General features: G+C 62.6%; 53 protein-coding genes and 2 tRNA genes (1 of these 55 only partly in view). 29 read left to right on the forward strand and 26 right to left on the reverse strand.

The genetic code is table 11. The features are described from left to right. The coding region (locus FEV53_RS21860) for a phage integrase N-terminal SAM-like domain-containing protein (protein ID WP_185962135.1) at window positions 1-164 on the reverse strand (164 nt) is incomplete at its 3' end. 375 nt (window positions 165-539) lie between these two features. Between FEV53_RS21860 and mfd the strand changes: the two genes are divergently transcribed. Beyond that, a complete protein-coding gene (gene mfd / locus FEV53_RS06985; RefSeq protein WP_142834095.1) occupies window positions 540-4031 on the forward strand; it encodes a transcription-repair coupling factor in 3492 nt (1163 codons plus the stop codon). Here mfd and FEV53_RS06990 read toward each other — a convergent pair. From FEV53_RS06990 to FEV53_RS07005, 5 genes are all read right to left on the reverse strand, one after another. Continuing rightward, on the reverse strand, window positions 4004-4543 hold the full coding sequence (locus FEV53_RS06990) for a methyltransferase family protein (RefSeq protein ID WP_142834096.1): 540 nt from the start codon (window positions 4541-4543) through the stop codon (window positions 4004-4006). The genes mfd and FEV53_RS06990 overlap by 28 nt on opposite strands. 79 nt (window positions 4544-4622) lie before the next feature. Beyond that, window positions 4623-5261, reverse strand: a complete 639-nt coding sequence (locus FEV53_RS06995; protein WP_142834097.1) for a DsbA family oxidoreductase — start codon at window positions 5259-5261, stop codon at window positions 4623-4625. Further along, window positions 5261-6742, reverse strand: coding sequence for a class I adenylate-forming enzyme family protein (locus tag FEV53_RS07000; RefSeq protein WP_142834098.1), 1482 nt, complete (start codon window positions 6740-6742; stop codon window positions 5261-5263). The genes FEV53_RS06995 and FEV53_RS07000 overlap by 1 nt, the downstream gene beginning before the upstream one ends. After that, a complete protein-coding gene (locus FEV53_RS20825; RefSeq protein ID WP_185962136.1) occupies window positions 6739-6882 on the reverse strand; it encodes a hypothetical protein in 144 nt (47 codons plus the stop codon). Before FEV53_RS20825 ends, FEV53_RS07000 begins: the two co-directional genes overlap by 4 nt. 164 nt (window positions 6883-7046) lie before the next feature. Beyond that, window positions 7047-8876: an extracellular solute-binding protein gene (locus FEV53_RS07005; protein WP_142834099.1), complete on the reverse strand. Its 1830-nt coding sequence runs from the start codon at window positions 8874-8876 to the stop codon at window positions 7047-7049. A gap of 311 nt (window positions 8877-9187) precedes the next feature. Between FEV53_RS07005 and FEV53_RS07010 the strand changes: the two genes are divergently transcribed. Further along, the gene (locus FEV53_RS07010) at window positions 9188-9961 is read left to right on the forward strand and encodes a 3-hydroxybutyrate dehydrogenase (RefSeq protein ID WP_142834100.1); all 774 of its coding nucleotides are present in this window, start codon (window positions 9188-9190) and stop codon (window positions 9959-9961) included. A 7-nt stretch (window positions 9962-9968) separates the two neighbouring features. Here FEV53_RS07010 and FEV53_RS07015 read toward each other — a convergent pair whose 3' ends face one another. Next, window positions 9969-10742, reverse strand: a complete 774-nt coding sequence (locus FEV53_RS07015; RefSeq protein ID WP_142834101.1) for a DUF2189 domain-containing protein — start codon at window positions 10740-10742, stop codon at window positions 9969-9971. A gap of 114 nt (window positions 10743-10856) precedes the next feature. Between FEV53_RS07015 and FEV53_RS07020 the strand changes: the two genes are divergently transcribed. Beyond that, a complete protein-coding gene (locus FEV53_RS07020) occupies window positions 10857-11879 on the forward strand; it encodes a patatin-like phospholipase family protein (RefSeq protein WP_142834102.1) in 1023 nt (340 codons plus the stop codon). Between the two features lie 3 nt (window positions 11880-11882). On the opposite strand, the gene FEV53_RS07025 is transcribed toward FEV53_RS07020, so the two are convergent. From FEV53_RS07025 to FEV53_RS07035, 3 genes are all read right to left on the reverse strand, one after another. Continuing rightward, on the reverse strand, window positions 11883-12596 hold the full coding sequence (locus tag FEV53_RS07025) for a DUF502 domain-containing protein (RefSeq protein ID WP_142834103.1): 714 nt from the start codon (window positions 12594-12596) through the stop codon (window positions 11883-11885). 80 nt (window positions 12597-12676) lie between these two features. Next, entirely contained in the window at window positions 12677-13591 is a 915-nt protein-coding gene (locus FEV53_RS07030; RefSeq protein ID WP_142834104.1) for a pseudouridine-5'-phosphate glycosidase, read from the reverse strand. Beyond that, on the reverse strand, window positions 13591-14475 hold the full coding sequence (locus FEV53_RS07035; RefSeq protein ID WP_142834105.1) for a PfkB family carbohydrate kinase: 885 nt from the start codon (window positions 14473-14475) through the stop codon (window positions 13591-13593). Before FEV53_RS07035 ends, FEV53_RS07030 begins: the two co-directional genes overlap by 1 nt. Before the next feature lie 262 nt (window positions 14476-14737). Here FEV53_RS07035 and rpsB point away from each other — a divergent pair, with 262 nt between their 5' ends. Both rpsB and tsf read left to right on the forward strand, forming a co-directional pair. Continuing rightward, on the forward strand, window positions 14738-15625 hold the full coding sequence (gene rpsB, locus FEV53_RS07040) for a 30S ribosomal protein S2 (RefSeq protein WP_142834106.1): 888 nt from the start codon (window positions 14738-14740) through the stop codon (window positions 15623-15625). 105 nt (window positions 15626-15730) lie between these two features. Further along, window positions 15731-16606, forward strand: coding sequence for a translation elongation factor Ts (gene tsf / locus FEV53_RS07045; protein WP_142834107.1), 876 nt, complete (start codon window positions 15731-15733; stop codon window positions 16604-16606). A 68-nt stretch (window positions 16607-16674) separates the two neighbouring features. On the opposite strand, the gene aroQ is transcribed toward tsf, so the two are convergent. Further along, the gene (gene aroQ / locus FEV53_RS07050) at window positions 16675-17118 is read right to left on the reverse strand and encodes a type II 3-dehydroquinate dehydratase (RefSeq protein WP_142834108.1); all 444 of its coding nucleotides are present in this window, start codon (window positions 17116-17118) and stop codon (window positions 16675-16677) included. 184 nt (window positions 17119-17302) lie between these two features. Here aroQ and FEV53_RS07055 point away from each other — a divergent pair. Both FEV53_RS07055 and FEV53_RS07060 read left to right on the forward strand, forming a co-directional pair. Then, window positions 17303-17387, forward strand: a tRNA-Leu gene (locus FEV53_RS07055). Window positions 17388-17482: 95 nt separating this feature from the next. Continuing rightward, on the forward strand, window positions 17483-17905 hold the full coding sequence (locus FEV53_RS07060; RefSeq protein WP_142834109.1) for a hypothetical protein: 423 nt from the start codon (window positions 17483-17485) through the stop codon (window positions 17903-17905). Here the strand turns inward: FEV53_RS07060 and FEV53_RS07065 are convergent. The 8 genes from FEV53_RS07065 to FEV53_RS07100 all read right to left on the reverse strand — a co-directional run bounded on the left by FEV53_RS07065 (window position 17843) and on the right by FEV53_RS07100 (window position 25209). Beyond that, window positions 17843-18487 carry a nucleotidyltransferase family protein gene (locus tag FEV53_RS07065; RefSeq protein ID WP_281283460.1) on the reverse strand — a complete coding sequence of 215 codons (645 nt, stop codon included), beginning with the start codon at window positions 18485-18487 and terminating at the stop codon, window positions 17843-17845. The genes FEV53_RS07060 and FEV53_RS07065 overlap by 63 nt on opposite strands. Continuing rightward, window positions 18477-19769 carry a branched-chain amino acid ABC transporter permease gene (locus FEV53_RS07070; protein ID WP_142834111.1) on the reverse strand — a complete coding sequence of 431 codons (1293 nt, stop codon included), beginning with the start codon at window positions 19767-19769 and terminating at the stop codon, window positions 18477-18479. Before FEV53_RS07070 ends, FEV53_RS07065 begins: the two co-directional genes overlap by 11 nt. Continuing rightward, complete coding sequence (locus tag FEV53_RS07075; protein ID WP_142834112.1) at window positions 19766-20776, reverse strand: branched-chain amino acid ABC transporter permease; 1011 nt, start codon at window positions 20774-20776, stop codon at window positions 19766-19768. Before FEV53_RS07075 ends, FEV53_RS07070 begins: the two co-directional genes overlap by 4 nt. Window position 20777: 1 nt before the next feature. Next, the gene (locus FEV53_RS07080) at window positions 20778-21158 is read right to left on the reverse strand and encodes a hypothetical protein (RefSeq protein WP_142834113.1); all 381 of its coding nucleotides are present in this window, start codon (window positions 21156-21158) and stop codon (window positions 20778-20780) included. Between the two features lie 28 nt (window positions 21159-21186). After that, window positions 21187-22014, reverse strand: a complete 828-nt coding sequence (locus FEV53_RS07085) for an ABC transporter ATP-binding protein (RefSeq protein ID WP_142834114.1) — start codon at window positions 22012-22014, stop codon at window positions 21187-21189. Continuing rightward, entirely contained in the window at window positions 22011-22787 is a 777-nt protein-coding gene (locus FEV53_RS07090; RefSeq protein ID WP_142834115.1) for an ABC transporter ATP-binding protein, read from the reverse strand. The genes FEV53_RS07085 and FEV53_RS07090 overlap by 4 nt, the downstream gene beginning before the upstream one ends. Window positions 22788-22901: 114 nt before the next feature. Continuing rightward, the gene (locus FEV53_RS07095; RefSeq protein ID WP_142834116.1) at window positions 22902-24083 is read right to left on the reverse strand and encodes an ABC transporter substrate-binding protein; all 1182 of its coding nucleotides are present in this window, start codon (window positions 24081-24083) and stop codon (window positions 22902-22904) included. Window positions 24084-24216: 133 nt separating this feature from the next. Further along, window positions 24217-25209: a GlxA family transcriptional regulator gene (locus FEV53_RS07100; RefSeq protein WP_142834117.1), complete on the reverse strand. Its 993-nt coding sequence runs from the start codon at window positions 25207-25209 to the stop codon at window positions 24217-24219. 132 nt (window positions 25210-25341) lie between these two features. Here FEV53_RS07100 and FEV53_RS07105 point away from each other — a divergent pair, with 132 nt between their 5' ends. From FEV53_RS07105 to phoB, 12 genes are all read left to right on the forward strand, one after another. Beyond that, complete coding sequence (locus FEV53_RS07105) at window positions 25342-26718, forward strand: class II 3-deoxy-7-phosphoheptulonate synthase (protein ID WP_142834118.1); 1377 nt, start codon at window positions 25342-25344, stop codon at window positions 26716-26718. 12 nt (window positions 26719-26730) lie between these two features. Continuing rightward, window positions 26731-27600 (forward strand): YicC/YloC family endoribonuclease, encoded by an 870-nt coding sequence (locus FEV53_RS07110; protein WP_142834119.1) that lies wholly within the window; start codon window positions 26731-26733, stop codon window positions 27598-27600. Between the two features lie 7 nt (window positions 27601-27607). Beyond that, window positions 27608-28255 (forward strand): guanylate kinase, encoded by a 648-nt coding sequence (gmk, locus tag FEV53_RS07115; RefSeq protein WP_142834120.1) that lies wholly within the window; start codon window positions 27608-27610, stop codon window positions 28253-28255. Continuing rightward, window positions 28252-28770 (forward strand): gamma carbonic anhydrase family protein, encoded by a 519-nt coding sequence (locus tag FEV53_RS07120; RefSeq protein ID WP_142834121.1) that lies wholly within the window; start codon window positions 28252-28254, stop codon window positions 28768-28770. Before gmk ends, FEV53_RS07120 begins: the two co-directional genes overlap by 4 nt. Further along, window positions 28770-29951 (forward strand): trans-sulfuration enzyme family protein, encoded by a 1182-nt coding sequence (locus FEV53_RS07125; protein ID WP_142834122.1) that lies wholly within the window; start codon window positions 28770-28772, stop codon window positions 29949-29951. Before FEV53_RS07120 ends, FEV53_RS07125 begins: the two co-directional genes overlap by 1 nt. Then, window positions 29948-30973, forward strand: a complete 1026-nt coding sequence (locus tag FEV53_RS07130; protein ID WP_142834123.1) for a sensor histidine kinase — start codon at window positions 29948-29950, stop codon at window positions 30971-30973. The genes FEV53_RS07125 and FEV53_RS07130 overlap by 4 nt, the downstream gene beginning before the upstream one ends. A gap of 129 nt (window positions 30974-31102) precedes the next feature. Next, window positions 31103-32137, forward strand: a complete 1035-nt coding sequence (locus FEV53_RS07135; RefSeq protein WP_142834124.1) for a substrate-binding domain-containing protein — start codon at window positions 31103-31105, stop codon at window positions 32135-32137. A gap of 53 nt (window positions 32138-32190) precedes the next feature. Then, window positions 32191-33648 (forward strand): phosphate ABC transporter permease subunit PstC, encoded by a 1458-nt coding sequence (gene pstC, locus FEV53_RS07140; protein WP_142834125.1) that lies wholly within the window; start codon window positions 32191-32193, stop codon window positions 33646-33648. Next, window positions 33645-34952 carry a phosphate ABC transporter permease PstA gene (gene pstA / locus FEV53_RS07145; protein WP_142834126.1) on the forward strand — a complete coding sequence of 436 codons (1308 nt, stop codon included), beginning with the start codon at window positions 33645-33647 and terminating at the stop codon, window positions 34950-34952. The genes pstC and pstA overlap by 4 nt, the downstream gene beginning before the upstream one ends. A gap of 11 nt (window positions 34953-34963) precedes the next feature. After that, window positions 34964-35761 carry a phosphate ABC transporter ATP-binding protein PstB gene (pstB, locus tag FEV53_RS07150; protein ID WP_142834127.1) on the forward strand — a complete coding sequence of 266 codons (798 nt, stop codon included), beginning with the start codon at window positions 34964-34966 and terminating at the stop codon, window positions 35759-35761. 14 nt (window positions 35762-35775) lie between these two features. Continuing rightward, the gene (phoU, locus tag FEV53_RS07155; protein ID WP_142834128.1) at window positions 35776-36489 is read left to right on the forward strand and encodes a phosphate signaling complex protein PhoU; all 714 of its coding nucleotides are present in this window, start codon (window positions 35776-35778) and stop codon (window positions 36487-36489) included. A gap of 4 nt (window positions 36490-36493) precedes the next feature. After that, window positions 36494-37177 carry a phosphate regulon transcriptional regulator PhoB gene (phoB, locus tag FEV53_RS07160; protein WP_142834129.1) on the forward strand — a complete coding sequence of 228 codons (684 nt, stop codon included), beginning with the start codon at window positions 36494-36496 and terminating at the stop codon, window positions 37175-37177. Here phoB and FEV53_RS07165 read toward each other — a convergent pair whose 3' ends face one another. Then, on the reverse strand, window positions 37178-37816 hold the full coding sequence (locus FEV53_RS07165; RefSeq protein ID WP_142834130.1) for an NAD(P)H-dependent oxidoreductase: 639 nt from the start codon (window positions 37814-37816) through the stop codon (window positions 37178-37180). It lies immediately after the preceding gene. Between the two features lie 573 nt (window positions 37817-38389). Beyond that, window positions 38390-38473 (reverse strand) — tRNA-Leu (locus FEV53_RS07170). Between the two features lie 77 nt (window positions 38474-38550). On the opposite strand from FEV53_RS07170, the gene FEV53_RS07175 reads away from it, so the two are divergent. Further along, window positions 38551-38946, forward strand: a complete 396-nt coding sequence (locus tag FEV53_RS07175) for an NUDIX hydrolase (protein ID WP_142834131.1) — start codon at window positions 38551-38553, stop codon at window positions 38944-38946. Here FEV53_RS07175 and FEV53_RS07180 read toward each other — a convergent pair. Next, entirely contained in the window at window positions 38934-39446 is a 513-nt protein-coding gene (locus tag FEV53_RS07180) for a component of SufBCD complex (protein WP_142834132.1), read from the reverse strand. The two genes, FEV53_RS07175 and FEV53_RS07180, sit on opposite strands and share 13 nt — an antisense overlap. A gap of 128 nt (window positions 39447-39574) precedes the next feature. Between FEV53_RS07180 and hemB the strand changes: the two genes are divergently transcribed. From hemB to gluQRS, 8 genes are all read left to right on the forward strand, one after another. After that, complete coding sequence (gene hemB / locus FEV53_RS07185) at window positions 39575-40573, forward strand: porphobilinogen synthase (RefSeq protein WP_142834133.1); 999 nt, start codon at window positions 39575-39577, stop codon at window positions 40571-40573. A 111-nt stretch (window positions 40574-40684) separates the two neighbouring features. Next, a complete protein-coding gene (locus FEV53_RS07190) occupies window positions 40685-41248 on the forward strand; it encodes a lipid-binding SYLF domain-containing protein (RefSeq protein ID WP_142834134.1) in 564 nt (187 codons plus the stop codon). Between the two features lie 77 nt (window positions 41249-41325). Then, window positions 41326-43185, forward strand: coding sequence for a peptidylprolyl isomerase (locus tag FEV53_RS07195; protein ID WP_142834135.1), 1860 nt, complete (start codon window positions 41326-41328; stop codon window positions 43183-43185). Continuing rightward, entirely contained in the window at window positions 43185-44696 is a 1512-nt protein-coding gene (trpE, locus tag FEV53_RS07200; protein WP_142834136.1) for an anthranilate synthase component I, read from the forward strand. The genes FEV53_RS07195 and trpE overlap by 1 nt, the downstream gene beginning before the upstream one ends. A gap of 111 nt (window positions 44697-44807) precedes the next feature. Next, entirely contained in the window at window positions 44808-45575 is a 768-nt protein-coding gene (locus FEV53_RS07205; protein ID WP_142834137.1) for an SDR family NAD(P)-dependent oxidoreductase, read from the forward strand. A 192-nt stretch (window positions 45576-45767) separates the two neighbouring features. Further along, window positions 45768-48524 (forward strand): DNA gyrase subunit A, encoded by a 2757-nt coding sequence (gene gyrA, locus FEV53_RS07210; protein WP_142834138.1) that lies wholly within the window; start codon window positions 45768-45770, stop codon window positions 48522-48524. A gap of 125 nt (window positions 48525-48649) precedes the next feature. Continuing rightward, window positions 48650-50002 (forward strand): methylenetetrahydrofolate--tRNA-(uracil(54)-C(5))-methyltransferase (FADH(2)-oxidizing) TrmFO, encoded by a 1353-nt coding sequence (gene trmFO, locus FEV53_RS07215; RefSeq protein WP_142834139.1) that lies wholly within the window; start codon window positions 48650-48652, stop codon window positions 50000-50002. Window positions 50003-50020: 18 nt separating this feature from the next. Next, window positions 50021-50866, forward strand: coding sequence for a tRNA glutamyl-Q(34) synthetase GluQRS (gluQRS, locus tag FEV53_RS07220; RefSeq protein WP_142834140.1), 846 nt, complete (start codon window positions 50021-50023; stop codon window positions 50864-50866). On the opposite strand, the gene hisI is transcribed toward gluQRS, so the two are convergent. Continuing rightward, the gene (hisI, locus tag FEV53_RS07225) at window positions 50850-51206 is read right to left on the reverse strand and encodes a phosphoribosyl-AMP cyclohydrolase (protein WP_142834141.1); all 357 of its coding nucleotides are present in this window, start codon (window positions 51204-51206) and stop codon (window positions 50850-50852) included. The two genes, gluQRS and hisI, sit on opposite strands and share 17 nt — an antisense overlap. Window positions 51207-51272: 66 nt before the next feature. On the opposite strand from hisI, the gene FEV53_RS07230 reads away from it, so the two are divergent. Beyond that, window positions 51273-51722: an iron-sulfur cluster assembly scaffold protein gene (locus FEV53_RS07230; protein WP_142834142.1), complete on the forward strand. Its 450-nt coding sequence runs from the start codon at window positions 51273-51275 to the stop codon at window positions 51720-51722. A gap of 384 nt (window positions 51723-52106) precedes the next feature. On the opposite strand, the gene recG is transcribed toward FEV53_RS07230, so the two are convergent. The 3 genes from recG to ctrA form a co-directional block, all read right to left on the reverse strand. Continuing rightward, window positions 52107-54191 carry an ATP-dependent DNA helicase RecG gene (gene recG / locus FEV53_RS07235; RefSeq protein ID WP_142834235.1) on the reverse strand — a complete coding sequence of 695 codons (2085 nt, stop codon included), beginning with the start codon at window positions 54189-54191 and terminating at the stop codon, window positions 52107-52109. Beyond that, on the reverse strand, window positions 54188-56443 hold the full coding sequence (gene ligA / locus FEV53_RS07240; protein WP_142834143.1) for an NAD-dependent DNA ligase LigA: 2256 nt from the start codon (window positions 56441-56443) through the stop codon (window positions 54188-54190). The genes recG and ligA overlap by 4 nt, the downstream gene beginning before the upstream one ends. Window positions 56444-56540: 97 nt before the next feature. Further along, window positions 56541-56925 carry the 3' portion of a response regulator transcription factor CtrA gene (gene ctrA, locus FEV53_RS07245; protein WP_142834144.1) on the reverse strand. Its footprint extends 332 nt past the window's final position, so the window shows 385 of its 717 coding nt (coding positions 333-717); its start codon lies beyond the right edge, outside the window; its stop codon occupies window positions 56541-56543.

The following is a 56925-nucleotide window of genomic DNA, read 5'->3' on the forward strand; positions in this document are numbered from 1 at the left end:
GCCCGAAGCTCCTCCGGTGTCGCGCTATCCGGTGAATGGCCCAGATACCGCGTGAACTCCCGCATCGCTCGCAGATACATCGTCTGCGTCTTCGGTTGCAGCCCTTTGATCTGCATGTCTTCGAGAAAGCGCTGGCGTAGTTTGGGAACATAATGATCTGACATCGAAACCTCCTGTCGTCAGATTGAGAAGGTCCCAATCGTCAGACAGGTGCGTCAGTTCGCAAAATCTACGTTGCTCACATCAGCGCACAACACCCGCCACAAGCGCCCATACCGCGCGAGCGGTTTCGTCCTCGTCCCGCTCAGCCGATTTTCGAAGCACAGAGAGTGCTGCGCTGCTCAACAGACGGCAAGTGGGATTGACGTCGGGCACCGCCGTTAGAGAAATTTGCCAATACCACCGGACCGGAGACCTCCGATTTCCGGAGGTCTCCGGTCCGGTCAGGCTCATAGCGTCATCCCAGACGTTGCAATTCAAGACAGATGCACTGCCTGTCGCGGTTGACAAGCTCCCCGGGACCGTTACCTCACGCCTCCATGACCACAGCCTCAAAAACACAGTCCGGACGTATGACCTATGGCGGTGCGCCAGAAGGGTTTGACGCCACATTGGTGATCCGCGAGGCGGAGAAATCCGGTCGCGTCCTCCACGTGGCCCGTGATGACAAACGTCTCGCGGCCATGCAGGCGGCACTGGCGTTCTTCGATCCGGGGCTGCCGGTTTTTACCTTCCCGGCCTGGGATTGCCTGCCCTATGACCGGGTCAGCCCCAACGCCGAGATTTCCGCCCGGCGCATGGCGACGCTGGCCGCGCTGACCCATGCGATGCCCAGCCGTTTTGTCCTGCTGACCACCATGACCGGTGCCACGCAAAAGATCCCGCCCCGCGAGGTCCTACGCGAGGCGGCCTTTACCGCACGGGTGGGTGATCGCATTGACGAGGAGGGCCTGCGCCGCTTCCTCGTCCGCATGGGCTTTGTCCAGACCCCCACGGTGATGGAGCCCGGCGATTACGCGGTGCGCGGTGGCATCATCGACGTCTGGCCCCCGGGGCACGAGGGCCCCGTCCGGCTCGATCTCTTTGGTGACGTGCTGGACGGCGCGCGGCGGTTTGATCCGGTCTCCCAGCGCACGGTGGAGAAACTGACCGAGATCGAGCTTGCCCCGGTCTCCGAAGTCATCCTCGACGAGGCCGCCATCACCCGGTTCCGCCAGAACTACCGCATCGAGTTCGGTGCGGCCGGCAGCGATGATCCCCTCTATGAGGCCGTCAGCGCAGGCAAAAAGCACGCCGGGGCGGAGCATTGGCTGGGCTTTTTCCACGACCAGCTGGAAACGCTTTTCGATTACCTGCGCGGCGCCACGGTAACGCTCGACGACCAGGTGGATGCCGCGCGCCTCTCGCGCTGGGAGACCATCGCGGATCAGTATGACAACCGCCGCGAGGCCATGCTGAAGAAGGGCCGCGTCGATTCGGTCTACAAACCCGCCCCGCCCGAGACGCTCTATCTTGATGATGCCGCCTGGGCGCAGGCCGTCTCCGCGCACCGCCTCGTGCAGTTCCACCCGCTGCCCCAAGCCACGGGTCCCGGCGTCGCCGATGCGGGTGCCCGGATCGGCCGCAATTTCGCGCCGGAGCGCCAGTCCGAGAGCGCATCCCTGTTTGGCGCGTTGGCGGAGCACATCACCGGCAAACGTTGCAGCGGTCAGGCGATCATCGCCTCTTATTCCGACGGCGCCCGCGAACGGCTTGGCGGTCTGCTGGAGGACGAGGAGATCGTCGGCGCCACCGAGATCAATACTTGGCGCGACGTCCCGGAGGGGCAGGGCGGCCTTTTCCTGACCGTCTGGTCCCTCGATCAGGGGTTCGAGGCGCCGGGGCTGACGGTGATTTCCGAACAGGACGTCCTCGGCGACCGGTTGGTACGCAAGGGGCCGAAAAAGCGCCGCGCCGAGAACTTCCTGACCGAGACCCAATCCCTGTCACCCGGCGATCTGGTGGTCCATGTGGATCACGGGATCGGCCGGTTTCAGGGGCTTGAGGTCGTGCAGGCGCTGGGTGCGGCCCATGAATGCGTGCTCCTGGAATATGCGGGCGGCGACCGGCTCTACCTGCCGGTTGAGAATATCGAACTGCTGTCCCGCTACGGCCATGAAGAGGGTCTCCTCGACAAGCTCGGCGGGGGCGCGTGGCAGGCCAAGAAGGCCCGCCTGAAGCAACGCATCCGCGAGATCGCAGACCGCCTGATCCGCATCGCTGCCGAACGTCTGCTGCGCAAAGGTCCGGTGCTGATCCCGCCCGATCACGCGTGGGAGGAGTTCTCCGCCCGCTTTCCCTATGAAGAAACCGAGGACCAGCTTCGCGCCATCGAGGAGGTGCTGGCCGACCTCGAATCCGGCACGCCCATGGACCGGCTCGTCGTCGGCGATGTGGGCTTCGGCAAGACCGAGGTCGCAATGCGTGCGGCTTTCGTCGCGGCGATGTGCGGCGTTCAGGTCGCCGTCATCGCCCCCACCACGCTGCTCGCGCGGCAGCATTACAATTCCTTTGCCGAACGCTTCCGGGGCTTTCCCATCGAGGTGCGGCCCCTGTCGCGATTTGTCTCCGACAAAGAGGCAAAGATCACCCGCCAGAAGATCGCCGACGGCACCTGCGACATCGTCATCGGCACCCATGCGGTGCTGGCAAAGTCCATCAAGTTCAAGCAGCTGGGCCTCCTCGTCATCGACGAAGAACAGCATTTCGGCGTGAACCATAAGGAACGGCTGAAGCAGCTCCGCACCGATGTCCACGTCCTCACCCTGACCGCCACCCCGATCCCACGCACCTTGCAATTGTCGCTCACCGGCGTGCGGGATCTGTCGATCATCGGCACGCCCCCGGTCGACCGTCTGGCGATCCGCACTTACGTCTCAGAATTCGACACGGTCACAATCCGCGAAGCGCTCCTGCGCGAGCATTACCGGGGCGGGCAGAGCTTTATCGTCGTGCCGCGCATCTCCGACCTGCCGCAGCTTGAAGAGTTCCTGCGCGACGAGGTCCCCGAAGTGACCTACATCACCGCGACTGGGCAGATGGCCGCGGGTGAGCTCGATGACCGGATGAATGCTTTCTACGATGGCAAGTATGACGTGCTGCTGGCCACAACCATCGTCGAATCCGGCCTCGATATCCCTACCGCCAACACGATGGTTGTCTGGCGCGCGGACATGTTCGGTCTCGCACAGCTCTACCAGATCCGGGGGCGGGTGGGCCGCGCGAAAACCCGCGCCTATGCTTACCTGACCACCAAACCCCGCACCCCCCTCACGCCCACCGCCGAGAAACGGCTGCGTGTACTGGGCTCGCTCGACAGCCTCGGCGCGGGCTTTAACCTCGCGTCTCAGGACCTCGATATCCGGGGCGCGGGCAACCTCGTGGGCGAGGAGCAATCGGGGCAGATCAAAGAGGTGGGCTACGAACTCTACCAGTCGATGCTCGAAGAGACGATCGCCAAGCTCAAGGCGGGCGAGCTTGAAGGCATCGACGGCCTTATGGATGATGGCGAATGGTCGCCGCAGATCAATCTGGGCGTGCCGGTGCTGATCCCCGAGGATTACGTGCCCGATCTCGATGTGCGGCTCGGCCTCTACCGCCGGCTGTCGAACCTTTCGACAAAGGTCGAGCTGGAGGGCTTCGCCGCCGAGCTCATCGACCGGTTCGGCAAGCTGCCCCGCGAGGTGAACACGCTGCTGCTCGTCGTTCGAATCAAGGCCGAATGCAAAAAGGCAGGTATCGCCAGGCTCGACGCGGGCCCCAAAGGCGTGACGATCCAGTTCCACAACGACAAATTCGCGTCACCCGCGGGGCTGGTCCAGTTCATCGAGGCGCAGAACGGCCTTGCCAAAGTGCGGGACAACAAGATCGTCATCCGCCGCGACTGGAAAAAAGACAGCGATAAGATCAAGGGCAGCTTTGCCATCGCCCAGGATCTGGCCCGCTTCGCCCGGGAGGCGCAGGCTCAGAAGAAAGGCATCGCGGCCCGATAATCGGCGTGGCGGTCGCCGAACCGCCGCGCCAGCGCCCGGTCCTCGACCACGCTCGCATAGACCAGCGCCGCCGCGCCGCATAAGGCCGCGACCAGTCCTGGCGGGGTCCCAAACAGGATCCCGAGTCCTACCAGCGACAGAATCTGCCCCGCATATTGGGGATGCCGTCGCCTTGCGTAGGCGCCTTTGGTCACCAGCCCCACATCCCAGCCGCTGGTGCCCTTCAGTCCCAAATCGGTGATGCCGCGCCCCTGCACCCAGAGCGAGGCCAGCGTCAGCGCTGCGCCCCCGACCCCCCAGCGCAGCCAGCCGGGCCAGTCGAGGCTGTTCCAGCTCTCGCCCGCACCGTTGATCAGTCCCACATAGATTGCCGTCGTTAATGCCCACGCCCAGATCGCCGTCAGCCAGTTGCCCCGCTCCGGTGGCCAGACCTGCCAGCCCCCGCGATCCGAGACCGAAAGCACGATGCCCCAGACCGCCGACGCCCCTACTGACAAAGCGATCCAGATCATCGCACTCCCACTCCGTCCTCTTTGTGTCTGAAAATACCCCGGGGGAGCCGCGCGTCAGCGCGGTGGGGGCGGCGCCCCCTCAGCCCTCGCGCGCCTGCGCCTCCAGATCGTCCAGCACCCGCCGCCACAACTCCACCGGCTGCGCGCCGACCACTGCATGATGGTTTCCGACAATAAAGGTTGGCACGCCTGTTACGCCCCGCTGCCGCGCATGGGCGTCGCGTTCTGTGATCAACTCCAGATCCTGATCCCCGGCCAGCAAGCGCGCGACGACCTCCTGATCCATCCCCGCCCTGTTTGCGACCTCCGCCAGAACGTCCGCCCGGCCGATATCCTCGCCGCGATGGAAATACGCGTCGAACATCGCCACAACAGCCGCGTCCTGCACGCCTTCGAGCCCGGCCCAGTGGATCATCCGGTGAGCATCAAGCGTGTTCGGCGTGCGGGTGATCTTGTCCCAGGCGATCTCCAGTCCTGCGGCCTCTGCGGCCTCGAAGACCGGCGTGTAGGCCTTCACCACGCCATCGCGCCCGCCAAATTTCGCTTCGAGATATTGCTGCCGGTCGATCCCCTCACGCGGCATGTCGTAATTCAGCTGAAACGGGTGCCATTCGATGTCGAAGGGATTACCGTCCCGCTCTGCCAGCGCCCGGTCGAGATGGGTCTTGCCGATATAGCACCAAGGGCAGATCGGGTCGGACAGGATATCGAGCTTCATCACATCTCCTTACGCAGGGCAGCACGGCGGATCTTTCCATTGGCATTGACAGGCAAGTCAGCGTGCCAGTCGATCTGCCGGGGGCACTTATACCCCGCCAGGCGCAGCTGGCACAGATCCCCGATAGCGGCTTCCAGCCCCGGCTGACCCGCATAGGCCAGCGCCACCACGGTCACGCCGGGCCGCACCTCGCGGCCATAGGCGGCGGCGGCTTCGACACCCTCAATGCCGAGTGCCACAGCTTCGATCTCCAGCGGTGACAAGCGGTAGCCTCCGGCGGTGATCACGTCGTCGCTGCGCCCGTGATAGGTGACCCAGCCGTCGTCATCCATGGCGCCCGTATCTCCGGTCAGCCGCCAATTTCCGCGGATCATGTCGTCCTCCCGGCAGAGATAGCGCAACATCAGCCCCGGATCATTACGGTGCACGGCGATAGCCCCATGGGTGCCGGGCGGCACGGGAGCCCCGTCCGGTCCAAGTATCGCCACACGCCGCCCGGTCTGCGGGCGCCCGAGACACCCCTCTGGAGCGGAATGTCCGGGCCCTGACGACAGAAACGTGGAACATTCACTCTGCCCATAGGCCTCGAAGATCTCCGTCCCTGTTCGTGCGCGCCACTCCTCCCGGATCGCCTCGGGTAGCTTTTCCCCGGCGGAGAGCGCGTGCCGCAGATGCGGCAGCGGCGGAAGGTCGCCCTTCAACATCCGTCGGAACACGCCGGGAACGGCCGCGAAGATGGTCACCTCGTGGTGAGCCAGCAGGTCTGGCAGGGCGTCGGGGCTGGTGCCGGGGGGCGGGACGATGGCGGTGGCGCCGAGACTCCAAGGATCGCAGAGGCCGACGCCGAAGGTATAGGTCCAGTTCATCGCACCCGCGTGCAGCACCCGATCGGCAGGTGTGAGCCCGATCCAGTCGCGGATCCCCATCCCCCGCGCCCAGACGGCGCGGTGGGCGTGAAGGACGGCGCGCGGCAGGGCTTCGCTGCCGGAGGTGAACACCACATAGCCCGGACGGTTTGGGTCTCCCATGTGCCAGCCCGCAGTCGGCAGGTCGCGCCATTCCCTGAGGGTCTCGACCGGAATGACCGGCAGTTCAGTCAGATCCGGAGCGGCGATCTCCGGGTCCTGTACCACAAAGCGTGGCGTGACCAGCCCGGCCATGGGCGTGATCTCAGATCTCGTGAGGGCGGCCGAGGTGGCGACTGGCACGAGACCGGCGGCCTGCGCCCCCAGAAAGGCCAGCGGAAAGTCCACCGAATTGCCAAGCCGCAGAAGCACCCGGTCTCCCGGAACTGCGCCTGCGTTCAGAAAGCCGCGCGCAACCCCCAATGCCGCTCGGGTCAGGTCGTGACGGCGCCAGACTTCCCCGCCGGACACCAGCGCAACAGCGCCGCTGTCAGCGCCGTCCGGCGCCAGAACGTGGCGGGCCATGTTGAACGGGGAAGGAGCATCGGGCCAAAGCGCAGGCGCCGGATCCGTCATGGTGCTGTCGAACTCCTCCCGGGGCGGTTGAGACCGATCAGCCAGTCGTCGAGCGCCTCTTCGGCCTCGCATTGGGACAAATGATGGCTCTCGGCGAGATAGGAGGCCACTTGACCGCGATCACCACCTGTAGCGATCATGCGGCTCTTTTCTGCATGTGGGAACGCTCTCAGGAGAGACGCCGATAATGTCGGCCAGCTGGAGCTCACGTCGTTCCACTTCATCGATACCTCCGGTTTTTTCTTTTCACCGTAGAGGATTGGCGCGCAATTGCCAGAAGCTTTGCGCACCATTTTGGATAAGTTTATTCTTCGTACCACCAAACGTCAGGCTGGAAGCCATTCCAGTCGCCATACGCGGGCAGGGTCTCCGGATAATGGAGGTTTTTGCTGTAGGCGAGGTAGGAGACCGGGTTGTACCAGATCGGCACCACATAGCGCCCGGCGGTCAGGACACGGTCCAGCGCCTTCACGGTCGAGACGAAATCTTCGCTGCTTGTGGAGTCGACCAAGGCGGTCGTCAGCGCATCGATGGCTTCGGATTTCACGCCCATCCAGTTGCGCGAGCCTTCCTGATCAGCGGCCAGTGATCCCCAGTAGAGCTTTTGCTCATTGCCCGGAGACAGTGACACCGTGCGCCAGTACCACGTCACGTCGAAGTCGAACACATTGGTCCGCTCGGTGAACTGAGCCGAATCGATCTGAGTGACCCTCGCCTCGACTCCCAGACGCTCCAGCGCAGCCACATAGAGATCCGTGACCTGCTGGGTCTCAGCAGCCCCCGGGGCGCTGTTGCTGAGGAGGATCTCGAACACAAACGGTTCGCCCGCCTCGTTCTTCAGCTTGCCGTCATCGGCAACCGTCCAGCCGGCCTGTTCCAAAAGGTCCAGCGCGGCAGCGGTGCCTTTGCGGTTGCGCTCCGAGCCGTCGCTGACGGGCAGGGAATAGCCCTCAATGGTGCCGGGCAGGAGCGAGTCGCGATAGGGCTCCAGCAGTTCGGCCACGCGACCCTCAGCGGGGCCGTGCTCCATTCCGAGCACAGAATTTGAGAAATAGGAGGTGATCCGTGGCTGGCCACTGGCGTTCAGGAGCTGGTTGATGAATTCGAAATTGAACGCCTGGATCATCGCCTCGCGTACGCGCCAGTCGTCGAACGGCTCTCTGCGGGTGTTCATGACAAAGCCCTGAATCCCGGAGGGCCGCTCATGGGGGATTTCCGCCTTGACCACATCGCCGGACTGAACCGCCGGGAAATCGTACTGGGACTGCCACTTCTCGGCATTAAACTCGCGCGCGGTGGTCAGCTCTCCGGCCTTGAAGGCTTCGAACATCACGTTCGAGTCGCCGTAGAACTCCATGCGGATCTCGTCGAGATTGGCCTGTCCCTTCATGAAAGGAACGACGTCGTAGCCCCAGTAATCCGGATTGCGCTTCAGCGAGACGTAGCGGCCTGGCTGGTAATCCGCGACCACGTATGGGGCGCTGGAAATCGGGAGTTCCTCCAACGAACTGTCGGCGAAATCCTTGCCTTCCCACTGGGCTTTTTTCAGAATCGGCCGCATCCCCATGATCAGCGCCATCTCGCGGTCATCGGTGTTGAACGTGATCCGTACGGTGCGCTCGCCCACGGCTTCGATCTTTTCGACCTTTGACCAGCTGCCGCGATAGCGCGGGTGGCCGACGGTGCCGAGGGTCTCATAAGACCAGATGACATCCTCGACGGTGACGGGCGTGCCGTCCGAGAACTTCGCTGCGGGATGGAGCGTGTATTCAACCCAGGACCGGTCCTCGGCGGTTTCCACGCTTTCGGCCAGCCGGCCATAGAGCGTGAAAGGCTCGTCCAATGACCGCCCCATGAGCGATTCGTAGGCCACGAATCGCAGCATCCACGGCGCGTTGCCTTTCAGGATATGCGGGTTCAGCGAATCGAAGCTTCCGACCTCGCCCTGAACGATTCGCCCTCCCTTGGGCGCATCCGGGTTGGCGTAGGGAACATGGGTGAAATCGGCAGGCAGTGCGGGCTCGCCGAACATGGCGATCCCGTGTTGCGGTTCTGCCATGGCGGTCAACGCCGTGACGCTGGTCGCCAGAATGGCTAACGCTGCCCCACGAAAGCGTCTGCGAGAAAAGGTCATATTGCACTGCTCCTGCCGTTTTTGTTTGCCCCAGCCTAGGAGGGGTTTTGCGTGATTTCAAACTTTTACGTTTGCTTCTTCGCGTATCGAGTCTATATATGAAGCACTGCTCGATAGGTTTCTTGCCTGTATGAAACCTGCCTCAATGACTTAACGCCCGCCTTGCGCGGGCGTTTTTTTATGGCGCATCAGAGCTTTGGCTGACGTGTGGCCTTCTTTTCGAGGGCCTGCACCCGCCCAGATACGGTTCTCTTTGCATGTGCAGAAACCTCACGCCATGGTGCAGCAAGGCGTAACGAAGGAGATGTGCCATGGATCTGAAGGGCAAAACCGCTGTCGTGACCGGCTCGAATTCGGGAATCGGTTTGGGAGTTGTGCGGGAACTGGCGAAGGCAGGGGCCAATGTGGTTCTCAATTCCTTTACCGACCGGGACGAAGATCACCAGCTGGCCGACGGGATCGCATCCGAGTTCGGTGTGACCGCGCGATATATCAAAGCCGACCTGTCCAAGGGCGACGAAGCCCGCGCGCTGATCGAGAAGGCGGGGCGCTGCGACATTCTGATGAACAATGCGGGCATCCAGCACGTCTCGGCGATCGAGGATTTTCCGACCGAGAAATGGGACGCGATTCTGGCGATCATGCTGACCTCTGCCTTTCATACCGCCGCGGTTGCGGTGCCGATGATGCGTGAAAATGGCTGGGGCCGGATCATCAATCTTGCCTCGGCCCATGGTCTGCGTGCCTCACCCTACAAATCTGCTTACGTGGCCGCCAAGCACGGGGTGGTGGGCCTGACCAAAGTCATCGCGCTGGAGACCGCCGAGGATCCGATTACCGCCAATGCCATCTGCCCCGGCTACGTGATGACGCCGCTTGTCGAGAACCAGATCCCGGACACTATGGAGAAATACGGCATGGACCGGGAGACGGCGATCAAGCAGGTGATTCTCGAACGGCAGCCTTCTAAGGATTTTGCCACTGTGGAACAGCTGGGCGGGGTGGCGACGTTCCTGTGCTCGGATGCGGCGGCCCAGATCACCGGCACCACGATCAGCGTGGACGGAGGCTGGACCGCGCGCTGAGGCGGAGTCAGAGGATGGCGCGCCGGTAGAGGTGCCAACTGGCATGGCCCAGTACCGGCAGCGCCACCACCAGCCCAAGGAGCAGAGGCAGGCTTGCCAGCAGGTTGATCACCGAGATGGTGAGCGCCCAGATCATCATCACGACGAAATTGTCTTTGACGAAGGACACGCTGGCGATCATGGCGGTCACCACATCCACGTCGCGATCCACCAGCAGGGGCAAGGTAATCACCATAAGGGTGAACAGGACAAAGGCCAGAATCGCCCCGAGGATCATCTCGACGATCAGCAGGCGAAGGCCCACACCGGTCGTGTAAGTGGCGAGGTTCTCCGCCGACCCCATCAGCACCGAAGGTCCCAACACCAGCGCAAAGATCATATGGGCGAGGAACGACCAGAACAGGAAGAACATCCCGATCACCAACGCCGCCCAGGGCAATTGTCCCCGGCGTTCTGACCAGATCACGCCGAAGATTTCCTTGCGGTCGAGCGGCAGGCCATCATCGAGCCGCCTGCTGACCTCGTAACAGCCCAGCGCGATGAAGGGGGCGACCAGCGGAAAGCCGAGCACCATGGTGAGGGTCCAGATGAACAGCCCCGCCCCGACAGCCAGGAGGAGCCAGCCGCCGAGAACCGTCAGCCCGCCAAAGACCAGACCATAGAATGGCGCCGAGCGGAAATCCTGCCAGCCATCGGCGAGCGCGGCTTTGAGGTCGCTGATCTCGATCTTTCGAAAAGACGGGCGCAGGGCGGTCCGCTGCGGGACATCCTGATCGGTCATGGGCTCCTCCTGTTCCTCTGTCTCAACACTTTATCCGGAAACTTCGTTCAGACTAGACGCCAGATGCAGGTCAGGTGATTGAAAGACCGACGCAAGACGAGAAAGGGGCTACCGATGGCAAAGCCAAAGCGAATTAACATCGCCTTGCAGGGGGGCGGCGCCCATGGGGCCTTTACCTGGGGCGTTCTGGACCGGCTGCTCGATTGCGACGAAATCGAGATCGCGGGAATTTCGGGTACCTCTGCCGGTGCACTAAACGGGGCGGCGCTGAAGGCCGGGCTGGTGGCCGGTGGGCGAGAGGCCGCACGGGACAACCTGCGCTGGCTCTGGTCCGAGGTGGTCGGTCTGCGGGATCTGAAAATCGCGCGCTGGATTTCGCCTTTTGCGCCCGAGACTGAGGTAATTTCCCGCGCGATCCAGTATTCTCCGGCTTACGCGTTTTCTGACTATGTCAGCCGTGTGACCTCGCCCTATTCCTTTGGTCCATTTTATCGCAACCCATTGGAACGGCTGGTGGAAAAGTTTCATTACGACGAGGTCTGCGGGGCGGAGGGGCCGGAGTTCTACGTAGGCGCGACCAATGTTCGTTCCGGCAAGATCCGGATCTTCACCGGTGCGGAAATCACGCCCGACGCGCTCATGGCCTCGGCCTGTTTGCCGTCGCTGTTCAAGGCGGTGGAGATCGACGGGGAAGCCTATTGGGACGGCGGCTATACGGGCAATCCGGCGCTGTTCCCACTGTTCGAGCCGCATCTCCCTGCGGATATTGTGATCGTGAATATCAACCCACTCTACAGGGCAGATCTGCCAATCACGCCTCAGGAGATTCAAAACCGAATCAATGAGATAAGCTTCAATTCTTCTCTGTTACGTGAGCTTCGGGCGATCCGTTTTGTCCAGCGTCTGATCGAGGAAAACAAGGTCCAGCCCGAAGCCATGTCCTACGTGCTGGTGCACATGATCGCCGATGACGATCTGATGGGTGATCTCTCCGTCGCGACGAAGCTGACCCCCACGGCTATCGTCGTGGACCGACTGTTCGAGGCAGGGCGTCACGCGGGGCAACGGTTTCTCGACAGCCATCTTGGCGACATTGGTAAACGGTCCTCACTGGACCTCAAAGCCATGTATGATTGACGTCTATTGCGCGGCAATTGCGGGCTGGTCATCATTGGCGGGCTTGGTCGGATCCTTGGGATTCGGGTAAACCAGCCCTGCGGAAATCACCAGCTTTGCGGCCTCTTCCACGCTCATCTCCAGATTCAGCACCTCGGTGGCCGGGATGAACAGGAGAAAACCGCTGGTCGGGTTGGGCGTCGTGGGGACGAACACCGCGAGTTTGCGGTCAGCCGAAGGGATGAGGTCCGCCACTTCGCCCTTGGTCTCGGTGGAGATAAAGCCAATCGCCCAGATGCCCCGGCGCGGATACTCCACCAGCACCGCTTTGTCGAAGCTGGTTTCCGACTGGGCAAAGATTGTCTCGGCGATCTGTTTCACGCCCGAATAGACCGTCCGTACGATGGGTGTCCGACTGACGAGATGTTCTGCGGAGCGCAGGAAAAGGCGCCCGAAATACCCCTTGGCCACCCAGCCGATAAGGAAGGTGAAGACGAGGAAAAACAGCACCCCGATGCCGCGAAGATTGACGCCAAAATACTGATCCGGCTGAAACCGGTTGGGCACCAGCGGCAAAACCACACTGTCCACCCAGCCGATGACGGTCCAGACGATCCAGATCGTGACGCCAATTGGGATGATGACCACAAGGCCGGTCAGAAAATTCGACCGGATGCGCGCAAACAGCCCCGGTTTCTTGATCGGAGGCGCAATGTCGAGATTCGGATCGAGTTTCATGGGGGCCGCTTTCCTGTCTGGGCGATAGATAGCCACCCCTTGACCTTGCGACAACAGGTCACCTGCTGAGAAATCTGGGCTTAACGCTGTTTTGCCATCTCAATCGCGATCGCGGCGGCGAGGCGGGCATTGTTCAGCACCAGCGCAATATTGGCAGTGAGAGACCGGCCTTCGGTCAGCTCGAAGATCTTGCCGAGAAGAAATGGCGTCACGGCCTTGGCGGCGATGCCCTGCGCCTCGGCCTCCGACAGCGCCTGTTCGATCACGGGGGCGAGGTCCTCGGCGGGGATTTCATCAGTCTCTGGGATCGGGTTGGCGACGAGCTGGCCACCGGGCAGGCCCATCGCGCGGCGCATGAGGTGGGCCGAAGCGATCTCGGCGGCGCTGTCGAGGCGCAGCGGGGCAGGGTGTTCGGAGCGCCGTGACCAGAAGGCCGGAAGCACGTCCTGACCCACGGCAATGACCGGCACGCCGAGCGTTTCAAGCATTTCCCAGGTCTTCGGCAGGTCGAGGATTGCCTTGGCCCCGGCGGCCACCACGGTCACCGTTGTCTCGGCCAGTTCGCGCAGGTCGGCGGAGACGTCAAAGCTGTGCTCCGCCCCCCGATGGACGCCGCCGATGCCGCCCGTGGCAAAGACGTCGATCCCGGCGAGATGGGCGCCGATCATCGTGGCCGCCACGGTGGTCGCGCCCGTGCTCCCCTGTGCGATGCAAACCGGGAGATCGGCACGGCTCAGCTTTGCCACGTCCTGAGCGTGCGCCAGATGGGTCAGTTCCGCCTCTGTCAGTCCGATATGGAGCGTCCCGTTCAGCACGGCGATCGTGGCCGGGATGGCACCGGCGGCGCGGATCTCGGCCTCGACCGTTTGCGCCATCTCCAGATTCTGCGGCCATGGCATCCCATGGGTGATAATCGTGCTCTCCAGCGCCACGACCGGCTCACCGGCCTCCAGCGCGCGGGCAGCCTCAGGGGCATATGTCAGGGGCAGGGTCATCAGATCGCCTCGGCAGAGATGAATTTCGACGCGGCGGTCAGTCCGGCCACCAATGCGGCTTCTGGTCCTTCGCCGGTCATTTCCGCGTGCATATGGGCCGCCATGAAGCTGTCGCCAGCGCCCGTGACACGGCGCACGGTGACCTCGGGGGGCAGGGCGGTGTGGATTTTGCCATCGGCGGCCATGGCGGCCTCACGGGGGCCGTTGGTCACCACCACCCGGCGCACGCCCTGATCCGTCAGTGCCGTGGCGGCCTTGGCGGCGTCCTCGGTCGGCTGGCCGAGCAGCAGACCCGCCTCGATACAATTGAGGTAGATTGTTGCGCGGGGACTCGTCAGCAACGGACGCAGCCGCTGAACCTTGCCCGGCGATGCGGGCACCACCCGTAGATCAGCGGCGGAGAGCCACGGCCCGTCGGCGATATTGTTCAGGAGCTGCTCGGTGAGATTGCCGTCAAGCGCCGCGACCCCGTCAAACGGGCGCAACACGCTGCCAAGACGTCCATCGAGCAGTGGAGTGAGAATTTTGTCTCCCACGCTCTCCAGTGAATGCGCGTCGGCAATGGCGGCAACGAGCTGCCCGTGCCCTTCGATAGCCATGTAGCAGTCTGTGCGCAGATCGTCGGGCCGGTAAATATGGCGCGTGCCGATGCCACGTTGCCGTATGATGTTGATCAGCTCATCCCCTTCGGGATCCTTTCCAACGGCGGTCAGAAGCTCGATCTCCGAGTGATAGCGCGACACGCCCATGGCGATGTTCAGGGCCACACCGCCGGGATCCCGGACGATCCGCCCCGGGACGTCCGCGCCTTTGCCGAGATCTTCGTAGGTGCGGCCAATAATGTCCCACAGGACAGAGCCGATGCAGAGGAGAGGCTGAGTCATGCGACGGTAATGGGCGAGGGGCGGGCGTTGCGCAAGCCTTTCTGTCGGCTCAAACCGGACCCTTTTGGGGCATAAACACCTGTTTTCTTGGGACAACGCGATGTTGTCGGCAGGGGGCTTGCGTGTTTCGCGCACCCGTCCTATACGCACGGCACTTCACAGGCGTGGTTCGGGCTTGCGGGGGAGAAATCCCTGTAAGTCCACCGGTTCGGGCTATCCCGTACAAGCTGCGCCGAGGATTGAAACCGGAAAGGTAGTAAGAATGGCTCTTCCTGAGTTCACTTTGCGCCAGCTGCTCGAAGCGGGCGTTCACTTCGGCCACCAGACCCAGCGCTGGAACCCGCGCATGGGTCAGTACATCTACGGTGACCGTAACGGCATCCATATCATGGACCTGACCCAGACCGTCCCCATGCTGGACAAGGCTCTGCAGGTCGTTCGTGATACCGTCGCCAAGGGCGGCCGTGTCCTCTTCGTTGGCACCAAGCGTCAGGCCCAGAAGCCGGTCGCCGAGGCCGCCGAGCGTTGCGCCCAGTATTACATGAACCACCGCTGGCTCGGTGGCACCCTGACCAACTGGCAGACCGTCTCCAAGTCAATTAGCCGCCTGCGCGAAATCGACGAAAAGATGGCCGAAGGCGCCGCTGGCCTGACCAAGCGTGAGCGTCTCTCCATGGAGCGCGATCAGGGCAAACTGAACGCTTCGCTGGGTGGTATCCGCGAAATGGGCGGCGTGCCGGATCTCCTGTTCGTCATCGACGTCAACAAGGAAGACCTGGCCATCGCCGAAGCGAAGAAGCTCGGCATCCCGGTCGTCGCCATTGTTGACACCAACTGCTCGCCCGATGGTGTGGATTATGTGATCCCCGGCAATGACGACGCCGCTCGTGCCATCCAGCTCTACTGTGACCTCGTGGCCCGTGCCGCTCTGGACGGTATGACCGCTCAGCTGGGCGCCGCCGGTGTCGATATGGGTGCTCTCGAAGAGTATGGCGAAGAAACCCTGGCCGAGGAAGCCGCTGCCGCTGAGGCCGCCGCCGCTGCCGAAGCCGAAGCCGAAGCTGCCGCCCCCGCCGAGATCTCCGACGAGGCCGTGTCCAACGACGCCGTGGCCGCCGAGGGTGTGCTGGATCTGGACAACAAGGGCTAAGCCCTGCCGCGTGCTCTTTGTGGTGCGCGGACCCGTGATTTTTGCCGGAGCAGGGCGGAGACCCCGCTTCGGCATTTCAATTCCCGAGAATAGGAGAGCCGCAAGATGGCGATCACTGCTGCTGACGTGAAAAAGCTCCGCGAATCCACTGGCGCGGGCATGATGGATGCCAAGAAGGCGCTGACCGAGACCGATGGCGATTTTGATGCCGCTGTGGACTGGCTGCGCACCAAAGGTCTTGCCAAGGCCGCCAAGAAGGCCGACCGCACCGCCGCCGAAGGCCTTGTGGCCGTTAAGGTCGAGGGTGGTACCGGCGTGGCGGTCGAGGTGAACTCCGAGACCGACTTTGTTGCCAAGAACGCCGAATTCCAGTCGCTGGTTTCCGGCATCGCCGATGTCGCACTGAACGTGTCTTCCGTCGAGGAGCTGGCCGCTGCCGATATGGGCGGCAAGACCGTGGGCGACCAGCTGACCAGTGCAATCGCCAAGATCGGCGAGAATATGACCCTGCGCCGCATGGAAAAGCTCGAGGGCGAGAACATCGCGGCCTACGTGCACAACGCCGCCACTGACGGCATGGGCAAGATCGGCGTGCTCGTGGCTTTCACCGGCTCCGACGCCACCACCGCCCGTCAGGTCGCCATGCACATCGCCGCGATCAACCCGGCCGCGCTGAACGAGGCCGAGCTCGATCCGGCGATCGTCGAGAAGGAAAAGCAGGTCCAGATGGACATTGCCCGTGAAAGCGGCAAGCCGGAGCAGGTCATCGAGAAGATGATCGAAGGCCGGATGAAGAAGTTCCTCTCCGAGGTGACCCTCGTGAATCAGGCCTTCGTGGTGAACCCCGACCTGACCGTCGGTGCCGCAGCCAAGGAAGCTGGCATCGAGATCACCGGCTTTGTCCGCGTCGAAGTGGGCGAAGGCATCGAGGTCGAGAAAGAAGACTTTGCCGCTGAAGTGGCCAAAGCCGCTGGCGCCTGATTTTTATAAATCAGGTCAGACGGAAAAGGCGCCCTCCAGGGCGCCTTTATTCTTTTTATGGCTGCTGCTCAGGTCGTGCTAAAAAGCCGATGGAGGCGATCTACAGCGAAGAGGTAACCTTGGGTGCCACAACCCGCGATGACGCCTTCGGCCCGGGCGGAGACATAAGAGTGGTGGCGAAAGCTCTCGCGCTGGTGGATGTTCGAGATATGCACCTCGATCACCGGGCCGTCATAGGCGTTCAGCGCGTCGAGGATCGCGACGGAGGTGTGCGAGTAGGCACCCGGATTGATGATGATCCCGTCGGAACCGTTGCGGGCGTCCTGGATGAGATCAACAAGGGTTCCTTCGTGGTTCGACTGATGTGCGATCAGATCCAGATCCAATTCAGCGGCGCGCTCGGTGCAGGCGGTGACCACGTCATCCAGCGTTTCATGTCCGTAAATCTCCGGTTGCCGCAGCCCCAGAAGATTCAGGTTCGGGCCGTTCAGAAGTGTGATTGTTTTCCGCATCGTGCTGTCCTTGGGCTTGTTGCGCTCAAAGACCACGCCAGCAGCAACGAGTCCAGTGAGGCTTGGAGGAGAGACGCGCACCCTTCTAAGCGCGGCGTCGTGAGTTTTCCGCGACGCCTTCGCAGTTTCAGACGTATTTTCGCGTCTTGTCACCGGCACCGCCTCCGCATAACTCACGGAATGTGCGGACGTGATGGAATGGTAGACATAGGGGACTTAAACTCCCCAGGGCATAGCCCGTGCGGGTTCGAGTCCCGCCGTCCGCACCATGACTGATTGAGGTAAAGGACAGGTCCTGCGTGGCAGATCGGCCCTTGCGCCGACGCACGGGAAAGATAGTCTCTGATCCAAAAGGAGACGCGTGGTGCAATCAACTCCCTGGCATTTCTGGGTCATCGTTGTCGTTGCATTTCTATGGCAACTCATCGGCGCAGTTGATTTCACCGCCTTGCAGCTGGAGTGGTCGCCATGGATGGCGATGATCACCGAGGCTCAGCGGGCACGAAATGCGCAACTTCCGTTTTTTGTCGATCTGTGCTGGGGGCTGTCGGTCTGGCTGGGTCTGATTGGTGTTGTGATGATGGCACTGAAGGCCAACCTCGCCCCCACGCTTCTTGGCGCTTCAATGGTGTTCACCGTTGTCTTGACCACTTACAATAGTTTTCTGGCCACGCCGAGCACCCTCTCGCAGGCCGGCATTCCGGGGTTGGTCACGCTCTGGGTCTCAGCGCTGTTTACCGTCTTCCTGTGGCTCTACGCGAGAGACATCCGGCGCGGTGTTCTCTGACAACGCGCGCCATCGGGCCCAGTCTTCGGGTGTGTCGAGGTCAGTAACGGCCCGCTGACCATCCAGCGCAATGAGCTCTAAATCCTGTCTCCGCAAGAGATCCCGTGCGCCCTGATCTCCACGTAGTGTCAGCAGCAGCGGAACCATCCCAGCGGGGAGTACAACCGGATGGCCAGGCTGGCCTGTCCCGCTCGTGGCCCGGATGATGCGGTCGGGGGCCGACCGGTGGGCGGCGATCATGATCTGCAAATCGTGAGATGTCAGGTCCGGCATGTCGGCTGGAACGATCATCAGCGGACCTTTGGTCCGCGAGGCTACGGCCCGCAGACCGGCAGCCATGCCTTCGTCTGCATCGACGACAATCAGGGTAGAGACTTTCAAATCTGTCAGCACGGCCTGGCGTTTAGCGCCTAACGGACCCGTTGGGAGGGGAATGACGACGTCCCAGCCAGTCAGGAGCGCTTGTTGTGCCAGATGGCGGAGCAGAGGACGAACCGCGACGTATTCCAGCAACTTGTCCCGGCCCCTCATGCGACGGGACGCGCCCGCCGCAAGCAGAGCTATGGTGCCCTCAGCGCTCAGGGATCAGCCCACGCGGTGCAAAGCGCAGCACTATGAGCAGCACCAGCCCCATGGTGAAGAGCCGCATGTGGGCTGCCGACTCCAGCAGATGCGCCTTGAGGGCCGATCCTTCGGGCAGTCCCGAGGACAGGAGCTGCATGAGCATCAGGCCCAGCGGCTCGACCTGCACCCAAAGGAACCAGATCAGCATGCCCCCCAGAACAGCGCCGAAATTGTTGCCCGATCCGCCGACGATCACCATCACCCAAACGAGGAAGGTAAAGCGCAGCGGCTGGTACGAGGAGGGCGTGAGCTGGCCATCAAGCGTGGTCATCATCGCCCCCGCCAGCCCGCAGACCGCGCTGCCGAGGATGAAGATTTGCAGATGCCGCCGGGTCACGTCCTTGCCCATGGCCTCAGCCGCTGTTTCGTTGTCCCGGATCGCGCGCATCATCCGCCCCCACGGGGATGCTAATGCGGCCTGCGCCATCCACATGACGACGACCAGCACCGCGAGGAACAGCGCCGTATAGCCCAGCTTCACCGCCATCGAGGATGCCACCACCGGATCGAGCCCGAACGAGGCCGCCTGTTCAACGAAACCCGGATCCTGTTGCAGATCCACTTCGTAGGGGACAGGGCGGGGCAAGCCGATGACGTTCTTCACACCCCGGCTCAGCCAGTCCTCGTTCTTCAGAACTGCGATGACAATCTCGGCAATCCCGAGCGTCGCAATGGCCAGATAGTCGGAACGCAGTCCCAGCGCCGTTTTGCCGATCACCCAGGCCGCTCCGGCGGCCAGCAGGGCGCCCACCGGCCAGGCAAAGAGGATCGGCAGGCCGAGCCCCCCCAAATAGCCGGTAAGTGCGGGATCAACCGCCTCGACAGCCTCAACAGCACCATCGAACAGCCGCCTGTAGACCACGAACCCGACCACCAACAACGCGAGCAGGCTAAGGGTTCGAACGGCTCCGGGGGTCATCCGCTTGTAAAGGTAAATAGCCCCCGCCAGAACGGCGGCTCCGAAGGCCAGCGCGAGGATAATCCGGCCCCCTCCCGCAGCCCAGGCACCCTCGACCGGCGGCATCCCCACCAGCACGGCAGCCAGACCGCCGAGCGCCACGAAGCCCATGACGCCGACATTGAAGAGCCCCGCATAACCCCACTGCATATTCACTCCGAGGGCGAGAATGGCGCTGATCAGCCCCATGTTCACGATCCCGAGCGCCACGTTCCAGCTTTGGAACATTCCCGTCAGCAGAATCAGAACTCCGACAAGCAGAAAAAGACCGATGGTTCTCATAGCGCTTTCCCCCGGAAGAGGCCCGTCGGGCGGAACAGCAGCACGATGACGAGGATCGCAAAGCTGACCGCGAATTTGTAATCGGTGGAGAGGAGTTGCACGAGCCCCTCAGGCTCCAGCGACTCCGGCAACCAGTAGACCAGCACCTTTTTCCACGCATAGGTCAGGATCACCTCGGAATAGGCGATAACAAAGCCCCCGGCGATGGCCCCCAATGGCGATCCGAGCCCACCCACGATGGCGGCAGCAAAGATCGGCAGCAGAAGCTGGAAGTAGGTGAATGGCTTGAACGACTTGTCCAGCCCGTAGAGCGTGCCCGCCACGCAGGCCAGCGCCGCGACAATCACCCAGGTGATGGCCACCACCCGTTCGGGCGAGATGCCTGACAAGAGCGCCAGATCCTCGTTATCCGAAAACGCCCGCATGGATTTTCCGGTTCGCGTCCGGTTCAAGAACCAGAATAGCGCCGCCACCACGGCCACCGCCGTAACGATGGTGATCGCCTGACTGGTGCGCAGCGCGAGACCTTCGTCCAACCCGGACCACGTCTTGAAGTCCCGCGCCGAGATCAGGAATCGCGCCCCGTCGTCAAATCGCTGGTCGTCCGGCCCGATGATCAGACGCGTCAGTCCGTTATAGACGAACATCACGCCCATGGAGACGATGACCAGCAGCACCGGCGGCACTTTCTTCACCCGGTAGAAGCGATAGACCCAGCGGTCCGTCACCAGCACCAGCCCGACGGTGATCAGGATGCCGAAGGGCAGCGCCAGCAGCGCAGTGGGCACCGGCCCCAGATCCACGCCGAGCGCCTGCAATCCCCAGGTCACGAGGATCACCGCCATGGTGCCAAAGGCCATGGTGTCGCCGTGGGCAAAGTTCGAGAACCGCAGGATCCCGTACACCAGCGTCACGCCAAGCGCGCCGATGGCCAGCTGCGCCCCGTAGGCTGTAGCCGGGATCACCACGAAGTTCAGAAGCGTGACCAATCCGTTCAGAAAATCCACGTCACTCTCCTTTATCCGCGGGAACCACACAGCTCCCCGCATAGGTGATGGCCACGGCACCCGTGGCATCCATCACAGTGAGGCGTGCACTCTCGCCGACGGTCCCCGCGAGAAGGCGCACCGTGCTGTCCGAGCGCACCAGCCACGCGAACCGATCGCCTTCGCGCACGGGTTCAGCGATCAGCTCTTCAGACACATCGATCATCACCGCGCCGCCATCGCGCGCCACGATCTCAAGCGTGTAGTCGGTCTCCGAGCAACCATCCGTGTCGAAGCACTCGGTCTCGAACGCACAAACCAGTCCCTCAGCCGACGCGGCATGACCCAGCATCAGCCCCCCAAGGACCAGAACCAGCGCCTCTTTGTGTTTGAAAATACCCATATCCCGCCGTCTCTTATCCGCCATGCCGTCAGCCCCCGAGGAACGAGCGGCGGACATCGTCATCGGCCAGCAGGTCTTTGCCTGTCCCGGTATAGGCATTGCTGCCCTGCACCAGCACATACCCTGTATCCGCGATCTCCAGAGCCTGACGCGCATTTTGCTCGACCATCAGGATCGAGATCCCGGTCCGCGCCACCTCGATGATCCGGTCAAACAGCTCATCCATGACAATCGGGCTCACCCCTGCAGTGGGCTCATCGAGCATCAGCACATCGGGCTGGGTCATCAGTGCGCGGCCCACGGCCACCTGTTGACGCTGGCCGCCCGAAAGCTCGCCCGCAGGCTGGCGGCGCTTGTCGCGCAGGATCGGGAAGAGGTCATAGACCTGCTCCATGGTCGCGCGTATGTCGTCCTGCCGCAGGAAAGCACCCATCTCTAGGTTCTCCTCGACTGACAGGGAGGTGAAGACGTTATGGGTCTGTGGCACAAAGGCCATTCCCTTGGCGACCCGCTCCTGCGGGCGCAGGGAGGTGATGTCTTCGCCCCGCAGGCGCACCGCGCCCTTACGCACGTCGAGCATCCCGAACACGGCCTTCATCGCGGTGGATTTGCCAGCGCCGTTTGGGCCCACGATCACCGCGATCTCGCCGCTGTCTACAGCAATGGTGCAGTCATGCAAAATATCGGCACCACCGCCATAGCCGCCGGTCATGTTGTCGCCGATCAGAACAGGGCCGCCGTCGCGGGAGGTATCCGGACGGTCGCGCTCCGGTGCCTGGGTCATGGTTCCTCCGGCGCTGGACGATTTGGTGATCGAGCGGTCCTTGTTGCCGCGGTCGGAATAGGGCTCGCTCATGCGCTTTCCTTGTTCTTCAACCCGGTGCCGAGATAGGCCTCAATGACCTCCTCATTGGCTTTGATCTCATCGATAGTGCCCTTGGCCAGCACCTTGCCCTCGGCCATGACGATGACCGGGTCGCAGAGGCGGCCGATGAATTCCATGTCATGCTCAATCATGCAGAAGGTATAGCCGCGCTCGCGGTTCAGCCGCTGGATCGCGTCGCCGATAGTGTAGAGCAGTGTCCGGTTCACGCCCGCGCCGACCTCGTCGAGAAACACGATCTTGGCATCCACCATCATCGTGCGACCGAGCTCCAACAGCTTCTTCTGGCCGCCCGAGAGGTTCCCGGCGCGCTCATCCTTCAGATGATCAATGGTCAGGAATTCAAGGACTTCGTCAGCTTTCTTCAATAAGTCCCGCTCTTCCTGAGCGATCCGGGCGCGGTGGAACCAGGTGTTCCAGAGCGTCTCGCCGGACTGGCCCGAAGGGACCATCATCAGGTTCTCGCGCACGGTCATGGACGAGAACTCGTGGGCGATCTGGAAGGTCCGGAGCAGGCCCTTGTGAAACAGCTCATGGGGGGGCAGGCCTGTGATGTCCTCGCCATCCATCATCACGGTGCCGCTGGTCGGCGGCAAGACACCCGCGATGACGTTGAACAGCGTAGATTTCCCCGCGCCGTTCGGCCCCACGAGGCCGGTGATCGAGCCCGTGGCGATCTCAAGCGACGTGCCGTCCACGGCGCGAAATCCCCCGAAATGCCGGTGCAGATCCTTGACGACGATCATGTCGTGTCCCCATTTGCAGCGCCGGCTTTGCCGCCGGTCTCGCCGGTCACCTGCCGGCCTGTAAAACGGGGCCGGACGCGCCTGCGCCGGCCCCGTTCGTGTCAAACTTTCAGATCAGCGGATCTGGACGGTCTCGAAGCCACCACCGGTGATGTTGTACTCACGGTAGGTGCCCGCGGCCTCACCCGGGCCGATCAGTTCCACATTGGTGGCGCCGACATAGTCGATATCGCCGCCATCGGCGAGGATCTGGATGGCCTTGCCCAACTCGCCGGGCAGGATCTGCTCACCCGGGGCGTTGGCCACTTCGGTGATCTTGTCCTTGTAATCGGCGGCGCTGGTGGACCCGGCGGCCTGCATGGCAAGCGCCAGCAGCGCGGCGGCGTCATAGCTCTCGCGGGTGTAAGAGCTGGCCGGATCGAACCCGGCGGCTTCGGCCAGCGCATTGAACGCCTCGGTGCCTTCGCCCTCGGACCACGGGATCACACCGTAGGAGCCGTCGAGACCGTCGCCCATATCAGCCACGAGTTGGTCGGAATACATGCCGTCGCCCAGCACGAAGCTGTCGAACGCACCACTGTCGAGCGCGGCCTGGATCATGCCCTTGCCGCCCTGATCGGAGTAGCCGAGCACGGCCAGCGCAGAGCCGCCAGCGGAGGCCAGCGCACCAATTTCGGCTGAGTAGTCGCCCTTGCCGTCCTCGTGGGGAGAGCTGAGCGTGATGGTGCCATCCATGGCCTCGAAGGCGGAGATGAAAGCATCCGACAGGCCCTTGCCATAGTCGTTATTGGTGTAGGTCACGGCCACGTCGGTCACGCCGCGGGATTTCAGCACCTCGGCCAGCACCTCGCCCTGACGGGCATCGGAGGGGGCGGTGCGGAAGAACAGGCCGTTATCCTCGGCCTCGGACAGACCCGGCGAGGTGGCGGAGGGCGAAATCATCGCCACGCCGTTCGGCATCGCCACGTTGGCCAAAATCGCACCGGTCACGCCGGAGCAGTCCGCTCCCATGATCGCGGTCACACCGTCGGAGGTGATCAGACGCTCGGCTGCGGCCTGAGCGGCGGCGGCGTCGACACAGGTGCTGTCCGCGCGGATCGCTTCGATCATCTGGCCGTCAAGGATGCCGCCGGCTTCGTTGATCTCGGAGACGGCCAGCTCGGCCGATTGTCCCATAAACGGGGTGATGGATTCAATCGGGCCGGTAAAGCCAAGAATGATCCCCATCTTTACGTCCTCGGCGATGGCGGCGGAGGCCATGCCGGTCAGCGCGGTCGCAAGCAACAATTTTTTCATTCATTATCTCCCTGAAGTCTTATGACAGACAAGACTGGTCACGGAGAGAAGCGCAAACGGGCGAAAAATGGAACCGCTTTTTGCCTCTCTTTGCGTCAGGAGAGGGGAACCTATCCGTTTGGATATTTGAGGCTTACGACTGGCTGCCGCGTTCGCGATAGGGCGTTTTGCCGTAATGGCTCCGGTAGCATTTGGAGAAATGCGAGGGTGAGGTGAACCCGCAGGCCAGCGCCACCTCGATCACGTTCATATCCGTTTGTAACAAGAGGTTACGGGCGCGACCGAGGCGGATCTCCATGTAGTACCGCTTGGGCGAACGGTTCAGGTACCGTCGAAACAACCGCTCCAGCTGGCGGGTCGACAGATCCACCTGCGCAGCCAAAACCGAGGGACTGATCGGCTCTTCGATATGGGCTTCCATCTTCTGGATGACTGTCGAGAGCTTTGGATGCCGGACGCCGATCCGGGTGGGCGTGGAGAGGCGCTGCTGATCCTGATCGGTGCGAATCGTCGAATAAATCAGCTGGTCGGCTACCGCATTGGCGAGATCCTCACCATGTTCGCGGGCAATGATCCGCAGCATCAGGTCGATGGAAGCGGTGCCCCCGGCGGCAGTGAGCATATTGCCGTCAATGGTGTAGACCCGACGGGTCAGCTCAATCTCGTCAAACTCCTCGGCGAAACCGTCCTGATTGGCCCAGTGGATCGTGGCGCGCTTGTCCTTCAGGAGCCCGGCCGTCGCGAGTGTGTGGGCGGCGGTGCACAGCCCGCCAATCACCGTTCCCTGTCGCGCAACCTTGCGGAGCCAGCCAACCACTGGCTTGGTCGTGGCTGCCTGCACATTCTCGCCGCCGCAGACGAGAATCACCGAACTGCGGGGCACTTCTCCCAACTGGTTGTCCACGTCAAAGCCCAGCCCCGCGGAGCACGTGGCCCGCGCGTTCTCCGCGGTGAGGCTCCAGCGATAAACCGGCTGATCGGACAAGCGGTTGGCCAGTCTCAGGCATTCCACCGCCCCTGCAAAGCTGATCAGCGAAAATCGGTCGAGCAGCAGAAACGTAACGTGCCGGATCCCGGATCCGCCAGAAGATGTGACGGATGACGGTGCGGAAGTCGGCTGGCCCATGAGCGATCCCGTGTCCTGTGCTGAGCGCGGGCTGACCCCGCATACCATTTGTGTCGGTCAGCGCGTTGGCATTTGCAAGAGGTCCCGGCCCTGCGTATAGCTGCCCATGACAGAAGCGTAAGGAGCGAGCAGATGCAGCATTCTGGAATTTCGAGCTGGCGTGACCGTGAGCGGATCCAGATGCCCGTCTATACGGACAATGACGCGCTGAATGCCGTGGAGACGCAGCTCCGCGCAATGCCGCCGCTGGTTTTCGCCGACGAGGCCCGCCGTCTAAAGCGCGACATGGCTGCCGTGAGCCGGGGCGAAGCTTTCCTGCTGCAGGGCGGCGATTGTGCCGAGAGCTTCGAGCAATTCGGCGCGGACATGGTGCGTGATACGTTTAAGGTGCTGTTGCAGATGGCGATGGTTCTGACCTACGGCGCCAAGGTGCCGGTGGTGAAGGTTGGTCGCATCGCTGGCCAGTTCGCCAAGCCGCGCTCTGCGCCAACCGAGACGTCGAACGGTGTGGAGCTGCCCTCCTACCGGGGCGACATCATCAACGGCTTCGACTTCGACGAAGACAGCCGCATTCCCGACCCCGAACGGATGATCGAGGGTTACACCCAGGCCGCCGCCACGATGAACATGCTGCGCGGCATGGCCAAAGGCGGCCTCGCCGATATCAACAAGGTTCACGAGTGGACGCTTGGCTTTACGGCTGAGGACAAGGCTGCCGATTACCGCGACATCGCCAATGCGTTGCAGGATACGATGGACTTTATCCGCGCCGCCGGTCTCAGCCCCGCCAAGGCCGAAGAGCTCGCCTCCGTGGATTTCTACACCAGCCACGAAGGGCTTTTGCTGGAATACGAAGAATCGCTCACCCGCCGCGATCCGGTGACCGGCGAGTATGTGGCCGGGTCCGGGCATCTGATCTGGATCGGCGACCGCACCCGGCAGCCCGACGGAGCGCATGTGGAATTCTGCCGCCAGATCATCAATCCGATTGGCCTGAAATGCGGCCCGACGACGACCGCCGAGGATCTGAAGGTTCTTGTGGACCGGCTGATGAACGGCAAGCTCGACGATGCGGGTCGCCTCATGCTGATCACCCGGTTTGGCGCTGGGAAGGTCGAAGAACACCTGCCGCGTCTCATCGAGACCGTCGAGGAGATGGGGGCGAAGGTTGTCTGGACCTGCGATCCCATGCACGGCAACACGATCAAATCCGGTTCCGGCTACAAGACCCGGCCCTTTGAGGACGTACTGTCCGAGGTGCAGGAGTTCTTCGACGTGCACCAGCGGATGGGAACGGTCGCGGGTGGCGTGCATTTCGAGATGACCGGTCAGGACGTGACTGAGTGTACCGGCGGCGTGATTGCGGTGACCGACGAGGATCTGTCGGATCGTTATCACACCGCCTGCGACCCGCGCCTGAATGCCTCCCAGTCTCTGGAGCTGGCCTTTCTGGTAAACAAGCTGATGCGGGAGAAGGGCGGGGACACCCGTGCCGCGGTCAACTCCTGACCCGCTGACCCCATGACCCAGTCGATGACGGCCTACACCACTGCCACCGGGACGCTCGCGTCCTGGTCGTGGCAGTGGGAACTCCGGAGCGTCAACGGCAAGGGTCTCGACCTTCGGCTGCGCCTCCCCGACATGATGCAGCCCCTCGGCCCGGATCTGCGCCGCCTGATCGGCGCGCAGGTCTCCCGGGGCAACCTGTCCCTGTCGCTAAAACTGGACCGGAACGCCGGGGAGGGCGACGTCGATCCGGCGGCGCTGGACCGGATTGCAGCAGTCGAGGCCGCCGCAGCCGCCCGGGGCCTGATCCTGCGCCCGTCCAGCGCGGTGGAGATCCTCTCACTGCGGGAAGGAGCCGATAGCGTCTCGGAAGACGACGCGAACGTGCTCTCGCAAACGCTTCTGAAGCAGTTCGAGAATAAAATCCTGCCTGCCTTCATCGCCGCCCGGGTGGCCGAAGGACAGGCGTTGATCGCCATTCTGGACGCCCGCGTCGATGAGATCGACACCCTCGTGACCCGCGTCTCCGATGCCGTCGCAGCCCGGCAGGATCGCCAGCGCGAAATCCTTCGGGAGCAGATCGCCCGCCTACGCGACCTCAGCGACACCGATCCAGACCGTCTGGCGCAGGAGCTGGCTATGCTCGCCATCCGCCATGACGTCACCGAAGAGCTGGACCGCCTGCACACCCATGTGACCGCCGCCCGGGATCTGCTGGCCAAGGACGGCCCCAAGGGCAAGCGTCTCGATTTCCTGATGCAGGAGTTTAATCGCGAGGCCAACACGCTGTGCTCGAAATCTCAGGACAGCGCGCTCGCCGCCATCGGGCTTGACCTCAAGACGGTGATCGACCAGCTCCGCGAACAGGTTCAAAATCTGGAGTAATCCGCCCGTGCAAGACGCCCAACGCCGTGGTCTGCTGATCATCCTCTCCTCGCCCTCCGGCGCCGGTAAATCCACGCTGGCCCGCCGGTTGATGGAATGGGACCCGAGCCTCAGCTTTTCCGTCTCCGCCACCACCCGCGCGCCGCGCCCCGGCGAGGAAGAAGGCCGCGAATACTATTTCCGCGACCGTGCTGCGTTTGAGAAGATGATCGCCGAGGGTGAGATGCTGGAACATGCAGAGGTGTTCGGCAATCTCTATGGCTCGCCGCGTGGTCCAGTTGAACAGGCGATCCGCGCGGGCCGGGATGTGCTGTTTGACGTGGACTGGCAGGGCGGTCAGCAGATCCGCAATTCCGCGCTGGGCAAACACACCCTGTCGATCTTCATCCTGCCGCCCTCGATCCGCGAGCTGGAGCGCCGTTTGCGCACCCGCGCGCAGGACAGCGATGAGGTGATCGCGGGCCGGATGCAGAAAAGCCGTGACGAAATCAGCCACTGGCCCGAATATGATTATGTGCTGGTCAACGAGGATCTGGACGCCACCGAAGCCCGGCTCCGCACTATCGTGGAAGCCGAGCGCCTGCGCCTGTCGCAGCAGCCCGGTCTGGTCGAAATTGTGCGGAACCTGAACACGGAATTTGAGGAAAACCAATGATCTACGCTCTTGACGACTTCCGCCCGCAGATCGCTGAAGATGCGTGGATCGCACCCGACGCAAATATCATCGGCAATATCCTCCTGGCCGCGCGCAGTTCTGTCTGGTTCGGCTGCACCTTGCGTGGGGATAATGAGCTTATCACCGTGGGCGAAGGCTCGAACGTGCAGGAGAATTGCGTATTGCATACCGATCCGGGCTGCCCTCTGACCATCGGACGCGATTGCACCATCGGCCATAAGGCGATGCTGCATGGCTGCACCATCGGTGATGAGAGCCTGATCGGCATGGGCGCGACCGTGCTGAACGGGGCAAAGATTGGTAAAAATTGCCTGATCGGGGCAGGGGCCCTGATAACCGAGGGCAAGGAAATTCCGGACGGCTCACTGGTCATGGGTGCCCCCGGCAAGATCGTCCGCCAGATGGACGAGGCCGCCATCGAGGGGCTGCGCCGCTCCGCACGCCATTATCAGGAGAATGCGGCGCGATTCGCCGCCGGTCTGAAAGCGCTCTGATGAGGCGCGACCCGAAATCCACAACCGTGCGCCGGACACCCTGGCCCGAAGGGGCTGAACGGGCTCTGGGCACACCGCTCCAACCCTCGGTCGTTTATACTGCCGCGGACCCTGACGCGCTCGACCGGATTTATGACGACGGCGCGCCGGGCTTTACCTATGCGCGCGAGGCACATCCGAACGCGGAGGTGCTGGCGGCGAAGATCGACCGGCTCGAGGGGGCGGAGGGCGGCATCGTGCTGGGCTCGGGCATGGCGGCGGCCACGGCGGTGATGATGGGGCTCCTGAAGGCGGGGGACCATGTGATCGGCGCAGATCAGCTCTATGGCCGGTCGCTGAGAATGCTGGCCGAAGACCTGCCGCGCCTCGGCATTGCCACCACGCTGGCCGATGCCTGTGACGCCAGCGCTATCGAGGCCGCGATTCGCTCTGAGACCCGGCTGATCCTGATCGAGATTGTCTCTAACCCAACCCTTAGGGTGGCCGATCTGGAGCGTATCGCGGCTCTTTGCCGTGAGCGGGATATCCTGCTGGCGGTGGACAATACCTTTACCACGCCGCGCGCCATCCGGCCCTTTGAGCACGGTGCGGATCTGGTGATCCACTCGGTGACGAAACTCCTCGCGGGCCATTCCGACGCGACGCTGGGTTATGTGGCGGCACGTGACCCCGAACTTCGCGAGCGCCTCCGCGTGACCGCGATCACCCTAGGCCTCACCGCCAGCCCGTTCGATTGCTGGCTGGCCGAGCGGGGGCTGTTTACGTTTGAGTTGCGCTATGACCGCGCCGAGGAAAACGCCGCCGCTCTGGCCGCGCATCTGGCGGGGCTGGAAGGAGTTCAGGTGCTCTACCCCGGACGGTCCGATCACCCGCAGCATGACCGCGCGGCGGCGCTTCTGGGGACCCGGTTCGGCAATATGGTGACCTTCCAGATCGAGGGGGAGCGCGACGCCGCCAATGCGCTGGTCCGTGCCGCAGGCCAGATCGGATTTGCGCCGACGCTCGGGGACGTGTCGACGACGCTCAGCCATCCGGCCACTTCCTCACACCGGGCGCTGACCCCCGAGGCCCGCGCTGCGCTGGGGATCACCGAGGGGACGTTCCGCGTCTCCGTCGGTGTCGAGCCGGTCGAAACCCTCTGCGCGGAGTTCGAGGCCGCAATCCGGGCAGCGCAGGCATGACCGGACCTCAGGCGCGCGATCTCATCCGCGCGCTGCCGCAGCCTGCCTTGCTGATCAACGCGGACCAACGGATTATCGCCGCCAATGACACCGCCATTGCCCTCATGGGACGAGATCTCTCCGGGCGGCATATGGTGCTGGGTCTGCGGCAGCCCGATCTGGTAGAGGCGGTCGAAAACTGCCTAGCCGATGCTAAGCCGCGAACCGCCCGGTATCTCGGCCATGCCCAAGGCCGCAACGCGACCTGGCGGGCGCATGTGAGATCTGTTGATCTCTGGGTTCTCGTCACTATGGAAGACCGCACCGCGATGACCGACGCAGGTGAGATGCGGCGCGATTTCGTTGCGAATGTGAGTCACGAATTGCAGACTCCCCTGACCGCGATCATCGGATATATCGAGACGCTTCAAGGGCCCGCGCGGGACGACGCAACGGCCCGGACCCGGTTTCTGGAGCGGATGGGAGTCGAAGCACGGCGGATGAGCCGCCTTGTCAGCGACCTTCTCGCTTTGAGCCGCGTTGAGGCGCAGGAACGGCGCGTGCCGACGGGCGAAGTCGATCTGGTCGCGGTGATCGCAGCAGCAAGCGAGACACTGTCCTCAATGATTGAGCTCTTTGGCGCCGACATGAACATTCGGGGAGCTGAAAGACCCGTTATGCTGGCGGGCGACGCCGCCGAGTTGCAGCAGGTCTTCACGAACCTGATCGAGAACGCCCTGAAATATGGTGGTGACCGGGTGGAGGTGACGGTCGCTCCCGCCGATCCCGTTCCGGAACTGCGCCGCGCCGGGGTCGTCGTGGAGATCAGGGATAACGGTCCCGGCATCGATCCGTTGCATCTGCCGCGCCTGACCGAGCGGTTTTACCGTGCCGACTCCCACCGGGCTCGCGATGTGGGGGGGACGGGCCTCGGTCTGGCTATCGTCAAGCATGTCGTCTCTCGCCACAGAGGACGGCTGAAGATCACCTCAACCCGCGGGGAAGGAAGTACTTTTTCTGTTATCCTCCCATGTGGGCACTGACCTGCGCCGTGTCATAAAACTTTTACATTCCTGTTACAGAGCTGTTGTGGAGCACCCGTAGTTAGCAGATGTGGCCGCACTCTGTGGCCGACTCGTCCAGCGAACTGAACGACACGAGAGGGAGCTTCCATGTCCGTTCTGAACACCACCACCGCCGCCGCTTTGGGGCTGTTGACCGCCAGTGCTGCTTTTGCGCAATCCCGCGATCAGGTGCAGGTGGCGGGGTCCTCGACCGTTTTGCCCTACGCCTCCATCGTCGCCGAAGTCTTTGGCGAGAACAGCGATTTCCCGACGCCGGTCGTCCAGTCCGGGGGCTCCTCCGCGGGGCTCAAGCAGTTCTGCGAAGGCATCGGTGCGAACACCATCGACATCGCCAACTCCTCTCGCGCGATCCGTGAAAAGGAGATCGCCGCCTGTGCCGAGAATGGCGTGAGCGAGATCATTGAAGTGCGGATCGGCTATGACGGCATCGTTTTCGCGAGCCAGATCGACGGACCGGCCTTCACGGCCTTTGAGCCTGCGCAAATCTACATGGCGCTTGCTGCTGAACTGCCGGTGGACGGCGCCATGACCTCGAACCCGAACATGAGCTGGGCGGACGTAGATGCGGGTCTGCCGGGTGAGGACATCCTCGCCCTCATTCCGGCCACCAATCACGGCACCCGTGAGGTGTTCGACGAAAAGGTGATCCTCGCGGGCTGCGAGGCTTCGGGCGCCATGGAGGCGATCCTCGGGATCAATGGCGGCGATCATGATGCGGCCGAGGCGACCTGCATGACACTGCGCAATGACGGCGCATCGGTGGAGATTCAGGGCGACTACACCGAGACCCTGAACCGCATCGACCAGAACCCGACCGCCATCGGTGTCTTTGGTCTGGCCTTCTACGAGAACAACACCGACAAGCTGAAGGTCGCCACGATGGGCGGCGTGGCGCCGGCGACCGAGACCATCGCGTCAGGTGAGTATCCGGTGTCGCGGCCGCTGTTCTTCTACATCAAGAAGGCCCATATCGGCGTGATCCCCGGCCTGATGGAATACGCGCAGTTCTTCATGGCCGATGAGATCGCTGGTCCCGGTGGTCCGCTGGCGGAGTACGGCCTCGTGCCCGACCCGGCGATTGCCGAGACGCAAGCCAAGATCGCCGACGCACAAACCATGTAAGACCTGAGCGGGCAGGGGGATCTCCTGCCCGCGCTCCCGATACGGAAGAGGCCATGTCCCCGCTCTGGACCCCCCTGTTTATCCTCGCCCTCGCCATCGCAGGCTTTTTCGCCGCGCGGTCGAGGGCGTTGTCCACCGCCGGGGGCAATCCCCGGCTGATGCATTCCCTGCCGCGTGTCTACGGGATGAATGCGCTCATCTGGACTGCGGCGCCTGCGCTCCTGTTGTTGGCGGCGCTGACGCTGGCGCAGCCCATGATGCAAGAGCGGCAGGTCATGAGCGCTTTGCCCGACAGTCTGACCGCCAGTGCCGGAGAAACCAGCCTTGCCATGGCCGAGATTTGCCGGATCGCGGGCGGCATTGCGACAGCCATCGAGAATAGATCGCTGAGCAAGGACGCGGCGCTCCAAAGTAGCGATATCGGAACATTGCGCGATGCCCTGACCGGGGCCGGGATCGCGGTGACGCCCGAGACATCGGCCGAGATCCTGAACGGTGCGCAAGACTGGTACGCCTATGACCGGCGCGCGGCGCTGCTGCATGCGGTGCTGGCGCTGGGTGCTGCGGCGTTGGGGCTGGTCTGGGCGCTGCGGCGCGCGAGAAAAGACGTGAACGCCCGGTCCACCGTCGAGCGCGGCATCCTGCTGTTGCTGATGGGCGCGGCTTCGGTGGCGATCCTGACCACCGTGGGTATCGTATTTTCGATGCTGTTCGAAGCCTATCACTTCTTTCAGCAATATTCCTGGCGAGAATTTTTCTTCTCCACCAACTGGAACCCGCGATTCCAGGGCGGGTCGGATCTGGGGATGCTACCGCTCCTGTGGGGCACGCTTTACATCTCGCTGATCGCGTTGATCGGGGCGGTGCCGATCGGGCTCTTCGCGGCGATCTACCTGTCGGAATACGCCTCCCGCCGGATGCGCAGCATTGCCAAGCCGCTGATCGAGGTCCTCGCGGGCGTGCCGACCATCGTCTACGGTCTATTTGCATTGATTACGGTCGGTCCGATCCTGCGGGACTATTTCGCCGCACCCATGGGCCTCGGAAACTCGGCCTCCTCGGTGATGACTGCGGGGCTGGTGATGGGGATCATGCTGATCCCGTTTGTCAGCTCCCTGTCCGATGACATCATCAACGCCGTACCGCAGAGCCTGCGCGACGGCTCTTACGGACTCGGTTCAACCCAGTCGGAAACCGTGCGTCACGTGGTCCTGCCGGCTGCTCTGCCGGGGATCGTGGGGGCGATCCTGCTGGCGGCGTCGCGGGCCATCGGTGAGACCATGATCGTGGTGCTGGGGGCAGGGGCGGCGGCCAAGCTGTCTATGAACCCCTTCGAGGCCATGACCACCGTGACAGTGAAAATCGTCAGCCAGCTCACCGGCGACACGGATTTCGCCTCACCTGAGACACTCGTGGCCTTTGCGCTCGGGCTGACGCTGTTCGTCCTGACGCTGATCCTGAATGTCATCGCGCTCTACGTGGTGCGCAAATACCGGGAGCAATACGAATGACCGAGATCACAACCTCGCTCCTGACACTTGATGCGCGCACCCAAAAGCGTAACGCCGCCGAGCGACGTTTCCGCGCCTATGGGCTGGCCGCGGTGCTGACGGGGCTTTTGCTGCTGGTAATCCTGTTGGTCTCCGTCCTGTCGAACGGGCTCGGGGCATTTCGACAAACCTTCGTGACGGTCGACATCACTCTCGACCGCGCGCAGATCGAAGAGGCCGAAGCCGCGCTCGTGAAAACCAAGATCTATCGCGGCTTTATCGAGGACAACATCGCGGCCTCACTGGAGGCGGCGGGCGTGACGGAGGCCAACGACGCCAGCGCAGCCGCTGATTTGTTGTCCAAGGACGCCGCCGCCAGCCTGCGCGACTGGGCCAGGACGCGACTAGAGAGTGATGGCGAGAAATGGAGCAAAAGCTTTGACTTCCTCGCCGCCGGTCGCATCGACGGCTACCTCAAGGGTCGCGTGACCATGGAGAGCGCCGCGCTCGACAGCAAGGTCACACCGGAGCAACTGCAACTCGCCGATACGCTGCGTGACGCAGGCGTTCTGGTGGTGAAGTTCAACACGGGTTTCTTCACCCTGCCGGATGCGTCCGAAAATCAGGTGGAGGCGGCTGGCCTCGGCGTGGCGATCCTCGGCTCGGCCTATCTGATGCTGATCGTGCTGTTCCTCGCCCTACCTATCGGCGTTGCGGCCTCGATCTATCTGGAGGAATTCGCTCCGAAAAACCGGCTGACGGATCTGATCGAAGTGAACATCTCCAACCTCGCCGCTGTACCTTCGATCGTCTTCGGTATTCTGGGGCTCGCGATCTTCATCAACTTCATTGGGCTGCCGCAATCAGCCCCCATCGTCGGCGGGCTGGTGCTGACCCTGATGACCTTGCCGACGATCATAATCTCGACCCGGGCAGCTCTCAAGGCCGTCCCACCCTCGATCCGCGACGGGGCGCTGGGGGTGGGGGCCTCCCCCATGCAGACGGTATTCCACCATGTTTTGCCGTTGGCGGCTCCGGGCATCCTGACGGGCACCATCATCGGTCTGGCCCAGGCATTGGGCGAAACAGCACCCCTCCTGTTGATCGGCATGGTCGCCTTTGTTCGCGAGTATCCCGCCGGACCGCCCGAGGGGTTCTTTGACCCCGCTTCGGCACTGCCGGTGCAGGTCTATAACTGGACCCAACGGGCCGATCCGGCCTTCTTCGAGCGGGCCTCCGGGGCGATCATCGTCCTGCTGATCTTCCTCGCCATCATGAACATCACGGCGGTGTTCCTGCGCCGCAAATTTGAACGCCGCTGGTAAAGGTCTATAAGATGAAAGATACAGTTCTGGAGACGCACGCCATGACGCAAAACCGGGCGAAAATCCGCACCGAAGGCGTGAACGTCCATTACGGCGCGACCCACGCGATCAAGGATGTCACCCTGGATATTCCGGACAAGACCGTCACGGCCTTTATCGGTCCGTCGGGTTGCGGAAAATCCACTTTTCTGCGCTGTATCAACCGGATGAACGATACAATTGATGTATGTCGCGTGACCGGGATCATCACCATTGACGGTGAGGATATCTACGACCGCCGCATCGACCCTGTGCAACTGCGCCGCAAGGTCGGCATGGTGTTCCAGAAGCCGAACCCGTTCCCGAAATCGATCTACGACAACGTTGCTTATGGGCCGAAAATCCACGGCCTCGCCCGCAACCGGGCCGAGCTGGACGAGATCGTCGAAAAGGCGTTGCGACGCGGCGCCATCTGGGACGAGGTGAAGGATCGCCTGTCAGAGCCCGGCACAGGTCTCTCGGGCGGCCAGCAGCAGCGTCTCTGTATCGCCCGCGCCATCGCGACGGAGCCCGAAATCCTGTTGATGGATGAACCTTGCTCTGCTCTCGATCCCATCGCGACCTCTCAGGTCGAGGAGCTGATCTACGAGTTGAAAAACAACTACTCTGTGGTGATCGTGACTCACTCGATGCAGCAGGCCGCGCGGGTCAGCCAAAAAACTGCGTTTTTCCATCTGGGGACTATGGTGGAATATGGGGAAACCGACGAGATTTTCACCAACCCCCGGGACGAACGGACCGAGAATTACATCACCGGCCGGATCGGCTGAGGAGGGCAGGGACCATGAACGGCGAACACATTCACTCGGCCTTTGACCGCGATCTGGAACAGCTTCAGGCGGATCTGGTGCGCATGGCTGGCCTTGTGGAGCAGGCTTTGCGCGATGCCACCAATGCTCTCGTTACGCATGATACTGAACTGGCCGCAAAAGTGCGTCGTGAGGACAAGCGGATTGACGCGCTTGAGGACGCCATCAACGAAGAGGCCGCGCGGCTCATTGCCCTGCGCGCACCGTTGGCCGGTGACATGAGGCTGGTCTTGTCGGTGATCAAAATTTCCGGCCATCTGGAGCGCATGGGCGACTACGCCAAAAACATGGCGAAACGCACGGATCTGATCGCAGATCATCCGATGGTCGAGACCGCTCCGGCCGTGCTCAAGCGTATGGCCAATCAGGTCATCGCCATGATGCATCAGGTGGTTGAGGCTCACATCTCCCAGGACAGCGCCTTGGCGCATGAGGTGCGCGACAGTGACGCCGAAGTGGACCAGATGTATAACTCTATTTTCCGGGTATTGCTGACCTACATGATGGAAGATCCCCGTCAGATTGCTCCGTGTATGCACCTGCATTTCATTGCGAAAAATCTAGAACGGATCGGCGACCACACGACCTCGATCGCGGACCAGGTGATTTACGCAGTGGACGGATTACGACCCGACGAGGACCGGCCCAAAGCGGATCTGACCTCGGTCAAGGACCTGACAGGCAGCTGAGACCATGGCGATGCAGCCCCATATTCTCGTGGTTGAGGACGAAGCCGCACAGCGCGAAATCCTGACCTATAATCTTGAGGCCGAAGGCTACCGTGTCTCTGCCGCGGCGACAGGCGACGAAGCGCTGGCGCTGTTTGACGAGGATCCTCCGGATTTGATCGTGCTGGACTGGATGTTGCCCGAAGTGTCCGGGATCGAGATCTGCCGCCGTCTGCGCCGCCGTGATCCGATTGGTGTTCCGATCATAATGGTCTCCGCGCGGTCCGAAGAAACAGACCGGGTGCGAGGGCTAGACACCGGCGCGGATGACTACGTGACAAAGCCGTATTCGCCGTCGGAACTGATGGCCCGCGTCAGAAGCAATCTGCGTCGGGCACATCCGGGCAAGGCCGGAGCGTCTCTGGAGGTCGAAGATATCGTCCTCGACCCGGAAATGCACCGCGTCCACCGGTCTGGCCAAGAGATCCATCTCGGCCCGCTCGAATTCAAGCTATTGATGACGTTGATGGAAAAGCCAGGTCGGGCGTGGTCCCGCGACCAGCTGCTCGACCAGGTCTGGGGGCGCGACATCTATGTAGACACGCGCTCCGTGGATGTTCTCGTCGGACGGCTGAGGAAATCCTTGAGTGCCGCGGGCGGGGACGATCCCATCCGTACGATCCGCGGCACAGGCTACGCTCTCGGCTGATCAGATCTCGGTGACCAGACGCTCACGAGATTTCCGAACCTTCGGCATGGGCAAAAGCCAGTCTTCTTCGGCATGACGGTAGCCGAGCGGCAGCAGAACCACTGAGCGCAGGCCTTTCTCCCGCAGGCCAAGGATTTCGTCGACCTTGTCCGGATCAAAGCCCTCCATCGGGGTCGAGTCGACTTCCTGTTCCGCCGCCGCAACCATGCCGACCCCGAGCGCGATATAAGCCTGGCGGGCCGCGTGCTCGAAATTGGTCCGCGCATCTAGCGGCAGATACATCTCCTTCAGGTTCTCGTAGTAATCCTTGAGGCCCGGCACGTCTCCACGAAGCTCGATATTCAGGTTCAGGACCTCATCGATCCGCTCTGCGGTGTAGTCGTCCCATGCTGCGAACACGATCAAATGCGAGCCATCAGTAATCGGCGACTGATCCCGCGCGACCTTGCGGATCTTTGCACGCAGGTCAGCGTCGCGGATCACAAAGATCTCAAACGGCTGCGTTCCGCTGGAGGTCGGCGCCATACGGATTGCTTCGACAATCGCGTTGACCTTATCCTCTGGAACGGTCTGTTCCGGTGTCATTTTTTTGGTGGCATACCGCCAGCTCAGATGCTCATTCAAAGATTTGATATTCATAGCAATCGTCCTTCAACGTGTTTGGCTTTGAGCAGACATAGGATTTCGAAAGCCGCAGACCACATCAACTCGCTATTGGTGTGGCGCTATTAATTAATTTACATAATATTGATTATTGGCTTAAAATATGGCCACTGCACTTCACATACGATCCGTCATTCATCGAGATCCGCCCTGTTCGCCTGTTCTCTCGAACCTATGGCATTCACAGGCACACACTTCTATTTCGATTTGAATTTGACGAAGCTGCCACACTATTTCTTCCGGATTTTCCCGTTTTCCAGCCATCGCCGACCCTGAAGTCGTCCAACAACGGGTCGAAATGGCCACTTCAGCCCGTCACCTTCAACAGGCTCGCCACCATCCCGGACGTCTGGCGCAACGTTTACTTGAAGAGGACTTTGATCGACCCGGCGCTCGACCGGAGTTGGCCGGGACTGCCGTGCAGAAAGGCCTGTTGAGTTATCATTCTCGTAATGCGGGCGGTGATCTGCCGAAGCGATATATGATGACGAAACCACGACAACCCAGCGAACCGGATCCCACAACAAGGAAATTGATGTCTTGAGCCAGTGGTACCCGCGGTCGGACTCGAACCGACAAGCCTTGCGGCGGGGGATTTTGAATCCCCTGCGTCTACCATTCCGCCACGCGGGCCCGCTGGTTCAGCGGGGTGGTCACCACTGCTGCGTCCGTTTAGCGTGGAACCGCGTCAGGATGAAAGAGGAAATCGCATGTTAAGGGCGGCCGCGGCAGTCGTGTTACGGGAGGGGCGTGCGTTGCTTGTTCAGCGCGGCAAAATGCCGAACAAGGACCTCTGGGCTTATCCCGGAGGCAGTTGCGAGCCCGGTGAGACAGCCGAGGATTGCGCCGTTCGGGAGCTTGCCGAGGAAACGGGTCTCATTGCCTCTGCTGTAAGCACTCTGACGACGCTCACGATACCTCACCGAGCGTCTGGTTATCGATTGCAGATGGTTTTATGCGACGCGCCAGACGGCATTCCTGGCGCCGCGAGCGATGCCGCCGACGTGGCTTGGGTGTCGCGGCCTGAGATGGCGGAGGGCCGATACCCGCTCTGCCCCGCTGTCCTGGATGTGATGGATCTGGCGCTGGCCCGTCAGCCCAGATAGCCCCGCGCGATATTCTGGTACATGCCCCAGAGCACGGTCACAAAAATCGACAGGATGCCCACGATCTGAACCGTTACCCGGTGCACCCGCAGCCGCCGCAACAACGCCTCGCCACTGCGGTCGTCAGACAGAATCCGGCGACAGGTCACGACGGTCTGCGCAAAGATCAGCGCGAACGGAAACGCGAGCAGGAACACCGCTTGCGCCAGCTCGAACCCATAGCCGAAGCCGATCAGGAACAAGGACACCAGCACGAAGGCAGCAAGCCCGGTCATCCACACGGCCCCGACCTTGACCAGATCGGTCACGCGATACGCCCTGAATTCGGCCAGCGCCTCGACATCTGACAAGGCCGCGCCTCCTTCGTTGCGGGCGCGATAGATCATGTCATAGGGAACGCCGAGCATGCCGTGGGCGTGAACCGACCACAGCCAGATCACCACCAGCCAGTACCACAAGCTGGAAAAAGATCTTGGGTCGATCAGTTCAAAGATCGTCACGAATGACCTCATTTGGCGGTTTCGGCACAGGCCTGTCAGGGTTCGCATACACTTGAGGCGCGGGCAGTTCCATGCAACCCATCGAGGTGCCGCCTTTTTGTTGCCGCGTCGTTGCGAAAGGATCACCGATGAGCTCTCTTCACGCCCCCTACCCGGCCACACGGTTCCGTCGCCTGCGTCAAAGCGCGCCGCTCCGCCGTCTGGTCAGCGAGGCCCGCCTGTCTCCGGACGACCTGATCTGGCCGGTCTTCGTGCAGGAGGGAAAGGACGAGGCCACGGATATCCCTTCGATGCCGGGCGTGCAGCGGCTCACCATCGACCGGGTGGTCACGGCGGCGCGGGATGCGGCGGCGCTCGGGATTCCGGTGATCTGTCTGTTTCCCTACACGGATCCGTCTCTGAAAACGGAGGCTTGCGAAGAAGCCTGGAACCCCGACAACCTGTCGAACCGCGCCACCCGTGCCATCAAGGACGCCGTTCCGGACATCGCGGTGATGACCGATGTGGCGCTCGATCCCTATAATGCGAATGGCCATGATGGCATCGTGCGGGACGGTGAGGTGATCAACGACGAGAGTGTGGAGGCGCTGGTGCGCATGGCTCTGGCACAGGCTGCGGCTGGCGCCGATATCCTCGGACCCTCGGACATGATGGACGGGCGGATCGGCGCAATGCGCCGCGCGCTGGAGGCCGAAGGGCATCAACGCACGACGATTCTCTCCTACGCGGCAAAATTCGCCAGCGGCTTTTACGGTCCGTTCCGCGATGCGGTGGGCGCATCGGGCGCGCTAAAAGGGGATAAAAAAACCTATCAGATGGACCCTGCCAACAGCGACGAGGCCATGCGTCTGGTGCGCCGGGATCTGTCCGAAGGTGCCGATATGGTGATGGTAAAGCCGGGCATGCCCTATCTCGACATCTGCCGCCGGGTGAAAGACGAGCTGGGGGCGCCGACCTTCGCCTATCAGGTCTCCGGCGAATACGCGATGCTGAGCGCGGCCGCGCAGAATGGCTGGCTGGCCCGGGAGACCGTGATGATGGAGAGCCTTTTGTGCTTCCGGCGTGCGGGATGTGACGGAGTCCTCACCTATTTCGCCCCCGAAGCAGCCCGGATACTGAACAGCTGAGACGGCGTTCACGGGGTGGGGATGACTTTGTCGCTGTATCCCTGTAAGGTGACGCGCGAGCGATCGGATACAAGGTCGCCGCAGAGGCACGGCAAGGCAAACGAGGCATCCATGAGCATCCTTACCAGACGCGCGGCCCTGATGGGCGCGCTGGCCACAGGCGCAGGTGCGCTGTCGGCCTGTAATAACGGCGTCGCATCCACCGGCGCTCAGCGCATCGACGCGCGTGTGGCGGCGACGCTGAGTTATCTCTACTCAACCTATCCTGGCACGCAACAGCTCCGCGACACTTCCGCGGGTGTGCTGGTCATGCCGCTGGTGACCAAGGCCGCGCTTGGCGCGGGCGGCGCCTACGGGCGCGGCGCGCTGTTGGTGGATGGGGTCGCCGTAGACTACTATTCCGCGACACAAGCCAGCGTCGGCTTTCAGATCGGCGCTCAGCAATATGCCCATGCGCTTTACTTCATGACCCGCGAAGCGCTCTACAACTTCCGCACCTCCCCAGGTTGGGAAGCGGGCGGCGATATCGAATATGCGTTCTCCGATCAGGGCAAGAACCTGTCAGCTTCCACCACCACCCAGCTCTCGCCCGTGGTCGGTGTGGTCTTCGGGCAGGCTGGCCTGCTGGCCGGCGCGTCCATCGAGGGAACGAAATATTCACGGATCATCCCCTGATCGTTCGGGCCTCTCTTGAGGCCGGGAAATCCTTGCCCTAAACCAGCCCGGAAACAGGCGAGGAAGGACCGCATCAGATGGCCAAAGGCACCAACACCATCGGCAAGACGCTCGTCTGGGTGATTGTCCTTCTGCTGATCGTCGGTCTGGCCGGATTTGGCGCGACAAATTTCGGCGGGTCGAACCAGACTGTGGCCAGCGTCGGCAAGACCGAGATCGACGTGAACCGCTATGCCCGTGCTCTGCAACAGGAGCTGCGCGCTTTGGAGGCCCAGACCGGGCAGCCCATGACCATGGTGCAAGCGCGGGAATTCGGGCTCGATCAGATCGTTTTGCAGCGCCTCCTCGCAGGGGCTGCGCTGGAGGATGAGGCGGCGTCTCTGGGTCTGTCGGTCGGCGACGAAGAAGTCGCCCGCTCGATCCGCACGATGCCCGCGTTTCAGGGGCTGGACGGCCAGTTCGATCGTGATGCCTATGAATTCTCGCTCGATCAGGTCCGCATGAGCGCGTCCGAATTTGAGCATCAAATTCGTGGCGAGACCTCGCGGGCTATCCTTCAGGGGGCGCTCATCTCCGCGATCAAGCCGCCGTCGATCTTCGTAGACACGCTGTACAGCTACGCTCGCGAAACCAGGGATCTGACCGTGATCCGCTTCGGGGCGGATGACCTGACAGAGGCCCTGCCCGACCCAACGGACGCGCAGCTGACCGCCTATTACGACACCAATCCCGAAGCCTTCACCCTGCCCCGGCGCAAGGTCATCACCTATGGCTGGCTGACACCCGAGGCGATGGCAGAGACCATCGAGATCGACGAAGCGGCTGTTCAGGCGCTCTACGAGCAGCGCTCCGACGAATACAACCAGCCCGCCCGGCGCTTTGTGGACCGCCTTGTCTTTGCCTCGACAGAGGAAGCTCAAACGGCTCTGGACCGGGTCAATTCCGAAGAGATCAGCTTTGACGATCTGGTGCTGGAACGCGGTCTGACGGCCACCGATGCCGAACTCGGCATGGTCACCCGCGAAGATCTGGGTCAGGCCGCTGAGCCGGTCTTTGGTCTCGAAGACACCGGCGTGACGGGCCCGGTCGAGACCGATCTGGGACCCGCGCTGTTTCGGGTGAACGCGATCATGAACGCGCAGGAAACGCCGTTCGAGGAGGTCGCCGATGAGTTGCGGACCGAGGCCGCTCTGGCCGCCGCACGTCGCGCGGTGGAGGCGGAGATTGAGCCCACCGAGGACCTGCTCGCCGGTGGGGCGACGATTGAGGACATCGCTGCTGATACCGCGTTTGAGCTGGGCTCCCTGACCTGGAGCGCTGAGGGCGATCCCAGCGATGCCGAACCGATTACGGCCTACGACGTTTTCCGAGAAGTCGCGCTGGCCGCTGGTCCCGGTGATTTTGTCGAACTGAACGAGCTGTCCGATGGCGGGCTCATCTTGATCCGCGTCGACGAAGTGCTGGAACCGGAACTGCAACCGCAGGATGCGGTCGCTGAGGATGTGCGCGCCGGTTGGATCGCTGACGCTGAGGCCGAGGCCGTTCTGGACCTCGCAGAAGCCGCCGCCGAGTCGCTGAAATCTGGAACTGAGACGACTGATCTGGGTGGAACGGTCACACGCCCCGACGCGGTGCTGCGTGACGGTTTCCTGCCCGACCTGCCCCGCGAGACCGTCGTCAGGGCCTTCGATATGGAGGAGGGCGCGATCGAGGTCTTGGGTGACGAGACCGGCGCCATCGTGCTCCGCCTTGACGCGATTTCGGTCCCCGGTGGCGGCACCGATGAGGCGCAAGCTGTTCAGGAAGGCGTGCGCACCGCCGCGGGCCAAGGCATCGCGCAGGACATCACCTCGGCCTTTGTGTCCGCTCTGGAGCAGGACAAAGGCTTGTCGATCAACTCCCAGGCTGTGAACGCCGTTCTGGCGCAGTTCAACTGATGCGACTCGAACCTGATTTCGACAGCTTCGCCCGGGGATTCGAGGCGGGCGAAAACCAGATCGTCCACGCGCGCATCGCGGCCGATCTCGATACTCCCGTCTCGCTGATGCTCAAGCTCTCGCAAGCAGGCCGGGACAGCTTCATGCTCGAATCCGTGACCGGTGGTGAGGTGCGCGGACGTTATTCGATGATAGGAATGAAGCCCGATCTGGTCTGGCAGTGCCACGGTGAGACCAGCCGGATCAATCGGCAGGCGCGGTTCGATGACACGGCCTTTGAGGACATGGAGGGGCATCCTCTGGACGCTCTCCGCCAGATCCTCGCCGAGAGCCGCATCGACCTGCCCGAGGACATGCCGGCCTCCTCCGCCGGGCTGTTTGGCTATCTGGGTTATGACATGATCCGTCTCGTCGAGCACCTGCCTGACGTGAACCCCGATCCGCTGGGCCTGCCCGATGCGATCCTCATGCGCCCCTCGGTCATCGCGGTGCTCGACGGGGTCAAGGGCGAGGTCACCGTGGTCGCGCCTGCATGGGCCAATTCCGGGCAATCCGCCCGCGCGGCCTATGCGCAAGCGGGCGAACGGGTCATGGACGCTCTGCGGGACCTCGACCGGGCTACCCCCGCCGATTCGCGGGATCTTGGCGAGGCCAGCCCCCTGCCCGCTCCGGTCTCGAATTTCAGCCATGGCGGCTATCTGGACGCCGTCCGGAAGGCCAAAGACTACATCGCGGCGGGCGATATCTTTCAGGTGGTGCCGTCCCAGCGCTGGGCACAGGAGTTTCCGCTGCCGCCCTTTGCGCTCTATCGCAGTCTGCGGCGGACGAACCCGTCGCCCTTCATGTTCTTCTTCAATTTCGGCGGATTTCAGGTCGTGGGCGCGAGCCCGGAGATCCTTGTGCGGGCCATGGATGGCGAGATCACCGTGCGCCCCATCGCCGGAACGCGCCCCCGGGGTGCGAACAGTGACGAAGATCGCGCGCTCGAAGCCGATCTGATGGCCGATCAGAAAGAGCTCGCCGAGCACCTGATGCTGCTCGATCTGGGGCGCAACGATGTAGGCCGCGTCGCGCGCATCGGCACGGTGCACCCGACCGAGGAATTCACCGTCGAGCGTTACAGCCATGTCATGCACATCGTCTCCAATGTGGTGGGCGAGCTGCGCGAGGACGAGGATGCGCTGTCGGCGCTGCTGGCCGGGATGCCAGCAGGCACGGTCTCCGGTGCGCCAAAGATCCGCGCTATGGAGATCATCGACGAGCTGGAGCCGGAAAAGCGCGGCGTTTACGCGGGCGGGGTCGGATATTTCTCCGCCTCGGGTGACATGGATATGTGTATCGCCCTCAGGACGGCGGTGTTGAAGGACGAGATGCTCTATATTCAGGCCGGGGGCGGTGTCGTTTATGACAGCGACCCTGAAGCGGAATTTCAGGAAACCGTGAACAAATCCAAAGCTCTGCTGCGCGCGGCTGAAGAAGCGCACCGCTTTGTTCATAAGGGCGGCAACTGACGCCGCGTCCTGACAAGATATGATGTGGCGAAAAACTAGCCGGATCCGGGGGGGTGTTAGTTAACTCTGCGTAAGGCGGCGCTGCCGTCACAATTCGCAGGAGACACCCCTATGAGACTGAACGGCAAAGTCGCCATCATCACCGGAGCCGTCGGCGGCATCGGCCACGCCCTCGTCGCCAAATTCGTCAGCGAAGGCGCGAAGGTTCTGGCCGTCGATCTGGACGAAAAAGCGGTCGCCGAGTTCGCCGCTCAATATGGCGACGAAGTGTCGGGCTTTGCCGCGAACGTCACCGATTATGCTCAGGTCGAAGGCATGATGGATGCGGCGGTGGAGCGCTTTGGCACCCTCGATATCGTGCTGAACAACGCCGGGATCGCCCCGCCCAAGCCGCTTTTGGAGCACGACCCCGAAGCCGACTGGAACGCGGTAACGCTGGTCAACCAAAAGGGCGTTTATCACGGAATCCTCGCCGCCGCCCGCAAGCTGATCGCGCTGGAAAAGCCGGGCGTGATCCTGAACACGTCGTCGATCTATGGCTCCATGGCTGGAGAGATGACCTTTAGCTACAATGTGAGCAAGGCTGCGGTGGACATGATGACCAAATCCGCTGCGCTGGAGCTGGCCGGTCATGGCATCCGCGTCGCCGCCGTTGCGCCGGGCCGGGTCAACACCCCGATGCAGGAACAGGCCAAGGCGCTGGGCATCTGGAACCAGATGAAGATCGAGCAGCTGCGTCAGGAATTCACCGAGCCGGAAGAGATCGCGAATATCTTTGCATTCCTCGCCTCGGACGAGGCCAACGCCATCAACGGCTCGACCGTGGACGCTGAGTACGGCTACCTGAGCTTCAAACTGCCGCTGGGCGTCGTCCAGTAAACCTGCTGAAATCTTGCGGCGCTCCCGGTCCGGGGGTGCCGCAGGTCCCGGGGCGCGAATTTTCGCGAAAATTCGTCTCCTATCTTACCGTCTTGCGCCTCTCAGGCGGTCGCGCCCATTGCCCCCCATATCCTCGGTCTGATATGCGTGGCTCAACAAAATCTGGGACAGACCGAGCAGAAAGGCGACCCCTTGAGCGACACGCCAGACCTTCCCGAGACCGACGACGAAAACCAGCCTCCGCGCAGCACCTATGATGGTCCGACCATCAATATCGCTGACGAGATGAAGGCCTCTTTCCTCGATTATGCCATGAGCGTGATCGTCTCTCGTGCGATCCCCGATCTGCGCGACGGGCTGAAGCCTGTGCACCGGCGGATTCTCTATGCCATGCACGAGACCGGCAACACCCATGACAAGCCCTACCGCAAATCCGCGCGGCCTGTGGGTGACGTGATGGGCAAGTACCACCCCCACGGGGACAGTGCGATCTATGAGGCGCTGGTACGCATGGCACAGGATTTCTCCATGTCGCTGCCGCTTCTGGACGGTCAGGGCAATTTCGGCTCCATGGATGGCGATAACCCGGCGGCCATGCGCTACACCGAAGTTCGCATGGACAAGCCCGCCCAGTCTCTTCTCGCCGATATCGAGAAGGAAACCGTTGATTTTCAGGACAATTACGACGGCAAGGATCTGGAACCTACCGTTCTGCCGGCCCGATTCCCCAACATGCTGGTCAACGGCGCGGGCGGCATCGCGGTCGGCATGGCGACGAATATTCCGCCGCATAACCTCGGTGAGGTCGTCGACGGCACGCTTGCGCTGATCGAGGACCCGGACCTCTCTACCGAACGGCTCATGGAGATCATCCCGGGACCGGATTTCCCCACCGGTGCGCTGATCCTCGGTCGCTCCGGCGCGCGCAAAGCCTATTTGGAGGGTCGCGGCTCGGTCATCATCCGCGCCCGAACCCATATTGAAGAGATCGCCAAGGGCCGCGAGGCCATCGTCATCGACGAGATGCCCTATCAGGTGAACAAGGCCAATCTGGTCGAGCGGATCGCGGAACTGGCCAAGGAGAAAAAGCTCGAAGGCATCTCTGCGGTTCAGGACGAATCCGACCGGGTCGGCGTGCGCGTGGTGGTCGAGCTCAAACGCGACGCGACCCCCGATGTGGTTCTGAACCAGCTCTTCCGCTTCACACCCATGCAGACCTCCTTTGGCTGCAACATGCTGGCCCTCCACGGCGGTCGTCCCGAGCAGCTTGCTCTGCGGGATTTCCTGACCCATTTCATCAGCTTCCGCGAAGAAGTTGTCGCCCGCCGGACCGCCCATGACCTGCGTAAAGCGCGCGAACGTGCTCATGTGCTCTGTGGCCTCGCGGTCGCTGTGTCCAACGTGGACGAGGTGGTGCAGACCATCCGCTCCTCCGCCGATGCCCCCGAGGCCCGCACGCGCCTCATGGAACGCCGGTGGCCTGCGGCAGAGATCGCGCCCTTCATCCGGCTGATCGACGACCCCAGCCATACGATGAACGAGGACGGCACCTACAATCTCTCCGAGGCTCAGGCCCGCGCCATCCTTGAACTACGGCTGCAACGCCTGACCCAGCTCGGCGTCAAGGAAGTCACCGACGAGCTTGAAGAGCTTGCCGGTAAGATCAAGGATTACCTCGATATTCTGCGCTCCCGCGACCGGATCATGTCGATCATTTCCGACGAACTGCGCGAGGTGCGCGAGAAATTCGCCGTGCCGCGCCGCTCGGAAATTGTCGCGTGGTCCGGCGACATGGAGGATGAAGACCTCATCGAGCGCGAGGATATGGTGGTGACCATCACCGCTTCGGGCTACGTCAAACGCACCCCGCTCGCCGAATTCCGCCAACAGCGCCGTGGTGGCAAGGGTCTGTCCGGCATGGCCACCAAGGACGAAGACGTGGTCACCACGCTCTTTGTCGCCAACACCCACACGCCGCTTCTGGTCTTTACCACCGGCGGCATGGCCTACAAGCTGAAGACATGGCGCCTGCCGCTCGGCAACCGCACGTCCCGGGGCAAGGCGATGGTCAACATCCTGCCGATCCCGGCGGGCACGTCCGTCGCCGCGATCATGCCAGTGGACCGCCCCGAGGAAGAGTGGGACGAGCTGCAAATCGTCTTTGCCACCTCCGCCGGGACGATCCGTCGCAACAAGCTGTCGGATTTCACCAATGTGAACCGCGCGGGCAAGATCGCCATGAAGTTCGAGGGCTCCGACGAAGGCACCCGCCTGATCAACGCCCGCATCGCCTCTCCTGACGACGATGTGATGCTGGTCACGGCACAGGGCCGCGCTATCCGCTTCCCCTCCACGGATGTCCGCGTCTTTAATTCGCGTGCCTCCACCGGCGTGCGTGGCATCCGTCTTGCCGGCGGCGACGAGGTGGTGTCCATGGCCATTATCCGCCACTTCGAGGCCACGCCCGAAGAGCGCCAGACCTACCTGAAAATGCGTCGTGCCATGGCGGGTCTTACGGACGAACCGGACACCGACGATGACGAGACCGCCACGGAGGCGACCGAGTTCAGCCAGGACCGCTACGCCGAGATGTCCGCCGCCGAGGAGCTGATCCTGACCATCACCGCCCGTGGCCTGGGCAAACTCAGCTCCAGCCACGATTATCCTGTCCGAGGACGCGGCGGCCAAGGTGTCATGGCCATCGATAAGGCCATGCGTGGCGGACCCCTTGTCGCGAGCTTCCCGGTCGAAATGGATGACCAGATCATGCTCGCCACCTCGACGGGCCAGTCGATCCGCGTCCCCGTGGACGGCATTTCCTTCCGGTCCCGCGCGGCGGGCGGCGTCCGGGTCTTCAACACCGGCGAGGGCGAGGAGGTCGTCTCTGTCGCGTGGATCGCAGACAAACCCGAAAGTGAAGAGGACGATACATCTGCCCCGGAGGTCTGACACTCTCCTCTTCGTGTTCCCCAATACCCACGGCGCCCGGCCCCTCAGGCCGGGCGCTTCGCTTGATCTCCCGCGCCTCCCTTCGGTAAAGAGGCGCATCCCGACCCCAGCAGCACGAGGACGCCATGGCACAGACACTTCATATCGTCGGCGGCGGCATGGCCGGGGCCGAGGCGGCGTGGCAGGCCGCCAATGCGGGCCTGGATGTCGTCATCCACGAGATGCGCCCCGACGTCGAAACCTTCGCTCACCGCACGGGCCACCTGGCCGAGATGGTCTGCTCCAATTCTTTCCGCTCCGACGATTCCGAGCAGAACGCCGTAGGCCTCCTCCACTGGGAAATGCGCGCGGCTGGTGGTTTGATTATGGAGATGGCCGACGCCCATCGTCTGCCCGCGGGTGGCGCTCTGGCCGTGGATCGGGACGCGTTTGCCGAAGCCGTCACCACTCGCCTAACGGCGCTGCCGAATGTCCGCGTCGAACCCGGTGAAATCGACGAACTGCCCGGCGACGGTCACTGGATCATCGCAACCGGACCGCTGACCTCCGGCGCATTGGCAGAGGCAATCCGCGCGGAGACCGCCGCCGATCAACTGGCCTTCTTCGACGCCATCGCGCCCATTGTCTATGCCGAGAGCATCGACATGACCCGCGCCTGGCGTCAATCCCGCTACGATAAGGGCGAGACCGAGGAAGAGCGCACCGCCTATATCAACTGCCCGATGGATCGCGAGACCTACGAGGCCTTCATCGACGCGCTGCTCGCGGCGGATAAAACCGAGTTCAAGCCTGGCGAAACCGCGGGATATTTCGACGGCTGCCTGCCCATTGAGGTCATGGCTGAGCGCGGACGCGAGACGCTTCGTCATGGACCGATGAAGCCCGTAGGCCTGACCAACCCGCACCAGCCCGATGTAAAGCCCTACGCGGTGGTCCAGCTCCGCCGGGACAACGCCTTGGGCACGCTCTACAATATCGTCGGCTTTCAGACCAAGATGAAGTATGGCGCACAAACCGATGTTTTCCGGATGATTCCGGGGTTGGAGGATGCCTCCTTCGCCCGTCTCGGCGGCATCCATCGCAACACATTCATCAATTCACCGACCCTGCTCGATGGCGAGATGCGGCTGAAATCGCGGCCCAATATCCGCTTCGCCGGACAGATCACCGGGGTCGAAGGCTATGTGGAATCGGCAGCCATGGGGTTGCTTGCGGGTCGTTTGGCAACAGCCGAACTCACGGGGCGCAGCCTGCCGCCAGTACCCGCAACCACCGCGACAGGTGCTCTGGTCACCCACATCACCGGCGGCGCGGAAGCAAAGACTTTCCAGCCGATGAACGTGAATTTCGGCCTCTTCCCCCCCGTGGATCTGAAGGGCGGTCGCCGCAACCGGCCGGCCCGCTACAAAGCCTATACCGACCGCGCCAAATCTGACTGGCTGGGTTGGCTGGCCGCCAATGCGCAGAACGCGGCCTAGTCACGGCCGAACCCGCCCGTGATCACACGATTCGCGCCCTCGCCCACCGGACCTCTGCATCTGGGTCACGCCTATTCGGCAATGCTGGCCCATGATCTTGCGCGCGCGACGGGCGGGACGTTTTTGCTGCGTATCGAGGATATTGACCAAAGCCGCGCCCGGCCCCGTTGGGAAGCGCAAATTTATGATGATCTTCTCTGGCTGGGGCTCGATTGGCCGGAGCCGGTCCTTCGCCAGTCAGAGCGGATACCGGTCTATGAGGCGGCGCTTGCCAAACTCGACGCGCTGGGTCTGACCTACCGCTGCGCCTGTTCCCGCCGGGACATCGCTGAGGCGGCCACCGCTCCGCAGGAAGGCGCGCCGCTGATGGGACCCGATGGCATCGTTTATCCCGGCACGTGCAAGGCGGCGGGGCTTCGCGATTCGAGCCTGCCCGTCCGCCTGCACATGGACCGGGCCCTGGATCTCGCGGGGGCGTTTTCATTCCATGAAAGCGGCCACGGATTTCATACTGAAATCCGGCCCCGACCAGAGGACATGCTGACGGGCATCGGCGATGTGGTTCTGGCGCGTCGGGAGATGGGGACGAGCTACCATCTCTCCGTCACCGTCGACGACGCCGCTCAAGGGGTGACACATGTGGTCCGGGGCCGCGATCTGGCTGAAGCCACGCCGATCCATGTGCTTTTACAGACAGTCCTGGGTCTGCCTGTGCCAGTGTATCACCACCACCGTCTCATACGGGACGCCGAGGGCAAGCGGCTGGCCAAGCGCGACGATGCCCGCGCCATTGCGCTCTACCGCGATCAGGGAGCGAGGCCGGAGGACATCCGGCGCATGGTCGGTCTCACTCCGGCGCAATGATCTCCACCACCTCGCCGCCCCGGACCGCCGAGTAGAAGCAGCTCCGCCGCCCGGTATGGCAGGCGGGTCCCTCCTGGCGGACCAGCACCAGCAAGCAATCGCGGTCGCAATCGTAGCGCATCTCCACGAGATGCTGGAGGTGTCCGCTGGTTTCGCCCTTCACCCAGAAGCTCTGACGAGATCGGCTCCAATAGGTCACCCTGCCCGTCTCCAGCGTCCGACTGACAGCCTCGGCATTCATCCACGCAAGCATCAGCACTTCGCCGCTCTCCGCGTCCTGCGCAATAGCGGGGATCAGGCCCCGGTCATCATACCGCAGCTCTGTGGCATCAAATCTCATGGTCCCGGCCTTTCTTACGTGCTGTCGATGGCCTATCTATCAGCGGGCAAAGGCAGAGGGAACGCCATGGCTGAGACCGATCTCATCAAGCTCTATTCGGGCCGAATTCTGGAACTTGCGGCGGCGATCCCCCATCACGGCAGCCTTGATGCGCCTCAGGCAAGCGTCCGTAAACGCTCGCCGCTCTGCGGATCCACTGTGACCGTCGAGATGGATCTGACCGGCGGTCAGGTCAGCCGATACGCCCATGATGTGAAAGCCTGTGCGCTGGGGCAGGCTTCGGCATCGATCTTTGGCGCCCATGTGATCGGCCTGACCGGCGCGGAGATCGCGGCACTTCGGGATCAGGTGAAGGCCATGCTGATCGAAGACGGTCCTGTGCCTCCGGCACCCTTCAACGACTACGAGGTTCTCGTTCCCGCGCGTGCGTATAAGAACCGACATGCGTCGATCCTGCTGGTTCTGGACGCGGCCGTTGACGCCGTCGCGGAGGCTGAAGCCAACACCCCCGCCTGACCCGTTTCCATAAAAAAACCGCCGCACATCCGGGGTGGGATGGCGGCGGCGAAGTGGCATATGGCTGACCAGTTTCGGATCGGGGCAGATCCGGGACAAGGGTCACATCACGATTTGCGAGGCAGCAAACGGAAGCAGGCGATCAGCGCCATATGCAGGCAGGTCGGTCAGATCAGGGGAATGAAGAGTCCCCCGAGCAAAAGAACGGACAGACAGACGCAGCCGATGAAGTCCTCAACCAGAGTATCGCAATCGCGCAATGCGGTTTTGACTTGTTCAACCATCGTGGCTCCCTCCTGTTCTGTTGATCCTTTGTTCACATATGTTCGAGATTAAAGCAAGAACTTTAGTGAATTTTTGAGAACATTTTAGAACAAAAGTGGATTAACCGGCTTGAAGCAGATCCAGCGCCCGATCCTGCTGCATGAGCCACAGCAGGACCCGCACGGCTGATCCGCGGGGAGTCGAGAGATCGGGGTCGATATCGAGGAGACGTCTCGCATCCTTTTGGGCGGTGGCCATCAGTCCCGCCTGTCGTTCCAGATCGGCAATGCGAAAGCGCGGCAGGCCGGATTGGGCCTGCCCGAGGATATCGCCCGCACCGCGCATGGCGAGATCTTCCTCCGCGAGGCGGAAGCCATCCTCGCTCTCGCGGAGGATCTCCAGCCGTCTGCGGGCCGTATCGCTCAGCTCCGTGCCGAACATCAGAAGACAGGTCGAGGCACCCTCGCCCCGGCCCACACGTCCCCGGAGCTGGTGCAACTGGGCGAGACCGAAATTCTCCGCCCGCTCGATCACCATAATCGTGGCGTTGGGAACGTTGACCCCGACCTCGATCACTGTGGTCGCCACAAGAACGCTTGTCTCGCCTGCGCTGAACCGCGCCATGGCCGCGTCTTTTTCCTCGGGCGGCATCTGACCATGAACGAGACCCACATGGCCTTCGCCCAATGCCGCGCGGAGGTGTTTAAACCGCTCTTCGGCGGCGGTCAGATCGGTGAGCTCGCTTTCGCCCACCAGCGGACAGACCCAGTAACACTGCCGCCCCTCCGCCACGGCACGGCGCAATCGCTCCACCACTTCGCCGAGCCGCTCTGTCGAGACCAGCGCTGTGGTGATCGGTTTGCGTCCCGGAGGTTTTTCATCAAGCACCGAAAGATCCATCTGCCCGTATTGTGTCAGGCTGAGCGAGCGCGGGATCGGCGTGGCAGTCATCACTAGGATATCCGTCCGTGCACCCTTCTGCCCCAGTTGCAGACGCTGGTTCACGCCAAAGCGATGCTGTTCGTCGATGATCGCCAGCCGCAGATCGTGAAACTGCACATCGTCGCTGAACACCGCATGGGTGCCTACGAGGATCTGGATATCTCCCTTGGCCAATGCGTCCAGCTTTGCCCGCCGTTCCGCGCCACGGTCGCGCCCGGTCAGGATCTCAAGCACGACACCGGCACTCTCAGCCAGGGGTTGCAGGCCTTCCAGATGTTGCCGCGCGAGGATCTCGGTGGGTGCCATAAGAACCCCCTGCCCGCCTGCCTCGACTGCGCCCAGCAGCGCCATCAAGGCCACCAGTGTCTTGCCAGATCCCACGTCGCCTTGCAGCAATCGGCCCATCCGCTGAGGGCTCGCCATATCGGCGAGGATCTCCGCGATCGCCCGCTCCTGCGCACCCGTGGGGGTGTAGGGCAAAGCGGCCCGGACCTTGCTGGACAGCAGCCCGGTGGCCTTCGTCTCCACGCCGAGGCGCCCGCGCCGTTCGGCACGGACCAGAGCCAGCGTCACCTGATGAGCAAAAATCTCGTCATAAGCCAAGCGCTCCCGCGCCGGCGCGCTGATCGACAGAGCGCCCGCGCGATCCGGATGATGTGCAGACGAAAGCGCCTGCCGCCATGTGGGCCAGCCCTTGCGTGTCACCAACTCGGGGTCGGTCCATTCCGCGAGGTCTGCTGCGCGGTCCACAGCCCCCAAAACAGCCTTGCGCATGGTCTTCTGAGTCAGCCCTTCGGTGAGCGGGTAGATCGGTTCGAATTCGGGCAGAGATCCGGCTTCACCGGGGGCGAGGATATAATCCGGGTGCGCCATCTGCGCCACGCCGTCGAAGAGATCCACCCGGCCCGACACGATCCGCTGGCTGCCCTCCGGGAGAACCTTGGTCAGCCAGTCACCGCGTGCGTGGAAGAACAAAAGTTGCCAACTGGCCTCTGTATCCTCGACCTCGACCCGGGCCGGCCCCCGGCCCGATGGCGGGCGGTGACGCCCTACGGTCACATCCACGGTCAGGGTGGCAGGTAGCTCGGCACCACGGATCGTCGTCCGGCGCCGTCTGTCGATACCGCTTTGCGGCAGGGTAAAGATCAGATCGCGCGGCGTATCGATCCGCATCTGCTGAAGGTGCTGCGCACCCTTGGCGCCGATTCCCGGCAGAGATGCAGGATCGGCAAAAAGCGGCCAGAGGATCTCGGGACGGCTCATGCCTCGCCCACGAGCGCGTGCCATCCGGCTTCATCAAGGATCTCGATCCCAAGCTCGGCGGCCTTTTTCGCCTTCGATCCTGCGCCGGGTCCCGCGACCACCAGATCGGTGCGCGCGGAGACCGAGCCGGACACCTTGGCCCCGAGCGCCTCAGCACGTGCCTTGGCCTCAGCGCGCGTCATGGTCTCAAGCGACCCGGTGAACACCACGGTTTTGCCCGCGACCGGACTGTTCGCGGCGGCTTTGGTCTCGGCAGGCTCGACCGTCAGCAAGGCCAACAGGCGATTGATCGACGCACGCTCGGCCTCCTGCGCGAAGCTCGCGACCAGTGAACCGGCGGCCTGCGCCCCGATGCCGTCAATCTCGGTGAGCGACGTCCACGCCTCTTGCGCCTCCGGGCTGATCCCGGACCAGACTGCGTCGCGGGTCTGCTTCAACTGGGCCCGGCGCCCCTCATCTGCCGCCTGGCGACGTTCGGCAAGCTCGGCGGCCAACACGCGCTGATGGGCGTCGGCCGCTGATCTCGCGGCGTCGATCGCTGCCACCAAGGCCTCCCAGGTGCCAAAGTGCCGCGCCAGCAGGCCTGCGGTCGTTTCCCCGACGTGGCGGATCCCAAGGGCAAAGATCAGGCGCGCGAGCGGGATCTGCCGTTTGTCCCGGATCGCCGCGAAGAGGTTGCGCGCACTCGTGTCGCCCCAGCCCTCGCGATTCTTCAGTTGCTGGATCTGTCCAGGACCGAACCTGTCTTCGAGCGTGAAAATTTCGGCCGGTTCCCGGATCCAACCGTCGATGTAGAACTCTTCGACCAGCTTTGCGCCCAGCCCTTCGATGTCAAAGGCCTGCCGCGAGACGAAGTGTTTCAACTTCTCCACCGCCTGCGCCGGACAAATCAATCCTCCCGTACACCGGCGGACGGAATCTCCATCCTCTCGGATCGCGGCCGAACCGCAAACCGGACACTCCGTAGGAAACGGATAAGGCTCAGCGTCCTCTTGGCGCTGGCTCAGGTCCACATCGGCAATTTTTGGAATGACATCCCCGGCCCGGTACACCTGTACCCAGTCACCTTCGCGGATATCACGACCCTCGCGGATCTCCTGCCCGGTCGAATCCCGGCCGGCAATGTAATCTTCGTTATGCAGCGTCGCATTCGACACAACGACACCGCCGACCGTGACGGGCGTCAGCCGCGCAACGGGGCTCAAAGCCCCCGTCCGACCGACCTGAATGTCGATGCCTTCCAGCCGGGTCCAGGCCAGCTCCGCCGGGAACTTATGTGCCGTCGCCCATCGCGGGGTTGTGGACCGGAACCCGAGCCGGCGTTGCAGCGTGAGATCGTTCACCTTGTACACCACGCCGTCGATATCATACCCCAAGGTGGCACGCCTGGCTTCGATGTTACTGTAATGACGCAGGAGGTCCTCGGTGGTCTCGGCGGTGATCGTCAGAGGGTTAACCACGAAGCCCATCGCGGCGAGCCGTGCGATGCTGTTGGCCTGCGTCTCGGCCAAGGGAGCACTCAGCGCGCCCCAGGCATAGGCAAAGAACCGGAGCGGCCGCTGCGCGGTCACTTCCGGATCGAGTTGGCGCAGAGACCCGGCGGCTGCGTTGCGCGGGTTGGCAAAGACTTTCCCCCCCTCGGCTGTAGCGCGGGCGTTGAGGGCCGCAAAATCCGCGTGGGACATGTAGACCTCGCCCCGCACCTCCAACACCTCCGGCGCATCGGTGAGTGTCGAAGGGATGTCGGTGATGGTCCGCGCGTTGGCAGTAACATCCTCACCGACGCTTCCATCACCGCGTGTCGCGGCTTGCACAAGATGTCCGTTTTCATATCGGATTGATAAAGACAGACCGTCAATCTTGGGTTCCGCCGTAAAGGCAAGCGGCGCATCTTCGGCGAGACCAAGATAGCTGCGCACAGAGCGTACAAAATCACCGAGCTCTTCGTCGGAAAAAACGTTGTCGAGCGACAACATGCGGACGGAGTGGCGGATCTTGCCAAACCCACTGTCGGGCGCAGCGCCCACACGATCGCTGGGCGAATCCACGCGCTTCAGGTGCGGAAATCTGCCTTCGATGGCTGCGTTCCGACGCTTGGCCGCGTCATAGCTTGCGTCGTCGAGAACTGGCGCATCGTCGCGGTAATAGGCCGCTTCGGCTGCTGTCAGAAGGTCCGCTAGACGGCGAAGTTCCTCAATCGCCTCCGCTTCGGTCAGATCCGCAATATCCTGTTTCGTCAGATCTTCCGACATTCGACCGTGTCCCTCTAGCGTCGCGCGCAACCGCTTCGCGCGGGGACCGGTTTAAAAGCGCCCCGGGGCAGCGTCCAGAGATGTTGGTGTCATCGAGTCAGCCCGCGGCAACAGCACCGTTTTTGTCATCCTGAGATTTTTCAGGTTCGCGCAGGACATAACCCCGGCCCCAGACGGTTTCGATGTAGTTTTCGCCGCCGGTCGCATCGCGCAGTTTTTTCCTGAGCTTGCAGATGAAGACATCGATGATCTTCAACTCTGGCTCATCCATGCCACCATAGAGATGGTTGAGGAACATCTCCTTGGTCAACGTGGTTTGCTTTCGCAGGCTGAGCAGCTCGAGGATCTGATATTCCTTGCCGGTCAGGTGCACAGGCTCACCGTCCACCTCAACGTTCTTGGCGTCCAGATTAACCGCTAATTTGCCAGTGCGAATGATCGACTGGGAGTGACCTTTGGACCGGCGGATGATGGCATGGATT

This window comes from Palleronia caenipelagi (assembly GCF_007004065.1).
GTDB lineage: Bacteria > Pseudomonadota > Alphaproteobacteria > Rhodobacterales > Rhodobacteraceae > Palleronia > Palleronia caenipelagi.

What these genes read in the sequence shown, in the direction of transcription:
- mfd (WP_142834095.1), top strand. Translation starts at nt 540, where the DNA reads ATGACCACAGCCTCAAAAACACAGTCCGGACGTATGACCTATGGCGGT.
- FEV53_RS06990 (WP_142834096.1), bottom strand. Translation starts at nt 4,543, where the DNA reads ATGATCTGGATCGCTTTGTCAGTAGGGGCGTCGGCGGTCTGGGGCATC.
- FEV53_RS06995 (WP_142834097.1), bottom strand. Translation starts at nt 5,261, where the DNA reads ATGAAGCTCGATATCCTGTCCGACCCGATCTGCCCTTGGTGCTATATC.
- FEV53_RS07000 (WP_142834098.1), bottom strand. Translation starts at nt 6,742, where the DNA reads ATGACGGATCCGGCGCCTGCGCTTTGGCCCGATGCTCCTTCCCCGTTC.
- FEV53_RS20825 (WP_185962136.1), bottom strand. Translation starts at nt 6,882, where the DNA reads ATGATCGCTACAGGTGGTGATCGCGGTCAAGTGGCCTCCTATCTCGCC.
- FEV53_RS07005 (WP_142834099.1), bottom strand. Translation starts at nt 8,876, where the DNA reads ATGACCTTTTCTCGCAGACGCTTTCGTGGGGCAGCGTTAGCCATTCTG.
- FEV53_RS07010 (WP_142834100.1), top strand. Translation starts at nt 9,188, where the DNA reads ATGGATCTGAAGGGCAAAACCGCTGTCGTGACCGGCTCGAATTCGGGA.
- FEV53_RS07015 (WP_142834101.1), bottom strand. Translation starts at nt 10,742, where the DNA reads ATGACCGATCAGGATGTCCCGCAGCGGACCGCCCTGCGCCCGTCTTTT.
- FEV53_RS07020 (WP_142834102.1), top strand. Translation starts at nt 10,857, where the DNA reads ATGGCAAAGCCAAAGCGAATTAACATCGCCTTGCAGGGGGGCGGCGCC.
- FEV53_RS07025 (WP_142834103.1), bottom strand. Translation starts at nt 12,596, where the DNA reads ATGAAACTCGATCCGAATCTCGACATTGCGCCTCCGATCAAGAAACCG.
- FEV53_RS07030 (WP_142834104.1), bottom strand. Translation starts at nt 13,591, where the DNA reads ATGACCCTGCCCCTGACATATGCCCCTGAGGCTGCCCGCGCGCTGGAG.
- FEV53_RS07035 (WP_142834105.1), bottom strand. Translation starts at nt 14,475, where the DNA reads ATGACTCAGCCTCTCCTCTGCATCGGCTCTGTCCTGTGGGACATTATT.
- rpsB (WP_142834106.1), top strand. Translation starts at nt 14,738, where the DNA reads ATGGCTCTTCCTGAGTTCACTTTGCGCCAGCTGCTCGAAGCGGGCGTT.
- tsf (WP_142834107.1), top strand. Translation starts at nt 15,731, where the DNA reads ATGGCGATCACTGCTGCTGACGTGAAAAAGCTCCGCGAATCCACTGGC.
- aroQ (WP_142834108.1), bottom strand. Translation starts at nt 17,118, where the DNA reads ATGCGGAAAACAATCACACTTCTGAACGGCCCGAACCTGAATCTTCTG.
- FEV53_RS07070 (WP_142834111.1), bottom strand. Translation starts at nt 19,769, where the DNA reads ATGAGAACCATCGGTCTTTTTCTGCTTGTCGGAGTTCTGATTCTGCTG.
- FEV53_RS07080 (WP_142834113.1), bottom strand. Translation starts at nt 21,158, where the DNA reads ATGGGTATTTTCAAACACAAAGAGGCGCTGGTTCTGGTCCTTGGGGGG.
- FEV53_RS07085 (WP_142834114.1), bottom strand. Translation starts at nt 22,014, where the DNA reads ATGAGCGAGCCCTATTCCGACCGCGGCAACAAGGACCGCTCGATCACC.
- FEV53_RS07090 (WP_142834115.1), bottom strand. Translation starts at nt 22,787, where the DNA reads ATGATCGTCGTCAAGGATCTGCACCGGCATTTCGGGGGATTTCGCGCC.
- FEV53_RS07095 (WP_142834116.1), bottom strand. Translation starts at nt 24,083, where the DNA reads ATGAAAAAATTGTTGCTTGCGACCGCGCTGACCGGCATGGCCTCCGCC.
- FEV53_RS07100 (WP_142834117.1), bottom strand. Translation starts at nt 25,209, where the DNA reads ATGGGCCAGCCGACTTCCGCACCGTCATCCGTCACATCTTCTGGCGGA.
- FEV53_RS07105 (WP_142834118.1), top strand. Translation starts at nt 25,342, where the DNA reads ATGCAGCATTCTGGAATTTCGAGCTGGCGTGACCGTGAGCGGATCCAG.
- FEV53_RS07110 (WP_142834119.1), top strand. Translation starts at nt 26,731, where the DNA reads ATGACCCAGTCGATGACGGCCTACACCACTGCCACCGGGACGCTCGCG.
- FEV53_RS07120 (WP_142834121.1), top strand. Translation starts at nt 28,252, where the DNA reads ATGATCTACGCTCTTGACGACTTCCGCCCGCAGATCGCTGAAGATGCG.
- FEV53_RS07125 (WP_142834122.1), top strand. Translation starts at nt 28,770, where the DNA reads ATGAGGCGCGACCCGAAATCCACAACCGTGCGCCGGACACCCTGGCCC.
- FEV53_RS07130 (WP_142834123.1), top strand. Translation starts at nt 29,948, where the DNA reads ATGACCGGACCTCAGGCGCGCGATCTCATCCGCGCGCTGCCGCAGCCT.
- FEV53_RS07135 (WP_142834124.1), top strand. Translation starts at nt 31,103, where the DNA reads ATGTCCGTTCTGAACACCACCACCGCCGCCGCTTTGGGGCTGTTGACC.
- pstC (WP_142834125.1), top strand. Translation starts at nt 32,191, where the DNA reads ATGTCCCCGCTCTGGACCCCCCTGTTTATCCTCGCCCTCGCCATCGCA.
- pstA (WP_142834126.1), top strand. Translation starts at nt 33,645, where the DNA reads ATGACCGAGATCACAACCTCGCTCCTGACACTTGATGCGCGCACCCAA.
- pstB (WP_142834127.1), top strand. Translation starts at nt 34,964, where the DNA reads ATGAAAGATACAGTTCTGGAGACGCACGCCATGACGCAAAACCGGGCG.
- phoU (WP_142834128.1), top strand. Translation starts at nt 35,776, where the DNA reads ATGAACGGCGAACACATTCACTCGGCCTTTGACCGCGATCTGGAACAG.
- phoB (WP_142834129.1), top strand. Translation starts at nt 36,494, where the DNA reads ATGGCGATGCAGCCCCATATTCTCGTGGTTGAGGACGAAGCCGCACAG.
- FEV53_RS07165 (WP_142834130.1), bottom strand. Translation starts at nt 37,816, where the DNA reads ATGAATATCAAATCTTTGAATGAGCATCTGAGCTGGCGGTATGCCACC.
- FEV53_RS07175 (WP_142834131.1), top strand. Translation starts at nt 38,551, where the DNA reads ATGTTAAGGGCGGCCGCGGCAGTCGTGTTACGGGAGGGGCGTGCGTTG.
- hemB (WP_142834133.1), top strand. Translation starts at nt 39,575, where the DNA reads ATGAGCTCTCTTCACGCCCCCTACCCGGCCACACGGTTCCGTCGCCTG.
- FEV53_RS07190 (WP_142834134.1), top strand. Translation starts at nt 40,685, where the DNA reads ATGAGCATCCTTACCAGACGCGCGGCCCTGATGGGCGCGCTGGCCACA.
- FEV53_RS07195 (WP_142834135.1), top strand. Translation starts at nt 41,326, where the DNA reads ATGGCCAAAGGCACCAACACCATCGGCAAGACGCTCGTCTGGGTGATT.
- trpE (WP_142834136.1), top strand. Translation starts at nt 43,185, where the DNA reads ATGCGACTCGAACCTGATTTCGACAGCTTCGCCCGGGGATTCGAGGCG.
- FEV53_RS07205 (WP_142834137.1), top strand. Translation starts at nt 44,808, where the DNA reads ATGAGACTGAACGGCAAAGTCGCCATCATCACCGGAGCCGTCGGCGGC.
- trmFO (WP_142834139.1), top strand. Translation starts at nt 48,650, where the DNA reads ATGGCACAGACACTTCATATCGTCGGCGGCGGCATGGCCGGGGCCGAG.
- hisI (WP_142834141.1), bottom strand. Translation starts at nt 51,206, where the DNA reads ATGAGATTTGATGCCACAGAGCTGCGGTATGATGACCGGGGCCTGATC.
- FEV53_RS07230 (WP_142834142.1), top strand. Translation starts at nt 51,273, where the DNA reads ATGGCTGAGACCGATCTCATCAAGCTCTATTCGGGCCGAATTCTGGAA.
- recG (WP_142834235.1), bottom strand. Translation starts at nt 54,191, where the DNA reads ATGAGCCGTCCCGAGATCCTCTGGCCGCTTTTTGCCGATCCTGCATCT.
- ligA (WP_142834143.1), bottom strand. Translation starts at nt 56,443, where the DNA reads ATGTCGGAAGATCTGACGAAACAGGATATTGCGGATCTGACCGAAGCG.